Below are 56,691 nucleotides of genomic sequence, written 5' to 3' on the forward strand. Positions count from 1 at the left end.
TAACATAGCGGGACTTCGCCTCCCCGCCTCAAGGTTTCCGATGACTTCGAATCTCCACGATCTTCCCGACAGCCCGTGCATCGGCGTCTGCTCCACGCTCTTCGACGAGGTCTGTAAAGGCTGCGGCCGCACCGCCACCGAAGTGTCGAACTGGGTGTTCCTCAGCGACGAGGAAAAGCGCGCGATCTGGACTCGGATCGAACGGGAAGGCACGGCGATGCGGTTTCAGAACGACAAGGTGTGAGGGTGTTCGTTGCGCGCTTGAGCGTTGATGCCGGTTGCGGCCATAAAACATGCCGGGACCTCCCGGCATTTTTTATGGCCCACGTTTTCTGATGCGAGCATCAGAAGCGCATGCCGACGCCGACGATCAGCGGATCAATTGTCGGGCTGCGACCGAGGGTCGCGTTACGCAACGTGCTATACGTTGGACAGAGCCGGCTCGCGGCCATAGACGCTTCAGATCCCGACGCAACTGAACCTGAAAACGCCTCGCAAAACTTCGGCTACATGACCACCGCCAAGGACTTCGTTCAGTGCCTCGCAGAATGGCGCCGCATGGCGAACGTGTTCAATCCATGGTCCGAGACCGACGAGCGCGATCAGCCCGGCATCAACGCGCCGCGGATTCGCCAGCAACAACTTGCGGCCTACCTGCAAGCCCGCCAAAGGAGTGTCGAGATCATCCTGATTGCGGAGGCGCTGAGCTGCCGCGGCGGGCGTTTCACAGGCATCGCGATGACCTCCGAGCGGATTCTGCTTGGCAACGATACGAAGCTCAACAGCTTCGCCACGGGATCGGACCACAGCCCACTACCGGACTACCTCCCTGGCCCGGCAGCCCGCACCAGTTGCCGTGATGCGCTGTCTCGAATGACGGACCGCGACTACGGGGTCTATGAGAGAACCGCCTCGGTCGTCTGGCAGACGATGCTTGCCAATGGATTCGGACCGACTGAGTTTGCGCTATGGAATGCGTTCCCGTTTCATCCGTTCGCGGACGAAGATGCCCAGAGCAATCGCCGCCCAACGAATCACGAGCTACATGCGACGGGCCAGATTCTGGCCGACTTCATCAGCCTGTTCCCTCGAACCGTACGGTTCGTTGCGCTTGGGCGGGAAGCGGAAAGCGCGTTGCTCAGTCACCCAATGCGGCCTCTACACGAACTCGTGCGGCACCCTACGGCGAGAGCGGCGAAGCCTGCAAGCGAGGCGCTTCAAGGAAAGGTTCGCCATATGGCCAAGCTGGATGAGGTGATTCGACGGCTTGCGTCGAGCCGGCATTAGTCCGGTGCTTGTCGCGATCGAATCATTGAGCGGTCTTCACTGTGAACGCATGTTCGCCTGGGGCGCCGGCTAGCCACCAAAAGCAAAAAAGGCCCACGCCGGCAAACTGCCAGCGTGGGCCTTTGCGAATAGCTGAAGACCAGCAACCAGGCGCTTATTGCACGCCCTGACTCGTCAGGAAGTCCTCATAGTTGCCACCGAAGTCGTTCAGCGTGCCATTGGTCTTCACTTCGATGATCCGGTTCGCGAGGCCGCTCACGAACTCGCGGTCGTGCGACACGAAAATCAGCGTGCCGTCGAACTTGTCGAGCGCGATCTGCAGCGACTCGATCGACTCCATATCCATGTGGTTGGTCGGCTCGTCCATCAGCAGCACGTTGTGGCGGCCCAGCATCAGCTTGCCCCAGATCATGCGGCCCTTCTCGCCGCCCGACAGCACCTTGACCGACTTGCGGATGTCGTCCGCATTGAACAGCAGCCGGCCGAGCGTGCCGCGCACCATCTGCTCGTCGTCGCCTTCCTTGCGGTACTGGTCGATCCAGTCCATCAGCGTGACGTCGCCCGGAAACTCTTCGTACGTGTCTTGCGGCATGTAGCCGACGTTGGCGTTTTCCGCCCACTTCACCGTGCCGTGGTCGAGTTGCAGATTGCCGAGCAACGAGCGCAGCAGCGTGGTCTTGCCCGCACCGTTCTCGCCGATGATCGCGATGCGCTCGCCCGGCTGCACGCTGATGCTGAAGTTATTGAAGATCGAGCGCTCGTATTTCTTGGAGATACTGTCGGCGACCACCGCGATGTTGTGCAGCTTCTTCTCGAACTCGAAGCGGATGAACGGGTTCTGCCGCGACGACGGCTTGAATTCCTCGATCTTGATCTTGTCGATCATCTTCAGACGGCTGGTGGCCTGGCGCGCCTTCGACTTGTTCGCCGAGAAGCGGCGCACGAAGTCCTGCAGATCGGCCACGCGCTCCTTCGCCTTCGCGTTGGCGGCCTGCTGACGCTCGCGCGCCTGCGTGCTGGCGAGCATGTAGTCGTCGTAGTTGCCCGGATAGACCTTCAGCGTGCCGTAGTCCATGTCGGCCATGTGCGTGCAGACCTGGTTCAGGAAGTGCCGGTCGTGCGAGATGATGATCATCGTCGAGTTGTACTGGTTGAGAACATCTTCCAGCCAACGGATCGAGTTGATGTCGAGGTTGTTGGTCGGCTCATCCAGCAGCAGCACGTCCGGCTTCGAGAACAGCGCCTGCGCGAGCAGCACGCGCAGCTTCCAGCCGGGCGCCACGTTGCTCATCGGGCCGTTGTGGTCTTCGATCGCGATGCCGATGCCGAGCAGCAACTCGCCCGCGCGCGCTTCGGCCGTGTAGCCGTCGTACTCGGCGAACTTCGCTTCGAGTTCGGCCGCGTGCATGTAGTCGTCGTCGGTCGCGTCGGGGTTCGCGTAGATCGCGTCGCGCTCGGTCATCGCGGCCCACATTTCGGCGTGGCCCATCATCACGACGTCGAGCACGCGCACGTCTTCGTACGCGAACTGGTCCTGGCGCAGCTTGCCCAGACGCACGTTCGGCTCGAGCATCACGTTGCCCGAGCTGGGTTCGAGATCCGAACCGAGAATCTTCATGAAGGTGGATTTACCGCAGCCGTTCGCACCGATCAGGCCATAGCGATTCCCTCCCCCAAATTTGACCGAAATGTTCTCGAAGAGGGGCTTCGGCCCGAATTGCATGGTGATATTGGCAGTAGACAGCACAGCGCGTCCCTTTGAATGTGATATCGGCGAAAAACCCAATATTTTAGCAGGTTTAGAGATTTCAACCGGACAGTTGGTCCGGCGCGGCCCGCGTCACCCGTTCGAGCCGCCGCGCGGCGTCTGCAGAATGTCGATGAAGGCCGAAAAATCCGCGTCGGCGAGCCCCATCGCGGCACCCAGTCGCAGCAATTGCTGGACCGTCGACGCGACCGGCATCGGCGTGCCTGTCTCGTAGGCGCTCCCCCGCCGCGCCGTCCGCCCCCCGCCCGCCTCGCCGAAATCCGCCACCCGCCGCGCCAGCGCGCGCGGCGTATCGATGACGTGTGCGCCCTCGGCTCGCAAGGCCTCGGCCTTGGCTCGCGTGCGGTTCCACACATGCACGCTATGACCCGCGCGCAGCAGGCGCCGGATCATCGGCGCGCCCATCAGCGCCGGGGCCGCAAAAACCAGTTTCCACGTTCGAATCTCGTCGGTTATCAGATTGAATGGCTTATGTTGCGTACAGATGATAGCGACCGCGCCCCGCGCTGAAGTCGCGCGATACCGGGCATGCGATGTGCAGTATCGATGGTTCGAGCGGCGACGTCTGGTCCGCCGCGCAGGCGATTGCAGTGGCGAGGACGCATCTGTCCGTCGAACTGCGCGAACCGTTGCCTATACTTTTTTCCATGCACGTTTCCGAGCAGCGTTTTACTGACCAGCGGCGCACACCAAGGAGGAACTCATGTCAGAACACGTTTACAAGAAGATCGAACTGACCGGTTCGTCGAAGAAATCGATCGACGACGCGATCACCACCGCGATTGCCAAAGCGTCGGAAACGCTGCGCAATCTGCACTGGTTCGAGGTCACGGAAACGCGCGGCCAGATCGAGAACGGCAAGGTCGCGTACTGGCAGGTAACGCTGAAGGTCGGCCTGCGCATCGAGGACTGAGCGGCGACCGCACGACACGCTTGCCCCTTGCCACGCGCAAGCCGCAAACAGAAAAGCTGCGTCCAGGCGGGGCTGGACGCAGCTTTTTTTCAACAACGGACCGCCCGATTTACTTCGGCAGCGACCCGTCGACACCCTCCACGTACCAGTTCAGGCGCTGCAGTTCCGGATCGGTCAGCGTCTTGCCTTCAGGCACCTTCACCGTGCCCGACTGATCCTTGATCGGGCCCGTGAACACGTCGCGCTTGCCGCTCGCGAGTTCGTCGCGCTTCGCGGCAACCTGCTTCTGCCCATCGGGCGGAATCGCCGACGTGTTCAGGTCCTCGAGGTTGACGGCCTTCTGCGGAATGCCCCACCACACCGGAGCGTTCGTCCACTTGCCGTCGAGCACCTGCTGGATCACCGCGCTGTAGTACACGCCCCAGTGCGCGACCACCGAGCCGAGATGCGCGTCAGGACCGAACTTCTTCATGTCCGAATCCCAGCCGAACGCGTGCACGTGCTTCTCCGACGCGGTCGCGAGCGTCGCGCTCGAATCGGTGTTCTGCAGCAGCACGTCGGCGCCCTGGCCGATCAGCGTTTCGGCGGCCTGCTTTTCCTTGCCCGGATCGAACCAGCTGTTGATCCAGATCACCTTCGTATGCACCTTCGGATTCACCGAGCGCGCGCCGAGCGTGAACGCGTTGATGTTGCGCACCACTTCCGGAATCGGCACCGACGCGACGAAGCCGAGCGTGTTGCTCTTCGTCACGTAGCCCGCGGCGACGCCGGCCAGGTACGCGCCCTGATACATGCGCACGTCGTAGGTGCCGAAGTTCGGCGCCTTCTTGTAGCCGGTCGCGTGCAGGAAGATGGTGTCCGGGAAGTCCTTCGCGACCTTCAGCTCGAAGTCCTGGTAGCCAAAGCTCGTGCCGAAGATGATCTTGTTGCCCTTGTTCGCGAGATCGCGGAACACGCGCTCGGAGTCGGCCGATTCCGGCACGTTCTCGACGCGCGTGATCTTGATCCTGTTGCCGAACTTCGCTTCGGCTTCCCGCGAGCCCTGATCGTGCGCGAAGGTCCAGCCGGCATCGCCCGGATTGCCGAGATAGACGAACGCGACGCCCGGCACGTCAGCGGCCTGCGCGGTTTGCGCGAGCGGCGCCGCAAGCGCCAGCGACGCCGCACCCCAAGCGAAAGCGGTCAGCAGATTTCTTCTCTTCATGTTTTCTCCCCTGTCGTGATGAGCGAATAGTTTGAGCGGATCGATAAAGGACCTGTGTCGCCGTCAGCCCGCCGAGAAAAACGGCTTGCCGAGCGACGCGGGTGCATTCAGGCGAATCGTGTTCGGATTGCGCGAGATCAGCGCGAGCACGACGATCGTCGCGACGTACGGCAGCATCGCGAGGAACTGCGTCGGCACCGGCACACCGATCGCCTGCGCATAGAACTGCAGCCCCGTCACCGCGCCGAACAGCAGCGAGCCGATCAGCAGTCGCCCAGGGCGCCACGTCGCGAACACCACGAGCGCGAGCGCGATCCAGCCGCGGCCCGAGGTCAGGTTCTCCTGCCACAGGTGCAGATTGACGATCGAATAGTAGCCGCCCGCGAGCCCCGCCATGCCGCCGCCGAACGCGACCGCCCCATAGCGCACGCCGACCACCGGAAAGCCGACCGAATGCGCGACCTGCGGCGATTCGCCGACCGAGCGCAGCACGAGTCCCGCGCGCGTGCGATAGAGGAACCAGCCGATCGCGGCGAACATCAGGAACGCGAGGTAATCGAGCGGCGTAAGGGTAAACAGCGCGGGGCCGAGCACCGGGATGTTCGACAGGCCGGGGATCGTCCACGTATCGATCGTCGCGCGCACCGCCGCCGACGTGTACGGCTTGCCGACGTACGCGGACAGCCCGATGCCGAAGATCGTCAGCGACAGGCCGGTCGCGACCTGGTTGGCGAGCATCGTCAGCGTGAGGAACGCGAACAGCAGCGACATCGCGAGACCGGCGCCGATCGCGGCGAGCACGCCGAGCCACGGGCTGCCGGTGATCGACGTGACCGCGTAGCCGCTGACGGCGCCCATCAGCATCATCCCTTCCACGCCAAGATTGAGTACGCCCGATTTTTCGGCGACGAGTTCGCCGGCGCCCGCGAACATCAGCGGGATCGACGCGGTGATCGCGCTCGACGTGAGCGCGCTGGCTTGCTGGATATCCATATCGAGTCTGAAAGCGGATTGGCGAGCTGATTGGCAAACTTAACGAGCCACTGCTGCGGCCGAGCGGCGCCGCACGCGGTAGTTCACGAACAGGTCGGCGCCGAGCAGGCAGAACAGCAGCAGCCCCTGGAACACGCCCGAGAGCGCCTGCGGCAATTGCATCGAGGTCTGCACCGCTTCGCCGCCGAGATACAGCAACGCCATCAGCAGACTGGCGAGCACGATGCCGAGCGGATGCAGCCTGCCGACGAACACGACGATGATCGCGGTGAAGCCGTAGCCCGGCGACCACGTCGCCTGCAACTGGCCGATCGGACCGGCAATTTCGCCCATACCGGCGAGGCCCGCGAGGCCGCCGCTAATCAGCAGCGACGTCCAGATCGTCTTCTTGTCGGAGAAACCGGCGTAACGCGCGGCGAGCGGCGCAAGTCCGCCGACGTTCATCCGGTAGCCCGCGAAGCTCTTGCGCATGAACAGCCAGACGAGCGGAATCGCGATTAGCGTGAGGAACACGGACGCGTTCAGGCGCGTGCCACGCAGAAATTTCCAGTGCCAGTCGCCATACAGCGTCGGAAACAGCGCGTCGCCGCTGAACATCTCCGACAGCGGGAAGTTCATGCCCTGCGGATCGCGCCACGGGCCGCTCACGAGATAGATCAGCAGTTGCGTCGCGACGTACGTGAGCATCAGGCTCACGAGAATCTCGTTGGTATTGAAGCGGCTCTTCAGAAACGCGGGAATCGCGGCCCACGCCATGCCGCCGAGGATGCCGGCCGCCATCATGGTCGGCAGGATCCACCAGCCGCTCGCCTGATCGAAATAGATCGCGACGCCGCTCGCCGCGATGCCGCCGAGCAGCATCTGCCCTTCGGCGCCGATGTTCCACACGTTCGCGCGATAGCCGATCGCGAGACCGAGGCCGATCAGGCACAACGGCGACGCCTTCAGCAGCAGCTCCGACCAGCCGTTGATGCTCGACAGCGGCTCGATGAAAAACCCGTGCATCGCCTGCAACGGGTCGCGGCCGACGAGGCCGAAGATCAGGAAGCCGATCGCAAGCGTCAGCAACGCGGCGATCAGCGGCACGGCGAGCTGCATCGTGCGCGACGGCGACGTGCGGGCTTCGAGTCGATAGGGAAGCATCATGGGTAGCGTGTATTTGTTCGGGTTCTGTTCTTCAGGGTCCGCATTCGCGTGCGTGGTTAGCGTCCTGGCGTGGCCGGCGGGCAACGCCTCGCCTCATGCATGCGCCGGTTGATCCGCCGCGGGCGCCGCGCCCTCGCGGTCGCCGAACAGCCCCGCCATCCAGCGGCCGATTTCCTCGGCGTTGGTCGCACCGGTCGCGCGCACCGGCGAAAGCCGCCCACCCGCGAGCACCGCGATGCGATCGCAGATATCGAACAGCTCTTCCAGTTCCTCCGAGATCACCAGAATCGCAACGCCGCGCGCCGACAGATCGAGCAGTTGCTGACGGATGAACGCCGACGCGCCGACGTCGACGCCCCAAGTCGGCTGCGCGACCACGAGCACCTTCGGCGCCTGCAAAATCTCGCGGCCCATGATGTATTTCTGCAGATTGCCGCCCGACAGACTTTGCGCGAGCGCGTCGGGGCCGCCGCAGCGCACGTCGAACGCGTCGATGCAGCGCTTCGCGAATGCGCGCATCACAGCCGTTTTGATCCAGCCCGAGTTGACCATGCTCTGCCGATGCGCGGTGAGCAGCGCGTTGTCGGCAAGGCTCATCGCCGGCACCGCGCCGCGGCCGAGCCGCTCTTCGGGCACGAAGCCGAAGCCGAGCGCGCGCCGAGCGCCCGCGCCGAGGCGCGCGGCCGGTTTGCCGCAGATCGTGATCGCGTCGGCCGGCAGGCTGCGTTTTTCAACGCGCTTCTCGCCGGACAACGCCGCGAGCAGTTCCGCCTGCCCGTTGCCCGACACACCGGCAATGCCGAAGATCTCGCCCGCATGCACGCTGAACGACACGTCGCGCAACGAGGTGCCGAACGGATCGTCGCTCGCGACCGACAACTGCCTGACGTCGAGCAGCACCGCGCCCGGCTTGTGCTCGCGCCGCGTGTAGTCCGGCAGCGAGTGGCCGACCATCAACTGCGCGAGCGATGCATGCGTCTCGTTCTTCGGCGTCACATGGCCGGTCACGCGACCGCCGCGCATCACCGTCGCGGTGTCGCACAACTCCTGGATTTCGTCGAGCTTGTGGCTGATGTAGAGGATGCTGCAGCCCTCGGCCGCGAGCCGGCGCAGGGTCGTGAAGAGCTTGCGGACCGCCTGCGGCGTCAGCACCGAGGTCGGTTCGTCCATGATCAACAGACGCGGATTCTGCAGCAGGCAGCGCACGATTTCGACACGCTGCCGCTCACCGACGGTGAGGCTGTGGACATGCCGCTGCGGATCGATGTCGAGCCCGTAGTCGGCCGACACCTCGCGAATGCGTTTGGCCAACGTCTTCAGATCGAACGGTTCGTCGAGCGCGAGCGCGATGTTTTCGCCGACCGTCAGCGTCTCGAACAGCGAGAAGTGCTGGAACACCATGCCGACGCCGAGCTTGCGGGCGGCCGCCGGACTCGCGATCTCGACCGTCTCGCCTTCCCAACGGATCTCGCCGGCGTCGGGTCGCACGGCGCCGTAGATGATCTTCATCAGCGTGCTCTTGCCCGCGCCGTTCTCGCCGAGCACCGCGTGGATTTCGCCGGGCGCGACGACGAGCGTGACGTCGTCGTTGGCGCGCACGGCCGGGTACTGCTTCGTGATGCCCGTCAGCGCGAGCCGAGGCACCGCCTGGCCGGTGAGTTGCGCGCCGTCGCTAAGTGGAGTGTCGCTCATGAGATTCCGTAGTGCGTTCGTGACGCTGCTTGCCGCCGGCGGGCGATCCGTCACCACAACCGGATGACAATACCTAATTCGCCCCACTCAGTCGAGTTGACAAAATTCCCGCAAACCCCCGCCGCTACAAGCTCTGCGGGTATATCGCCCTTGACGCCGTTTTTCGTCCATATTAAAACGCATATACCCCCACGTTCGTTCGATCAGCCTGCACATATATTCGGAGAATCCATGAGCCAGCAACGCGAGGCGATCGACACGTACCTGCTGCGCGTGTTGCACACGCTACTGATGGAGCGCAGCGTCACCCGCGCCGCCGTCAAACTGAACCAGTCCCAACCCGCCATCAGCGCGGCGCTGCGCCGTCTGCGCGACATCACCGGCGACCCGCTGCTGGTGCGCGGCAAGTCCGGCATGGTGCCGACCGAGTACGGTCTGCGCCTGCTCGAACCGGTGCAGAACGCGCTGCGCGAAATCGAGCGCATCAAGTTCCAGCAGCACAACTTCGATCCGGCCACGTCGATCCGCTGCTACCGGATCGGCTGTCCCGACTACCTGAACGTGCTGTTCGTGCCGACGGTCGTCGAACGTTTCCGCAAGGCCGCACCGAACGCGACGCTCGAATTCCATTCGCTCGGCCCCGCGTTCGACTACGAACTCGCGCTCGAGGACGGCAAGCTCGACATCGTGGTCGGCAACTGGCCGGAGCCGCCCGAGCAGTTGCATCTGTCGAACCTGTTCGTCGATCAGATCGTGTGCCTGATGAGCAACACGCATCCGTTCGCCAAACGCGGCGGGCTCACGCTCGACCAGTACCTGAACGCGCCACATCTCGCGCCGACGCCGTATTCGGTCGGCCAGCGCGGCGCGATCGACGTGCATCTCGCGCGCGAGCGGCTCAAGCGCCATGTGGTCGTCACGTTGCCCTACTTCAATCTCGCGCCGTACGTGCTGATCAAATCCGATCTGATCTTCACGACGACGCGCCTCTTTGCCGACTACTACGCGAAGTTCCTGCCGCTGACCGTGGTGGCCGCGCCGCTCGACTTTCCGCCGATGCAGTACTACCAGCTGTGGCACGAGCGCGTGCATTACTCCGACGAAGTGCGCTGGCTGCGCGGCGTGGTTGGCGAGGCGACCCGGACGTTGATCGACAAGTCCTGACGCCGCATGCGGCGCCGTTCGCACTGGCGCCGCCGCTCACGGATCAGCGACTCGCGGCTTGCGCGCGGCGCGGCGCGAGTGCCGCCCGTTCCGCTCGAGCTCAAGCGGCCGCCTCGTAAAGCTGCCGCGCGAGCGCGTTATGCCGCTCGATCACCGGCCCGAGTTCGAGCGTCGCCAACTGCCCATTCTTCACCACCACCTTGCCGTCGATCACGCTATAGCTGACCTGCGACGGCGCGCAGAATACCAGCGCCGCCACCGGATCGTGCAGCGCGCCGGCAAAATGCGGCTCACGCAGATCGAACGCGACGAAATCCGCGGCCATGCCGGGCGCGAGCGCGCCGATGTCGTCGCGATTGAGCACGCGCGCACCACCCAGGGTCGCGATTTCGAGCGCCTCGCGCGCGGTCATCGCATCGGGCCCAAAACCGACGCGCTGCAGCAACAGCGCCTGGCGCACTTCGGCGACCATCTGCGCACCGTCGTTCGACGCCGAGCCGTCGACGCCGAGCCCGACCGGCACGCCCGCGAGCCGCATGCGCTTGACCGGCGCGATGCCCGACGCGAGCCGCATGTTCGAGCACGGACAGTGCGCGACGCCGGTGCCGGTGCGCGCGAACAGCGCGATGCCCGCGTCGTCGAGTTGCACGCAGTGCGCATGCCATACGTCATGACCGACCCAGCCGAGATCGTGCGCATACTCGGCCGGCGTCATGCCGAACTTCTCGCGGCTGTACTCGACGTCGTTGAGGTTCTCCGCCAGATGCGTATGCAGCGACACGCCGTACTGGCGCGCGAGCGCCGCCGATTCGCGCATCAGGTCGCGGCTCACCGAAAACGGCGAGCACGGCGCCACGACGACGCGCAGCATGGAGTAGCGCCCATCGTCGTGATACGTCTCGATCAGACGCTGCGTGTCCTTCAGGATGTCCGCTTCGCGCTCGACCACCGAATCGGGCGGCAGGCCGCCGTCCTTGCGTCCCACGCTCATGCTGCCGCGCGCCGCATGAAAGCGCATGCCGATTCGGCGCGCGGCCGCGATGCTGTCGTCGAGACGGCTGCCGTTCGGATAGATGTACAAATGGTCGCTCGACGTCGTGCAGCCCGACAGCAGCAGCTCGGCCATCGCGGTCAGCGTCGATACTTCGATCATGTCAGGCGTGAGGTTCGCCCACACCTTGTACAGGTTCGTGAGCCAGCCGAACAACTCGGCGTTCTGCGCGGCGGGAATCGCGCGCGTGAGGCTCTGGTACATGTGGTGATGCGTGTTGACGAGGCCCGGAATCACGAGATGGCCGTGCAGGTCGAGTACCTCGTCGGCCGATTGCGGCAGTTGCGCGGTCGGTCCGACCGCGACGATCCGGTTGTCCTCGATATACAGCCCGGCGTCGCGCAGTTCGCGCCGCTCGTCATCCATCGTGAGCAGCACGTCCGCGTGCTTCACGAGCATCGTTTTACCGGGTTGTTTCAGTGCTTCATTCATCGTCATTCGTCTGTCCGCCTGATTGCCTGCATGCAAAGCCGTTCGAACGCGATGCGGCGGCACGCCACCGTGCCGTCGCGTTCCGTTGAACGCCATTTGCCCGGTTACCCAGCGTGAGTCGCCGTCTTCGGGGTTGTCCGTGCCAAAGGCCTGCCTTTGCACGGGTGTGTCGCGCCGCACAGCGCTTACCTTCGGTAGCCAAAATCCCGCTGACAACCCGCGCGGTTGCGATACCCAACTTCACACCGCCAATATAGTGGTGCATTTTTGGCGCCGGTACGATCGGCCGATGAGCCGGCGCGGCTTTCGTCTGGCTGTCCATCATGCGCGAACTATTATCTTTCCTATCGCTCGCGCTCGGGACAGAGCATCCTTTCTACAATGGCTGCCACGGCGCTCGCTTCGATTCGCCGACGGGTATGTAGCCACTGACGTGGAGCCTCGATCCGCCGCAAACGTAATGGATCGGGCCGCCGCCGACACCTCGCATTCACACAAGGACAATTGCGAATGGGCAAGCTCACTACCCACGTGCTCGACACCGCGAACGGCCGTCCCGGCGCAGGCATCAAGGTCGAACTCTTCGCGCTCGCGGGCGACACGCGCCGCGCGCTCAAAACCACGCTCACCAATCACGACGGCCGCTGCGACGAGCCGCTGCTCGAAGGCGACGCGCTCGTCGCGGGCGAGTACGAGCTCGTGTTCGGCGCGGGCGACTACTTCGCGTCGCTCGGCACGAAGGTGCCGGAACCACGCTTCGTCGATCGCGTCGTGCTGCGCTTCGGCGTCGCCGATGCCGACGCGCACTATCACGTGCCGCTGCTGGTGTCGCCGTTTTCGTACAGCACGTATCGGGGCAGCTAGCCCTGCTGGATGCGAGCCGCGTCCGAACCGGCACGAATAGACCTGGACAGGCACAACGCCCCGCGATACCCATAACAACCCGCGCTGCGTCTTCTATCCGCAGTCGGCGCGATGACCGGCGAGGTCGAACGTCATCGCGCGCGCAACGAATCAGAAGTGGAGGAGTTTCATGGAAGGCTTTATCACCGACTGGTTGAACCTCGCGATTCGCTGGTTCCACGTCGTCGCCGCCATTGCATGGATCGGCGAATCGTTCTATTTCGTCGCGCTCGACAACAGCCTGAAGCCGCCGACCGATCCGAACCAGCGCCGTCGCGGCGTGTTCGGCGAGCTGTGGCACGTGCACGGCGGCGGCTTCTACAACATGCAGAAGTACACGGTCGCGCCGCCCGAAATGCCCGAAGACCTGCACTGGTCGAAATGGCCGTCGTACACGACGTGGCTGTCGGGCTTCGGTCTCTTTACCGTGCTGTATCTGTTCTCGCCGAGCACCTACCTGATCGACAGGAACGTGCTCGACATGGGGCCGGTGGTCGCCGTCGCCTCGGCGATCGGCTTCCTCGCGGCCGGCTGGATCGTCTACGACTCGCTGTGCCGCATTCTCGGCACACGCGACAAACTTCTCGGCATCTGCGTCGGCGTTTATGTGCTGATCGCGGCGTATCTCGCCTGCCATATCTTCGCGGGCCGCGCAGCGTATCTGATCATGGGCGCGATGCTCGCGACGATCATGTCGGCCAACGTGTTCTTCGTGATCATTCCGGGCCAGCGCAAGATGGTCGACGCGATGCTGAAGGGCGACACGCCGAACCCGATCTACGGTAAGCGCGGCAAGCAGCGCTCGGTGCACAACACGTATTTCACGCTGCCGGTCGTGTTCGCGATGCTGTCGAACCACTACGCGATGACCTACACGCATCCGTACAACTGGGCGGTGCTCGTCGTCATCATGCTGGCCGGCGCGCTGATCCGTCAGTTCTTCGTGATGCGCCATCGCGGCCAGGTGTTGTGGTATCTGCCGATCGTCGGCGTCGCGCTGATGTGCACGGCGCTCGTGTGGACCATGCCGCGTCCGGTGGTGCCGCAGGCGCAGGCCGCCAACGCGCCGACGCTGAAGGTCGCCGACATCGCGCCGGTGCTGCAGCAGCGCTGCGTGGCCTGCCACTCCGCGCATCCGACGATGATGGGCAGCGCGCCCGCCGGCGTGCTGATGGATACGCCCGACGAAATTTCGCAGAACGCGCAGCGCATTTACCAGCAGGCGGTCACGTTGAAGGCGATGCCGCTCGGCAACGTCACGCATATGACCGACGAGGAGCGGATGAAGATTGCCGCGTGGTTCGAAGGTGGCGCGGCGAAGTAAGGACCTCTGTCCGGATCACGGAGCCGGTGCCGAGGCAGAGGCTGGAGTGCGAAGCGGGCTTGTCGCGAGAGCGGCAAGCCCGTTGTTGTTTGGGAAGGTGACGTGCGGAATCTGTCGCCCTCGGGCTACAAAAATCGGCAAAAATACATAAAATGTAGCCTTGCAGACACAAATACGAGCAACCCTGTTGTGTCTCTTGGGCTACAATAAATGCCAAATACGCTGAATTTGACGCCCTGAGGCTACAAATGACCAACCTCGCCGATGTCTCGGACATGCTGAAAGCCGTGCGACGCGACAGCAAACTATCGCAGGAAGAACTTGGGCGCCGCGCGGGCGTGGCCCGCACGACCGTCGCGCGGATGGAAACGCTCGCCAGGAACGATATGAGCGTGTCCGTGCTCGTGCGCCTGCTCGAGGCTGCCGGTTACGACCTCAAGTTCGTCGCGCATGGACATGGCCGCACGCTGGAAGACATCCTCGCTGAACAGCGCAACCCGGACGCGCAGCCATGAAGCTCGACGTTCAGGTGCTAGGCAAGAACGTTGCCACGCTGTTTCGCGAGCGCGACGACTATGTCCTCAAATATCACGGCGATGCGAGCGCGGCCGACTTCGTCAGCCTGACGATGCCCGTGCGCGAAGAGCCTTGGCGCTGGCCACGCGACCTGCATCCGTTTTTCCGGCAGAACCTGCCCGAAGGCTATCTGCTGAATCTGATCCGCGAGCAATTCGGGCCCTTGCTCGACGGAACCGACCTGTCACTGCTCGCCGTCGTGGGCTCGATGGGGATCGGCCGGGTCACCGTGACGCCCGAAGGCGTGGCGCCGGGCGCCGAACTCCAGGCGCTCGACGTCCAGCACATCCTGCACGGCGACAACACCGCCGACCATTTCGCGCAACTCGTACGTGAATACGCGCGAGCGGCCATTTCGGGCGTCGTGCCGAAGTTCATCGCGCCGCAGGCGCAGTCTGCCGCATCGACACCGTTGCAGCTCGGTAAGCCGACGATTCGAACGAGCCGTCACATCGTCAAAGGTTCGGACGACAACACGCCCTTTCTCGGTTTCAACGAGTTCCATTCGATGCGGGTGCTGGAGCGGCTGGGGGTGGCGCACGTTGCGCGCACGCGGATGTCGGACGATGGCAGGGCGCTCGTCGTCGAGCGCTTCGATGTCGACGCGCAGGGACTGCCGGCGTATGGCGTCGAAGACTTGTGCGGTCTGCTCGGCTTGCCACCGCACGAAAAATACAATTCGACGAGCGAGAAAATGCTCAACGCGGCAAGAGCGTATCTGCTCGATCGCGACACCATGCGGATGCAACTCCAGCAGCTCGGCTGGCATTTGCTGACGAACTACGTCGTGCGCAATGCGGACTGCCACACCAAGAACGTCGCACTGTTCTATACCTCGGTCGACGACGTTGCGTTCACGCCCGTCTACGATGTCGTGACGACCCAGGCTTATCCGCGCTTCGCAGCCAATCCGCCCGGGCTGCCTGTCGACGGCCGCAAAACCTGGGCAGCCGGTAAAACGCTGGAACGATTTTTCAACACGCGCATGGGCATCGCCCCGCGGCAATATGCGCAGATGGTTGAAGCGCTGTGCGACTCCGCTGTCGACGTCGGCCACGAGTTGATCGAAGCAGCGCGCAACGAACCGCAGTGGCGTGCGCTCGCCAAGCAGATGCTGTATGCATGGGACGACGGCATGACATCGCTGCGCTCGCCGAAGAAAAGCCTGCAATTCAGGGGGCTCAAGCCGGCCATCGAAGCAGCGGGATTTTCGGCGCCGGAGCCGCCCGAACGGTCAAGGGAAGTCATTGGGCATTCGCCGCTGCTTGGCAGGCGCAAGTGATCGCCATCCATGCAAAAAAGCCCACGACGTAACGCACATCGCGGGCCTGTTCTTCGAACCACAACGCTGCCGGCGACCCGGCAGCTGCATCGCCATCAAACCGCCACCGCGCTCAGCGCATCTTCCGTGAGCCACAGCGACTCCGCCAGATCCTGCTCGTTCAGATTGAGCCCCTCGCCGCCACGATCGACGACGATAAAGTCGCTCGTCTCGCCCAATGCGATCAGCGGATGGTGCCACACGCCTTTCGCGTAGTTGACGCCCTGCCAGCCAGTGGTGACGAACGCGCGGATCTTCTTCGTGTCGAGTTCGCCCGCGGGCGCGACGACGACCAGATACGGCTTGTCGTTGAGCGGCACGAACGCCTGGCTGCCAAGCGGATGACGCTCGAGCATCTTCACTTCGAACGGCAGCGTGCGCGGCTGGCCACGAAACAGATTGACGAGCGTGCGGCCGTGCTCGTCGGCCACGTCGACTTTCGCGAGGTCGTGATAGCGGATCGTCGTGCCGAGGTTGATCGGAATCTGCTTCGCGCCTTCGAGTTCGATCACGTCGCCGAATGCGGCGAACGCCGCTTTCGTCAGCGCTTCGATGGCGAGCGTTTTCATTCGAGCGTACCCCACAGACGCAGACGCGACACGCCGCCGTCCGGATAGATGTTGAAGCGCACATGCGTAACGGGCCCGAGCGCCGCGATCTCGCTCTCGAAGAAATGCTGCTCGTCCATCTGCAGTTTCTGTTCGCCGAGCAGCACCGGCCAGAACATCGCCTGCGTGACGAGCGAGCTGTCGGTCCCGCCCTTCACGTACGCGGCCTGGATCGAACAGCGATCCGGATAATTGCCCTTGAAGTGCGCGGTGTCGACTTCGATCTTGCGGATCACGCCCGGCTGCGCGAGCGCGATGATCGCCCAGTCGTTGCCCGGCTCGCGACGACGACGCGTTTCCCAGCCGTCGCCCATATTCACGCCGCGCCCCGGCATCAGCAGCGTCGAGGCCGCGCCGAAGTGCTGGTTGTTCGCGCCGACCAGATACGCGCCGTTTTCCATCGCCGCGAGATCGAACTGCTCGGTGCGGCTCGCGCCGGCCCAGTCAACCTGCGGCTGACCGTAAACACGCAGACGCGCGATGCCGCCGTCCGGATAGATGTTCACGCGCAGATGCGTGTACGCGCTCGCGTCGCCGACTTCGAGGTAGTGGTGGCTATTGCCCTGCAAGGTGGTCGACGGCACGAGCTCGGTCCATTGCGTCGCCTGATTCGGCTCGCCATCCGCAACGCGCGCCGCTTCCACCGACGCCGCCGGCGGGAAGTTGCCGGTGAAGTGGCTCGTGTCGAGGTCGAGTCCCTTGATCACGCCGGGCCGCGCGAGCTTGACGATGCACCAGTCGTAGCCGGTCGTGCGCTTGCGACGCGTTTCCCAGCCGTCCATCCACTTGCCGTTGTCGTCGTACTTGCCCGGAATGAAGACGGCCGGTTCCGGATTCAGCATGCGGTCCTTCGGCGCGAAGAATTCGTCGCTGGCCTCGAGCGCCTGCGCGCCCAGACGCGGGTCCGCCAGGTTCACGTAACGGCGCGTGAATTCCGGTGCGTTGGGGTCGAGAATCGGAAGTGCCATCTTTGTCGTCCTTGAGATCGATTGGTGCGGGAAAAACGTTACGGCTCGCTGCGTGACGCAGTGCGCGTCACGCGCCGATCAGGTCGTCGAGCCGCAAACGTGCAATGCGATAGATCTGATCGAGGCTCGCGCGCAGTTCGTCGGCGCGGCTGTTGTTCACGCGCGATTCGAAGTTCGCGATGATGCCGTGGCGGTCGTAGCCGCGCACCGCGAGAATGAACGGAAAACCGAATTTCTCGCGATACGCTTGATTGAGCGCATGCAGCTTGTCGAACTCTTCCTGCGTGCATTGCGCGAGACCCGCGCCGCTTTGCTCGCGCGTCGACTCGGCGGTCAGCTCGCCGCGCACCGCGGCCTTGCCGGCCAGCTCCGGGTGCGCGTTGATCAGCGCGAGCTGCTTGTCCTCGCCAGACGTTTCGACGATCTGCGACATCCTGCGATGCAGCTCGTCGATGCTCGCGAACGGCCGCTCCCGCGCCGCAATCTCCGCGACCCACGGCGAGTGCTCGAAGATGCCCGACAGCGCCGCGACGAACGCGTCGGTCGAGATCCTGTTGAGTTGGTCCAGGGTGTATTGCATCGCCTTCATGCCGCAGCCTCGCGGTTGTCTTGCTGGTAAGGATGAGTTTCGTGCCAGTGCCGGGCGATATCGACGCGCCGCGACACCCATACGCGATCGTGTTGTTCGATGTGATCGAGAAAGCGCTGCAGCGCCCGGAAACGCCCCGGCCGCCCGAGCAGCCGGCAGTGCATGCCGATCGACAGCATCTTCGGCACTTCGTCGCCCTCTTCGTACAGCACGTCGAATGCGTCGCGCAGGTAGGTGAAGAAGTGGTCCGCGGTGTTGAAGCCTTGCGGGGTGGCGAAGCGCATGTCGTTGGTGTCGAGCGTGTACGGCACGATCAGTTGCGGCACGGTCTTGCCGCCCGCCACCTCGACGTCCATCCAGAACGGCAGGTCGTCGCCGTAGTAATCGGAGTCGTACAGGAAGCCGCCGTATTCGGCGACCAGCCGATGGGTATTCGGACTGTCGCGGCCGGTGTACCAGCCGAGCGGCCGCACGCCGGTCACGCGCTCGATCGCCTCCATGCCGAGGCGCATGTGCTGCGCTTCCTGCTCCGGCGACATGTCCTGATAGTGAATCCAGCGATAGCCGTGGCACGCGATCTCATGTCCGAGTTCGACGAACGCCCGCGCAACTTCTGGATGCCGTTCGATCGCCATGCCGACGCCGAACACCGTCAGCGGCAGGTCGCGCCTTTCGAATTCGCGCAGGATGCGCCATACGCCCGCGCGCGAGCCGTATTCGTAGATCGACTCCATGCTCATGTGCCGCGCCGGATACGCCGCCGCGCCCACGATCTCCGACAGGAACTGCTCGGAAGCGGGATCGCCGTGCAGCACGCAGTTTTCGCCGCCCTCTTCGTAATTGAGGACGAATTGCACCGCAAGGCGCGCTCGCCCCGGCCAGTTCGGATGCACCGGGTGGCGGCCGTAGCCGATCAGATCGCGCGGGTAGTTCGGGTCGAGTGGCATGGTTTGACGGATGCGTAGTGACGGGACCAGGAATGCGCGTGAACGCGGTTCGAAACCCCTCGGCAACGGTGCGGGGTTCACACGTGTAGCCACGCAACGGGCGGCTTCGGCGGCTGCGGAAACCGCAGCGCCGAGTTGACCCAGTGTAGCGAAAACACCCCGGTGCGCCCATACAGCCGGGCAGATAGTGCGTGTTACAGCGAGTGTATGTGCGTGTCCGCCGACTCGGCGTTTACCCGCAGCGGACCGGGGCTGAACGACGCGAGCGCGCCGTCGTAGCGCTTCGCGAGCGGCCGCGCGTAGTCGCCGCGCTTGGCCGTCGCGAGACGCAGCGTCACCAGCGCCTCGGTCCATTTGACGGCCGCCGTCACGCCTTCGATCACCGGCGCGCCGAGCGCATCCTCGATCTCCGCGCACAGTTCGGCCATGCCCGCGCAGCCGAGCACGATCGCGTCCGAGCCGTCCTCGGCGAGCGCGCGCCGGCATTCGTCGAGGATGATGCGGCGCGCCGCCGAGCCCGGCTGGTCGAGATCGAGCACGGCGACGTCGGTCGCACGCACGTTGCGGCAGAAGCGCTTCATGCCGTAGCGCTCGGCCAGATGCCAGGCCATGCCGCAGGTGCGCGCGAGCGTCGTCACGACCGAAAAGCCCGGCGCGAGCACGCTCGCCGCGTGCATCGCCGCCTCGGCGATGCCGATCACCGGGCCGCGCGCCAACTCGCGGGCCGCATAGAGACCGGGGTCGCCGAAGCACGCGATCACGTAGCCGTCGCAGCCGTCCAGTTCGCCGGCCGCGACTTCGGCGAGCAGACCGGGCGTGGCGAGCGCTTCGTCGTAATAGCCCTCGATCGACGGCGGCCCCATCGTCGGATTGACGGCGATCACTTCGGTGCCGGGCGCGGCGACGTCGCGCGCGCAGCGCCCCATCGCCTCGGTCATGCGGCGCGTCGTGTTCGGATTGATCAGTTTGATACGCATGGCGACTCCTGTTCGACTCGTTATTGCAGCGACGAAAGCCCGTGAAACTCAGCGTGCGAGCATCCGGTAAAACAGCATGCCGAGTCCCGCGCCGATGAACCACGAGAAATTCGCGCAGCCGTCGAGCCCCGGCACCATCACGCAGATCACCGCGATCAGCGCGGCCGGCAGCAACGCGGCCACTGCGCGATAGTTGACGCCGTTGCGATACCAGTACGAGCCGCTCGGCGCGACCGTGTACAGATCGTCGAGCACGATCTTCTGACGCTTGACGAGGTAGAAGTCGACGATCAGGACGCCGTACAAAGGCCCGATGAAGCTGCCGAGCACGTCGAGCGTGTAGTGGATCACGGCCGGATTGTTGAACAGGTTCCACGGCGTGATGAACACCGACGCGACCGCCGCGAGCATGCCGCCCGCGCGCCAGCTGATCAGACGCGGTGCAACGTTCGAGAAGTCGAAGGCCGGCGACACGAAGTTCGCGACGATGTTGATGCCGATCGTCGCGATCGTGAAGGTCAGCGCGCCGAGAATCACGGCCATCGGATAGTCGATGCGGCCCACCGTCTCGACCGGGTCCGTAATCAGTTCGCCGAACACCGGCAGCGTGGCCGCGGTCGTGATCACCGTGACGAGCGAGAACGCGAGGAAGTTGATCGGCAGGCCCCAGAAGTTGCCGCGCTTGACGCTGCGAAAGCTCCTGCCGTAGCGCGAGAAGTCACCGAAATTCAGCATCGGTCCGGAGAAGTACGACACCACCAGCGAGATCGCCGTGATCATCACCGGTACCACTTCCATGCCGTGATATTTGACGCCGCCGAGGTTGATGCCGATGTTGCGCCAACCCGCGCGATACACCATGTAGCCGGCGAGAATGAACATCACGACGTAGACGGCTGGCCCGGCAAAGTCGATGAACTTCTTGATGGTCTCCATGCCGTGCCAGAACACCAGCGCCTGCAGTACCCACAGCAGCATGAAGCCCGCCCAGCCGAGCGTCGACAGACCGAGCAGACCATGCCGATGCACGTCCGCATACGGCAGCAGTTGCGGCACGAACTTCAGCACGACGATCACGAGCGCGCTCGACGCGAGATAGGTCTGGATGCCGTACCACGCGACCGCGATCAGGCCGCGGATCACTGCGGGGACATTCGCGCCGAGCACGCCGAAGGTCGCGCGGCACGCGACTGGATACGGCACGCCGTTCAGTTGGCTCGGCTTCGCGATCAGGTTGCACAGCACGTTCACGAGCGTGATGCCGATCAGCAGCGACACCAGCACCTGCCAGCTCGTCAGGCCGAGCGCGAACAGACTCCCCGCGAATACATAGCCACCCACGCTATGCACGTCCGACATCCAGAACGCGAAGATGTTGTACGCGCTCCAGTTCTGCGCGCGCAGCGGCGCGAGGTCCTCGTTGTAGAGCCGCTCGCTGTAGCCGGCCGGCATCGACGGATCGGTTTGAGCCGTGCCGTCCGGATAGTTGGAGATGGGGTGACTGCCTGGCGCTGCACTGAACTGAGCCATGATTCCTCCTTTGGATAGGGACCGTCGAAAGAGCATCGACGGACATTGCATCGGCCATGCCAGTTGCTCGCTTCTCGTCCCGCGTGGGTCGAAGAAGTCGGCGTCGTGGTCCCGGACCGTGCCGCGCGTGTCTCCGTACTGACGTACTTGTGGTTGTCGCATCGCCAGCCGCCGCGGCTTTCCGGCGATGCGTCGCTACCCGAGCTCCGTCGTCTCGCGGCGGACGTGCGTGTTCAGGCCGGCGGCGCTCATGCGAGGCCGCCTGGCCGTGCATCTATCGGTTCAGTTCAATTCAGTGCGGCGCGCACCACGAACGGGCGCTCGCCTGCTGCTTGCCTCAGCCTGGGGTGGAGTCGGCTTCGGCTGTCTAGGTGGATGCTTCTTTCGACGCAAGCGCGCCGAATACTTCATGCAGATCCGCTGCCCCGCGCGCGGGGCGCTCCAGCATCTTCAACTCGACGCTTTGCAGATGGTGCGACATCAGCGCGGCCGCCTGCTTCGCATCGCCGGCGTCGAGCGCGGCGAGAATCGCTTCGTGGTCCTCGAACGAGCACGGGCTGCGTCCGAGCGATTCGTACAGCGCGGAAATCAGCGTGGAACGCGCGACCAGCCCGTTCAGGCAATCGCACAACACTGAGTTGCCGGTCAGGTTCGCGAGCTCCGTATGAAACTCGCCCGACAAGCGGATCCATGCCGGAAAATCCCGCGTTTCGAATGCCTTGCGTTCCCGGCCGATCATGCCGCCGATGTTCTTCAGACGCCGCATGCCGTGTCCGCTACAGATCTTTTCGACGACGGCCAGCTCGATGATGCGGCGCATTTCGAACACCTCGTGCACCTCCTGCAACGACGGACTCGCGACGAACGCGCCACGATTCGGCTCGAGATCGACGAGGCGCTCACTCGCCAGCTGCGACAGGGCCTGGCGGATGGGGCCGCGCTTCACACTGAATACTTCGCATAGCTGAGCTTCGGTGAGCTTCGCGCCGGGTGCCAGCCGGTGCTCGAGGATCGCCGCGCGGATGCGCTCGGCGATTGCTTCGGGCTTCGAACTGTTCGCGACGGATTCGGTGTCGGACATGATTGGCGTCTCGGTATGTTGGTCATCATAGGACGGACACAAATATTGTCAACAATTTTTGCGTCGATTTTCGACAGTTTTTGTGCTGCGTGGCGTCAGCGGAAGGCTGTGAGCCAAGCTGCACGGCTGTCTGGCGGGAATCTTACCCGTTTTTTATAATGCCAAGACGAGTACTGGCAGCCAGTTTTTGTCAACAAAAACTGAAAACATTGGCGATGGGTGTGGGAGGTGGTGAGTGTGGAAATGCTGACAGTTAGTTGCGTTACTGACGCAAAAAAAGCGAGCGATCCGCCCGCCTCCGCCCCGCCCACGACGGCTTCAGCCAATGCTCGGATAGCCCGACGCCGTCAGCCTGAAGCCATGCGCATTGGCGACCAGATGCGCGGCCGCGCCGACCGGCAGTGTCACCATGTTATGAACGTGCCCGAACTGCAGCCCCGTCACGACAGGAATGCCGATCAGCGAGCGCACTTGCTCGACCATCGCGTGCAGGTCGTAGCCGTTGTCGTAGTCGTACGGCTTGCCGCCCGAGAAATCACCGAGCACGAGCGCCTTCTGCTGCGCGAGGATGCCGGCCAGATGCAGTTGATAGATCATCCGCTCGATACGGAACGGCTGCTCGTTGACGTCCTCCACGAACAGGATGCCGCCCTGCACCGGCGGCATGTACGGCGTGCCGACAAGCGACGCAACCACCGCCAGATTGCCGCCCCACAGCGTGCCCGTTACGTCGACGCTCTGCGCTTGCGGCGTGTCGCTCGCGACCGTGATGGTCGGCTGCGTCAACGCCGACCAGAAATGGCGCATCGTGAATTCGCTGAGCTGCTCGGCGCCGAAATCACTCATCAGCATCGGGCCGCCGAAGGTCTTCAAGCCGGCGCGCGCGAGCAGCGCCAGTTGGATCGCGGTGAAGTCGCTGTGACCGACCAGCGCTATCGGCTGATCGGCGAGCCGCCGCTGCAGCCCTTCGTAGTCGAGACCGTGCAGAATCCGCACCGCGCCGTAGCCGCCGCGCACGGCCAACACGACATCGGGCAGCTCACGCGATGGATCGGCGAGCCGGTTCAGATCGGCCGCGCGCTCGCCGTCGGTGCCGGCGAAGCGCTGGTAGCGGCGCTTCGCGGCCTCCTCGCCGTCGACTCGATGCCCCTGCGCACGCAGCCGATGCAGCGCGCGATGCAGCACCTCCGGATCATGCGGATAGCCGGATGGCGCAATCAGTTCGATGGTGCGAGATGCGGTCATGGCGAGACCCGTTGGGCGTTGTTGTTTTAGAGCGGCGTGGTTGGGGGCGGTTCGCTGCTGGAGGGTGTGGCGGTGTCCACGGCCGCTTCGGCCGCTTCAGCCGTTTCGCCACGCGCCGCCGCGCGGGCTGCGCGACTCGTCCGACGCCGCTCGGCAAAAAACGACCTGAGCGCGGCGCCACATTCGGCTTCGAGGACGCCGCCGCTGACCGTCGTGTGATGGTTCAACTGAGGATTCGCGAACGCATCGACCACGCTGCCGCACGCGCCGGTTTTTGGATCGCGCGCGCCGAACACGACACGGGCGATGCGCGCGTGCATGATCGCGCCGGCGCACATCAGGCAAGGCTCGAGCGTCACATAGAGTTCGCAACCCGGCAGACGGTAGTTTTGGAGCGACTGCGCGGCTGCGCGCAGCGCGACCATTTCGGCGTGCGCGGACGGGTCATGCGCGCCGATCGGATGATTGAAGCCCGTGGCGATGACTTCGTCGCCGCGCACGAGCACCGCGCCGACCGGCACTTCGCCGGCTGCGCGCGCTTCTTCGGCGGCGGCCTGAGCGAGCGCCATGAAGCGCAGGTCGCGTTCGGAGATGATGGCAGCGTCGGAATTTCCGGGAGGGATGGCGGCAGCGGCCATCGGGTGATCAGCCGCCGGTGCGAAGACCGCGCCGATGCAAGCGCCAACGGATTTCTCACCGGCCTCGGCTTGCGCAGAAGAGCCGATCGAGGCGGCACACGGGAGCGGCTCGTTCACTGCGAACCCGCGGCGGCTACATCGACATTGCCCACGCGCTCAGAGAGACGCTCCGCGATGCGGCGGCAATATTCGCGCGGCAGGACCATCGGGCCGCCGCGCAGCGATTCGAGCGCCATATCGAGCGCGAGCATGCGCGCCTGGAGACGACAACGGGTCGGCTGATCGCTCACGGCATTCAGCTCCGTTTGCAGATCGCGCAACGCGCGAAGCTGCTCGACGGCGGGCGGCACGAAGCCCGCATTTTTCAGAATCCGGTTGGCGACGCGCACCTCTTCAGGCACCAACGCATCGTCGTCGAGGGCCAGCGGCGCGCCCGCACCCGGCAAGTCGTCGAACTCTCCGCGCGCGGCGGCGGCGGCAATACGCTGTTCGACAAGCGCATCAAGCAATTTCATCTGCAATCCACAACGTTGCGGCCCGAGCATTCTATCAGGGAGCGCACGGGCGCTCCGTGCTCACTTGACGGCATAAAGGCGCCGATTTGCCGGCAACCCGGCATTTGACGGTGCTTCAGCGTGGACTTAGAGCGTGTTAGGCACTTTCTGTCAGACCTGGTAACCTGGCGGGATGATAGAACGCAAGCCATACCCGACAGATGTTTCGGACGAGGAATGGAGCTTCGCCGCTCCGTATCTGACCTTGATGAACGAAGATGCACCGCAGCGCCGATACGAACTGCGCGAAATGTTCAACGCGCTTCGCTGGATGGCGCGCGCGGGTGCATCGTGGCGCATGCTGCCGACCAACTTTCCGCCGTGGGAAATGGTCTACCAGCAAACGCAGCGCTGGCTGAACGCGGGTTGTTTCGAGGCGATGGTCAACGATTTGCGCTCGGTGCTGCGCGTGGCGCAACAGCGTCAGGGCCAGCCCAGTGCGGTCATTCTGGATGGACGCACATTGCAGTCCACGTGTGAAAGCGGGCCGCGTGCGGGCTACGACGGTTACAAGCGCAAGCGGGGCAGCAAGGTTCACATGGCTGTCGACACGCTGGGGATGCTGCTCGCGGTGCACATTACGCCGGCCAACGAGCAGGAGCGCGCGCAGGTGGCCGAGCTTGCGCGTCAGGTTCAGCACGTCACCGGTCAGACGGTGAAACTTGCGTTTGCTGACCAGGGCTATACGGGCGACACTGCTGCACAGGCCGCACGTGATGAAGGCATTGAACTGCAGGTCATCAAGCTGCCTGAGGCGAAGAAGGGCTTCGTGCTGCTGCCCCGCCGCTGGGTGGTCGAGCGCAGTTTCGGCTGGCTCAACCGCTTCCGGCGGTTGGCACGCGACTACGAGCGCCTGCCCGAAACCCTGGCAGGCCTGCACTTCGTCGTCTTCGCCATGCTTATGCTCGTTCATGCTGCACCGATTATGAAAAGTGCCTAACACGCTCTAGAGTAAGTCATCAAGTCACACAACGCGCGCGGCGCTTAACCGGCGCGGCACGTAGAGGTTCCCTCTCGTCGAATTTGACGCCGCCATGCCATTCAAACCGATCGGCCGTCCCAGTGCTCTTCCCGTCGCGGAATCGCATCCGATCTGCGCCGCGCAGCCAGTGCGAGGGGGCCAGCAAGCGTCTCGGCGGATCGGCGTGCGTAGCGCGCTGGCGGCGATTACCGCGGCCGCGCTGCTTTCCGGCTGCGGCGTTTTTTGCGGCGGCGCCGCGGCGAGCGGCGGCGCCTATGCCGGGGGCTGCGGGACGAGCGTGCGGTTCTAGCCGGCGCCTCGCGAAACAGCCGCGAATTCGTTACCGAGGTGGCCTACGCCCCTCCCTCAGCTCGGCCCCACCAACGGCCAACGCGCGAGGACGATATGTCTGGTCCGTCCCAGCAGGCTGTGCATCAGCGCAAACTCGCGCACATTCCAGCACGCCGCCTCGGCCGTACGGCGCTCGATCCACTGCATCCCGTACGCCAGCGTCATGTGCGGCGTAAAACGTGCGTCGGGCTCGATGCCGTCGTCGCGCAAGCCCGCTTCGAGCGCATCGTGAAGCGCCTGCAGTCCGTGCACACCGTGCTCGCCCACCAGCACCGCCGGCCCGAGCCGCGGCCTTTTCGCGAAGCTGGCGACCGCGTCGAATTCGACCGTAAATGGCGCCATGCTGACCGCCTCGGCCGCCCGTTTCGCCGCCTCGACCACATCCGCCGGCAAGCCGCCCGCGAAATTGCCGAGGTGCCTGAGCGTGACGTGCAAGCGGTTCGCCGCGAGCGGTTTGCCGCGCACGCCGCTGTGCCCGCCGCTACGCATGCGTGCCTCCACACAAAGCTGCTGCGCGAACTTCGCGATACCGGCCGCGGTATTGGCATCGGGATAGACCGCGAAAAAGAGCCCGTCGGTGGGCGGGGACGGCGCCTCGAGCCCGGGCAACCACAGTTGTTCAGGCATCGCGCCTCGTTCCTTCGCTGATTCTTTCCGTCGATCCGCACACCGCCGCGCAAGCGGCCCATTGCAGTCATGATACTGTATATTCATACAGTACGACAGGCCGTGTGCAACTGCGACGCGCTACAGATCGGCCGGCTTGCCGATGCGTTTGTACCAAAGCTCGATAAACGACTCGGCCGCCGGCGACAGCGAATGCTCGGCGCGTCGGATCAGATTCACGTCGCGTGTGACGAGCGGCGCTTCGAGCCTGCGCGCGACCAGATCGCGATGTGGAAACGACCCGAGTAGAATGCCCGGAAAAATCGCGATGCCGAGACCGGCCTGCACCATCGAAAGCCCGGTCGTCATATAGGACACTTCGTACTCGACCGCCTTGCGCATGCCGAGCGTGAACAACGTTTCGTCGATCAACTTGCGGATGCCGCTCGTCGACTTGATGCCGAGCCACGGATACTGCAGCGCATCCTTCCAGCTCACACGCCGCTTTTTCGCGAGTGCCGAATCCTTGCGGCAGATCGCGCACAAGTTGTCGCGCGCGAGGCATTGCAGCGTGATGCCCTCGGGGCGCTCGCTGATCGTGCCGATGCCGAACTCGACGTCGCCCGTCAGCGTCGACGCGGTCAGGCGATCGGGCGCGGCGTCGTCGACCGTTCTGCCAGATGTTCTGGCCGGCACGGCACGGGTGACGACGGAGATCCCGATACGCATGTTCAGGTCAGCACCAACAATTGTTGAGGAGCGTCGAGGCGATCTTGACGAAGGTGTAGCCGGTGACGCGCGCACTGGCGCCTACGCATCTCCATCGCAATATGTGGGTGGGCGCTGCGCACCACGTTGTCGATGTTCTGCTGAACGGCCTGAATCCGCACAACATTTAGCGCAGGAATCGAATCTCATTAAAGCCCGCGAAAACGCGGGCTTTGGTGTGTGGTGTTGCTAGATCGTGCCGTACGTGCGGGACGTCCAATCACGCCCACTCGATCGTCAATCAGCCGGCTGGAGCCTTGTGGGAACGGCGTTTCCGCCTGGTCACGCGGGGTCGATACCGTCAGTCATACCGAAATTCTGGCTCGGCAGTTAATGGGTTCCATTGCACGGCATTGGACAATCGGCACCCGCTCCGTTTAAAAAGCCAGCAAGACCGAGCATCTGAAGCCGATTCGATACCGTGAGCGAACCCCTGCGCGGGCGCCCACGTACACCGCCAGAAACACCGTGAGACTCATTCCAGAGCGGAGCCTTGCAAAATTGGGATGACAGTCGGAGTAGGATACTGGCCTTTTGAGCCAAAGTTCGGCGATCTCCTCAGGGGTGCCGAACCCGTCATCTCGCACCGATGCCCCTCGACTACCCTACCCTCGATGCGCTGCGCACGCGCCATCCCGCTTGGCGCCTGTTACGCTCCGACCACGCGCCGCTCGCTGTCAGCTTCCTGCACCGCGTGTTCGTCGCGCCAAACGTGCGCGTGGTGGCGGCTCCGCTTCTTGCCGAAGCACTCGAAGATGAGCTTTACGCGTTGCGCGAACAACTCGGCGATGACGCCTTCCCGAAGCCGGCGCTCGAGTATCTGAACGACTGGGCCAGCCCTGAAAAGGGATGGTTGCGCAAGTACTATCGCCAAGGATCCGATGAACCGCAGTTCGACCTGACACCCGCCACGGAGAAAGCGATCGCGTGGCTCGGCACGCTGACGGAACGCAGCTTTGTCGGCACGGAATCGAGGCTCTTGACACTTTTCGAGCTGCTGCGGCAGATGGGCGAAGGCAGCGAGGCGGACCCCGAAAAGCGTCTTGCCGAGCTCCACACGCGGCGCGGCCAGATCGACGAAGAAATCGCCCGCGTGGAGGCCGGTGACGTTCGGCTGCTCGACGATGCCGCGCTCAAGGACCGCTTTCAGCAATTCATGCAGATGGCGCGCGACCTGCTCACGGATTTCCGTGAAGTCGAACAAAACTTTCGGCTGCTGGACCGACATGTGCGCGAGCGAATCGCGCTCTGGGAAGGATCGAAGGGTGCGCTCATCGAGGAAATCATGGGCGAGCGCGACGCGATCGCCGATTCGGACCAGGGCAGCAGCTTCCGGGCGTTTTGGGACTTCCTGATGTCGAGCCGCCGTCAAGAGGAACTCTCGAAACGGCTCGAGCGCGTGCTGGCGCTGCCGGCGGTCATGGAAATGAGGCCCGACGCGCGCACGCGGCGCGTCCACTATGACTGGCTGGAAGCCGGCGAGCATACGCAGCGCACGGTAGCTCAGCTCTCGCAGCAGCTTCGACGCTTCCTCGACGATCAAGCGTGGCTCGAAAACCGCCGCATCATGGACATTCTGCGCGGTATCGAAACGAAAGCGCTTGCGCTGCGCGAAGCGCCCCCACCGGGCTCCGTCATGGAGATCGAGACCGCATCCACTGACATCGAGCTGCCGATGGAACGCCCGCTTTACGCGCCGGCGCTGCGCCCTCTCATTGCCAACGTCTCAATCGAAACCGGTGAGGCGAACCTCGATGCCTCGGCACTCTACACGCAGATCGTCGTCGATCGCGCGCGCCTCGCAGGCCATATCCGCCGATGCCTGCAAGATCGGCCGCAAGTGACGCTTGCCGAACTGACCGCTTCGCAGCCTCTCGAGCATGGGCTCGCCGAGCTCGTCGCCTATTTGCAACTGAGCGCCGAAGCTGGATCATTTCGCGCGACCGTCGATGAGACCATTTCCGATACGATCGAGTGGCAGGCGAACGACGCCAACGGAACACCAATCATTAAGCGCACGACGATGCCGCGTGTGATTTTCACAAGGTAGAGATGACGGAAGAACAGCAAGCCTCGTCGCCTGGTCGAGGCGATTTGTCGACAGTTGCCATCGCGCTGCTCAAGGGCGTGGTTTATCGTGATGGAAACGAGCGCCTCTGGGCCGCACTGCTCGAATTGCAGACGCACGCGCGCGACTACGTCGCCGTGCTTGGCCTCGAGCTCGTCGTGGACGAGGCGGAAGGCTACGCCTTCGTAAAAAGCCGCGCCGCGCATGACGCTGAAGTCGATGGGGAACAGGCTAAGCTACCCCGGCTCGTTGTCCGGCGTCCACTCTCGTTCCCCGTGAGCCTGCTGCTCGCGCTGCTGCGAAAGAAGCTGGCGGAATGGGATGCTGGCGGCGGCGACACGCGGCTCGTCCTTGCGCGCGAGGACATCGTCGAGCTCGTACGCGTATTCCTTCCCGCGAGCACCAACGAGGCGCGCCTGGTCGATCAAATCGATACACACGTGAACAAGATCGTCGAGCTCGGCTTCCTACGCCGGATGAAGACCACGAGCGGACCGCCCACATTCGAGGTGCGGCGCATTCTCAAGGCGTTCGTCGATGCGCAATGGCTGCTCGATTTCGACGCGCGGCTCGCGAGCTATCGGGCGCACCACCTTCAAGATTCGACGGTTTCTGACCAACAGGAGAGTCGCGATGAATGAGCCGCGCACGCTCGGCCTCGATTTTGCCGTCGACGACGCCCTGACGGGCTTTCGCCTCGAGCGGCTCGAGGTTTTCAATTGGGGAACCTTCGACCAACGAGTCTGGGTGCTGCGGGTCGATGGCCGCAACGGCCTGCTGACAGGAGACATCGGCTCCGGCAAGTCGACGCTCGTCGACGCCATCACCACCCTCCTCGTGCCCGCGCAGCGCATCGCCTACAACAAGGCGGCAGGCGCGGACAGCAAGGAACGTACGTTACGCTCGTATGTGCTTGGCTACTACAAGTCGGAGCGCAACGAGGTCACGGGGACGGCCAGGCCCGTGAGCCTGCGCGACCATAACAGCTATTCGGTGATTTTGGGCGTGTTTCGTAACGCCGGGTACGATGCCACAGTCACACTCGCGCAGGTGTTCTGGATGAAAGACGCACACGCTCAACCCGCGCGATTCTTCGTCTGTGCCGAACGCGATCTCTCGATCGCCGCTGACTTCTCGCGCTTCGGCACCGAGATCGCACAGCTGCGCAAAAAGCTGCGCGGGCTGGGTGCCGAAATCGAGGACACATTTCCGAAATACAGCGCCTGGTTCCGGCGGCGCTTTGGAATCGAAAACGAGCAAGCGCTCGAGCTCTTCCATCAAACGGTATCGATGAAATCGGTGGGCAATCTCACCGACTTCGTACGCAGCCACATGCTTGAGCCATTCGACGTTGCACCGCGCGTCGACGCACTGATCACTCACTTCGACGATCTGAATCGCGCGCACGAGGCGGTACTGAAAGCCAAGCGCCAGGTGGAACTGCTGACACCGCTCGTCGACGACTGCGATCGCCACAGCGAGCAAGGACACATTCTCGAAGGCTGGCGAGCGTGCCGTGAAGCACTGAAACCCTACTTCGCCGGGCTCAAGCTCGGCCTCATCGAGCGCCGCCTCCAATTGCTCGACGAGGATCACGCGCGTGCAATATCACGCAAGGCGCGGCACGAAGAAGCGCGCGACCAGGCGCGCCAGCGCGTGGACGATTTGCGCCGCGCCGTGGCCGAACAAGGCGGCGATCGCATCGCGCAGCTCGAGGTCGAAATCCGCCAGCACGAGCGAGAAAGCGCGCGTCGCCGCGAACGCGCGCAACGCTATGCCGCCATCGTTACGCTGCTCGGCGAAACCGAGGCCACGGATGAGGCCGCATTCGCTTCCCAACGCCAACGTCTGGCCGAGCGGCGCAGCTCGCTCGTCGACGACGAAGCGCAAGAGCAAAATGCGATTACCGAATGGAGCGTGGCCTTTCGCGAAGGGAAAGCGCAGCGTGATCTGCTAGAGGACGAAATCGCGAGCCTGAAAGCTCGACGTAACAACATCCCGAAGGAACAAGTCGCGATGCGGGCGAGCCTATGCTCGGCGCTCGGTCTGGAGGAAGACGCCCTGCCGTTCGCCGGCGAACTCATTCAGGTGCAAGAGGATGCGCGCGATTGGGAGGGCGCCGCCGAGCGCGTCCTGCACAACTTCGGCCTGTCGCTGCTCGTGCCCGACGAGCACTATGCGAACGTCGCGGCGTGGGTCGATCGCACTCATCTCCGGGGGCGGCTCGTCTACTTTCGCGTGCGCTCTGAACGCGCCGCGCGCGCAGCCGAGGCCATCGAGCTACACCGCCACTCGCTCGCACACAAACTCGCGATCAAGCCCGATTCGCTGTTCTATGGCTGGCTCGAGCGCGAAATCGGCCGCCGGTTCGACTATGCATGCTGCGATACGCAGGAGCAGTTTCGGCGCGAGATGCGCGCGATCACGCGTGCGGGCCAGGCGAAAGCGCTTGGCGAGCGCCACGAAAAAGACGACCGCCGCGCGCTTGACGATCGCAGCCGCTACGTGCTGGGTTGGAGCAACACGGCCAAAATTGCCGCCCTCGAAGCCCAACGGCGAGCGCTCGAGGTTCGGCTTGGCGAGATCGGACAGAAGCTTGGAGAAGCTCAAAGCCAGCACTCGAAGGTGCGCGAGCAGCTCGAAGCGCTTGCGCGCGTCGGCGAGTTCGTCGACTTCCGCGACATCGACTGGGGAAGCTGCGCGACCGCGATCGCACGTCTGGCAGACGAAAAAGCCCGCCTCGAAGCGGCAAGCGACGCCCTCGCGGAGCTAACGGCCCAATTGGACTCGGCGCAAGCGTCGTTGACAGAGAGTGAAGCGGCGATCTCGGACACCGACTCGGAACTGGGCGGTATCCTGGCCAGGCGGGAGGCAGCGCAAACGTTGCGCGACGAGACGCACGCGCTCGTTGCGCAAGTGAATGCCGAACTTGCCGAGCGAATCGAGGCGCTGCGAGCGGAGATTCTCGGCGAACACCAGCTTTCCGTCGAGTCATGCGACAACCGCGAGCGGGACGTGCGAGAGGCGTTGACAACCCGTATCGACAACGAAACGAAGTCGCTCGGCCGCCTTGCCGAAAAAATCGTCAAGGCCATGGCGGCCTTCAAGGATGCCTACAAGCTCGAAACGGCCGACTTCGATGCGAGCCTCGACGCGACCTCAGAGTACCGTGACATGCTCGCGCGGCTGCAAGCGGACGATCTGCCGCGCTTCGAAGCGCGTTTCAAAGAGCTGCTCAACGTCAATACGATCAACGAGATCGCCAACTTCCACGGCCAGCTCGCCCGCGAACGGCAAACGATCAAGGAACGTATCGAACGCATCAACGAATCGTTGCGACAAATCGACTACAACGCGGGCCGATACATCGTCCTCGAGAGTCAGTCCAGCCCCGACGCAGAGATCCGCGAATTCCAGAGCGACCTGCGCGCTTGCACCGAGGGCGAACTCACCGGCTCGGACGATAGCCAATACTCGGAGACCAAGTTCCTGCAAGTCAAACGGATCATTGACCGGTTCCGCGGCCGCGAAGGGTTGACCGAGCAGGACCGGCGCTGGCGCGCCAAAGTGACCGACGTGCGCAACTGGTTTCTGTTCGCCGCCAGCGAGCGTTGGCGTGAGGACGACAGCGAATACGAGCACTATTCGGACTCGGGCGGTAAATCGGGCGGCCAGAAGGAAAAGCTCGCCTATACGATCCTTGCCGCGAGTCTCGCCTATCAGTTCGGCCTCGAATGGGGCGCCGTGCGTTCTCGATCGTTCCGCTTCGTCGTCATCGACGAGGCGTTTGGACGAGGCTCCGACGAATCGGCGCAATACGGTCTCACATTGTTTCAAAAACTGAACCTGCAACTGCTGATCGTCACGCCGCTGCAGAAGATTCACATCATCGAGCCGTTCGTTTCGAGCGTCGGATTCGTTCAGAACGAGGGCGGACGCGCCTCGAAGCTGCGCAACCTGTCGATCGAGGAGTACCGCGCGCGCAAGGCGGAGTTCGAGCAATGAATTGGACCACGACCGCCGAACTGCGCGTTCGCCTCCAGCGCCTATGGGAGCGTGGCGAATGGCTGCGGAGCCTCGTAGACGGCACCGAGGGGCTGTTCCCGCTACGTCTAACGATAAAAGGCCCGAACTCTTCCGAATTGGCCGAACGCTTCGACGCGGTACGCGCATGGATCGCGGAGATTGCCGCGACACCGCGCGTACGCATCGAATGGCGCGAAATCAATCATCGCATTCTCGGCCTGCAGCGTTTGCCACAAGCAGCTTGGGTGGACAGTCTGGACGATGCGCTCGCGGTCGCCGGCAAGCGCCGCGACGCAGCGCAGTTCGAGCGGCTGCTCGAAATCACACGCTCCCGCCAGCCGAAGCTCACCACGTGGCTTGCGCAGCGCCCGTTGCAAGCACTCGAATTCGCAGGCGATTGGGAACGACTGCTGGCAGTCGTCGATTGGCTGCAAGCACATCCGCAGCCGGGCGTATATCTTCGCCAGGCCGAAATCGCCAACGTCGACACGAAATTCATCGAGGCGCGGCGCGGCGTCCTCGCCCAATGGCTCGATCTCGTGCTGCCGTCGGAGTCAATCGACAGCAGCCGGACAGCCGCCGCCCAATTCGCTGCTCGCTACGGGTTCCGCGAGAAGCCGCCTCGGATTCGATTTCGCGCGCTCGATGACAGGCTCGCCGTTCTGCCCGGCATGGGCCGGCCCGACATCGCACTCGACGCTGACAGCTTCGCGCGCCTCACACTGCCATGCCGCCACGTGTTCATTACGGAAAACGAGATAAATTTTTTGGCGTTTCCCGACGTTCCGCAGTCGATCGTGCTCTTCGGGGCGGGCTACGGTTGGGAAGCTCTCGAGCCGGCGCGATGGCTCACGGACTGTGCGCTCCACTACTGGGGCGACATCGACACGCACGGCTTCGCCATTCTCGATCAATTGCGCAGCCGGTTCCCGCATGTTGGATCGTTCTTGATGGACCGCGCGACGCTGGTGGCGCATGAAGCGTTCTGGGGAGAAGAAGGCGATCAGGTCACGCGCGATCTGCCGCGGCTCACGGCCAAAGAGCGGGAACTCTTCGATGACCTCCGCGACAACCGGATTCGCCATGGATTGCGGCTCGAGCAGGAGCGCGTGGGATTCGGGTGGGTCAGGGCGGCGCTCGAAGAGCGGGCTTGCGCTTAGAACTTCCCCATCTCGCCGCCAGGTACAACTCGAATACGACTCGAAGCAGGCCGCCTCGAAGATGCCTTCCCCGACTCCCACGTTCAGCGACTTTAGTTTGCGCTGCCGTCGCGCAGCAGAGCATCCGAGATCGTCGACAGCACCTCAGCCAGTCGTCTTGCCGTCTCGGGAGATGGCAGCGGCAACCTGAGACTTCGCGCGCCCGTCACGGCATCGCGCTCGACCCACGGGTGTGCGGCAACCGCGCCATCGCCCGGCTCATTCAACGCCGACACCAGCGCCGCGCCGAACTGCAGCAACCCTGACCACGGTTCGAAGGACGCGCCTCGTTGCGCTGTATCGATGGTCGAAGCTTGAGGCCGCTCGCCGGTACCGGCGAGGTCGGTTTCCACGACGCTCGCGTCACGCGCCGCGTCGCCGGACACGACTGCGCCGCTCGCGGCTTCCTCCGCCGCGGCCATGACCTCGCTCTCTCCCATGCGCCCCGCGACGTTTTCGACATCCTTCATGAAGCGGGTCAGGCGCGAACCACCGAGCAGAATTTCGCTGGCGCCGCCATCGAGGATGCCTTCCGCCAGCGAGCGCTTGAAAGCCAGCACCGACAGCATGCCCTCCTCGATCGTTCCCTTCGCGATGTAATTGACGACTTGTACCGGCTTTTTCTGGCCCAACCGATAGATGCGCGCGATGCGCTGTTCCAGCACCGCCGGGTTCCACGGCAGATCCATGTTCACGAGCGTCGACGCGTGCTGGAGGTTGAGCCCCGTGCTACCTGCGTCCGTCGACAGAAATACCCGACAGTCCGAATCGTCCCGAAAGCGCTGCACCAGCGCGGGCCGATTTTCCGACGGCACGCCGCCATGGAAGCTGACGTAGCCGATGCCGAGCTTCTTGAGCCGGCGAATGACTATCTCATGCGTGCGCGTCCATTGACTGAACACCACGACTTTCTCGTCCGGCTGCGTGAAAAGCGACTCGAACAACGTCGCCAGCTCGTCGGCCTTCACGCCATGATCGGTTTCCTGGTCCAGCAGATAGGTGCTGTTGCACGACATGCGCATGTTCTGCAAAGCACAGGTGAGGCGCCTCTGGTCCTGATCCGACAGAAACCTGGTGTTGCGCCAGCGCCGGACGATTTTGGCCACGATGTCCGCGTTTTCCGTGTGATACGCCATCTGCAGCTCGGTCATGGGCACCAGCAGATTCTGGTCGGTGCGCCCGGGCAACTGCAGCAGCACCTCGGACTTGCGACGCCGTATCATGATCGGTGCCAGGGTCTGGCTGATCTTCTCGAGGCCCGTGTATCCCGTCACGCGTCCCGCCTCGTCCTTGAGCTGATGTTCGTGCAGCAGCTTCCACGTGGGCCCGAGACGGTGCTGGTCGACGAATTGAACGATGGAAACGAGTTCCTCCAGCTTGTTTTCGAGAGGCGTTCCCGTCAGCACGACGGCATAGGGGCTGTCGATTCGCTTGAGAGCCTTCGCCGCAATGGTGTTCCAGTTCTTGATGCGCTGCGCCTCGTCGACGATGACCAGCTCCGGCGCCCACGCGGAAATCATGTCAAGGTCCGATTTCAGCTTCTCATAGTTGGTGATCTTGTAGAGATCCTGGGCCGCATATTCGCCCCGCCTCTGGGCAAGGCCGCCCGCGACTACCCTCGAAGCGTGGCCGGAGAACCGCGTGATCTCGCTCTGCCACTGATACTTGAGCGAAGTCGGGCAAATCACCAGCACTTTCGACACGCCAAAATGCCGGATCAGGATTTCCGCCGCCGCGACGGCCTGCACCGTCTTGCCGAGGCCCATTTCGTCGCCGATCAAGGCGCGCCCGGCACGCACGGCGAACAATGCGCCTTCGGCCTGGTACGGATAGAGCGGCACCTTGAGCAGCTTCTTCAGCGAGGGCGTCGCCCCTCCTTGCGGAAACTGCCCGTCGAGCATCCTGGCACGGCGCGCCGCATCGTTTCGGCCAGCGATGAAGTCGAGCGCGTCGTCATGGGCGCGCAATTCGTGCCCGGCCTTCGCCACCCTGGAGAGAAAGCGCCCGAGATCTTCGAAACGGTCCTCCGGCAGATGCCATCGCCGAGACTCGTCGAACAAAGCGGCGGCCGCTTTGGCTACCTTTGCCGGACAATCCGCGCCGGCGCGAAAATGGACCGCTCGCCCTCCCTCGTTTCGCAAATACAGCTCCGAGAATGCGGGCTGATAACCACGGGCGAAGGCCGCCTTTGCGCCTCGCTTGCGCAGCAGTCGCGACAAGGTAAATTCAATGTGCTTGCAGGTGCCGAGTTCGTTGGTGGCGTAATCGGGACAGTCGCAAAAGTTGTCGCCCGGGCAGGTCCCACGAATCGACACGCGATAGCTGAAGTTCGACTCCGGATTGCCGACGCGGAATTCGGAGAAATACGTCTCCGTCCCGAGATTCTCCAGCGAGAACGCTTGCTCTTGCCCGAATTGCCGACGCAAGGCGCGCTGCCAGTCGGCGGGCGACATGTGATCGGGGGCGTGGATGCGGGAAAGCTTCGAGGATCGACGTGACTTGGTGGAAGAGTGTTTGCTAGTCATGACTTGACGTGATATTTGCGCGACCGACCCGCTCCAACAATGCGAAGTCCAGCGGGTCTCGGATTGCCTCCCACGCGGGCAGATCCAGTCAATCCGCCAACGGCTGAATCCGCCCCTCGGATCGAGTCCGTAAGGCGTCCTTGATTGCCTACCGGCTCGGTAAAAAAGAGGCCACACAGTATATCCCGGGCCTCGTCCTCCATCGCCCGCAGATTCGACACACAAGGTGGCACTCAGCACCGGCACTACCACATTCCCGGGCAATAGTTTCGGCACGTAGCTCTACCCGTCGATCCAGGCACTTCTCGATCCAGTCGCCAGGCTGAAACTTGACGGATTCTGCCACGGCGCGTATTGACATCAGATATACATTGCCCTGCCATACGTATATCTATCGTATATACAGTATGGAGTGCATCATGCGCGACGCACCTATTAATCTTCGCGCCTTGCCAGAGCAACGTGATCTGATCGATTACGCAGCGAGCCTGCTTGGCAAAAACCGCTCTGACTTTATGTTGGAGGCCGCTTGCGAGCGCGCTCAGGCCGTCGTCCTGGATCGCACTTTCTTTGGGCTTGATTCGGAAAAATTTAAGCAGTTCACCGAATTGCTAGACGCGCCGAAAGCCGCAAACGCGGGTCTTGCACGTCTTATGGACGTGAAAACCCCTTGGAATGAAAACAGCGAATGAATCGGAAGCTTTCTGCTCCGCAGCCGCTGCTGGCCGAGCACGACGTTGCCAGCTTTTCCTGCGGAAGGCTGGAGCTTGACGACGAGCTGAAGCGGCGCGCCCTGATTAACCACAACAGTGGGACAAGCCGTGTATTTGTAACGACCGATGATACCGGCCGCGTCTACGCTACTATGCCCTCGCGGCTGGAGCCGTTGCCCATGTCGATGCAACCGGCAACGTTCGTCGAAATATGCCGGATCCAATTCCGGTGGTTGTGCTTGGCCGGCTAGCGCGAGACGTAAATACAAAAGGCATCCAACTCGGCACTGCCCTTTTGAAGGACGTCCTCAATCGCGCTAGCTCGATCGCAAAAGATCTTGGCGTACGTGCGATGCTTGTGCATGCGATTGACGCACACGCAGCGGCTTTCTATGAGTCGTACGGGCTCACACCGTCTCCGATTCATACCCTCACACTCATGCTCCGACTGGCATGACGAGTGCGCAGAAAAGCCGCAGGGTGCGGCTTTTCTTCACCTGGCCAACTTTCCGCCACTACAGAATTGTCCAAAATCTACGTCGGTACACGTGCCGTGGACAGCGGAAATTGCTGTCCGTGTACGAGCTTGCGCACGACCGAAACCCGGCTTCATGAAGCCCTGGCATGTAGTACCGAAGCTGACGAATGACGCTCAGAAAGGCTGGTCGGCAATCTTGTACAGAGTTGTACGGGGCTTGAGGTTGCGAAGCGCGAATTCGGTGAGCATCGTGTGTCGTTCTCGTGGTTGGGACGACTTTTTACCGTCACCAACCACAAGACCTACAGACGCCCGCAAACCCACGCGGAGTCTAGCTTTTCGGGGAAAACTTTACCGTCATGCCCGGAATCGCATTGACGGTAACAATTGAAACCCGAATTTCGAACGGAACCATACCGTCCGGTTTACCGACACTTGTACCGTCTTTGATACCGTCGAAGACGCCCAGCTTTCTACGGAATGGTGGAGATACCCATTAAAAATCAAATACTTAGAGGCAACGTTGCACTCTGATAGACAATCCGAACATACCTCATAAGCCATTGATTTAATTGAGATATTTTTACCTTCATTCCCACTCGATCGTCGCAGGCGGCTTCCCCGAGATGTCGTAGACGACCCGGTTGATCCCGCGAACTTCGTTGATGATCCGGTTCGACACATGCCCAAGCAGTTCATGCGGCAGATGCGCCCAATGCGCGGTCATGAAGTCGAGCGTCTGCACCGCGCGCAACGCGACGACGTACTCGTAGGTGCGCCCGTCGCCCATCACGCCGACGCTCTTGACCGGCAGGAACACCGCGAACGCCTGGCTCGTCAGGTCGTACCACGACTTGCCGGTTTCCTTGTCGATCGTGTTGCGCAGCGTCTCGATGAAAATCGCGTCCGCGCGGCGCAGCAGGTCCGCGAAATCGCGCTTCACTTCGCCGAGGATCCGCACGCCCAGACCCGGACCCGGGAACGGATGGCGATACACCATCGAGTGCGGCAGACCCAGCTTCACGCCAAGCTCGCGCACTTCGTCCTTGAACAGCTCGCGCAACGGTTCGAGCAGCTTCAGGTTCAGCGTCTCCGGCAGACCACCGACGTTGTGGTGGCTCTTGATGGTTTGCGCGGCCTTCTTGCCCTTGCCCGCCGATTCGATCACGTCCGGATAGATCGTGCCTTGTGCCAGCCACTTCGCGTCGGTCAGCTTGCCGGCTTCGGCCTGGAACACTTCGACGAACTCCGCGCCGATGATCTTGCGCTTCGCTTCAGGATCGGTCACGCCGGCGAGCTTACCGAGGAATGCTTGGCTCGCGTCGACGTGAATCACCTTCACGCCAAGGTGATCGGCGAACAGCGCCATCACCTGCTCGGCTTCGTTCAGGCGCAGCAGGCCATGGTCGACGAACACGCAGGTCAGTTGATCGCCGATCGCGCGGTGCAGCAGCGCCGCCGCCACCGACGAATCCACGCCGCCCGACAAGCCCAGAATGACGTGCTCGTTACCGACCTGCTCGCGAATCTTCGCGACGGCTTCGTCGATGTAGTGGCCCATTTCCCAATCGGCCTTCGCGCCGCAGATCTGCAGCACGAAGCGCTCGAGCATCGCGCGGCCCTGCACCGTGTGCGTGACTTCCGGATGCCATTGCAGGCCATAGAAGCGGCGCTGCTCGTCGGCCATCGCGGCGATCGGGCACGATTCCGTCGATGCCATCAGCGCGAAACCCGGCGGCATCTCCAGCACCCTGTCGCCGTGGCTCATCCATACCTTCAGCATGCCGTGGCCTTCGGACGTGGTGAAGTCGCTGATGCCTTCGAGCAGGCTCGTATGGTTGCGCGCGCGCACTTCGGCGTAGCCGAATTCGCGCAGATGACCGATGTCGACCTTGCCGCCGAGCTGCTGCGCCATCGCCTGCATGCCGTAGCAGATGCCGAGCACCGGCACGCCGAGTTCGAACACGGCTTGCGGCACGCGCGGCGTGTCTTCCTCGGTGACCGAGCTCGGGCCGCCCGACAGAATCACGCCCTTCGGCGCGAAGTCGCGGATGAACGACGCGTCGACGTCGTACGGATGGATTTCCGAATACACGTTGGCTTCGCGAACGCGACGTGCAATCAGTTGGGTGACTTGCGAACCGAAGTCGAGAATCAGGATCTTGTCATGCATGGCAGCGGACGGAATCAGAAGTGAGCGGATACGGAATGCCGCGCGCGAGGCGCGGCGTCGAATTCAAAGCGGTCCGCGCGGCGACGGTCTTGGCGCGGCGCGGACAGCCAACATTACGATGAAGCACAAGGGCGCGGCCAACCACGGAACTCGCCGCCTGCGATGCGCGCGAACGAAATCCGCTAGCTTCGGCAAACGGCCTGGCGCGCGGCGCTTCAACCATGAAACGGCGGGCGGGGTGCGCCGGGCACGTCGTTGCTGGTGTCGCGCGCGGCGCGTTCGGACTCGCTCTGGCCGGGCTCGCTTGCGGCCGGATGAAGCGGCGCGGTAGTGGCAACGGAAGCCGCGGCAGCCGGATTGGCCGGCCGCGTGACCGGCACGACGGGCTCTGGCACCGGCTCGGCGTGATAGACCGGAAAGCCCGCTGAGGCATGTGGCTCGCGCGCGTTGTCGCGTTCGGGTTCACGCTCCCGTGCGGCATCCTTTTCGGCCTCTTTCGCGGCACGCTTATCGGCACGACTGTCGGCCTTGCTCGACGAGGGCTTGATCACGATCCCCTTCTCGCGCCGCCGCACCGCACCCGACAGTCGCACGCCGCCGAGCCCGATCACCACCAGCACCACACCGGCCAGCACCGCCACCATCTGGCCGAAACCGGTCAGCGACGGCGTATGCAGCCCGAGCAGCCAGACCAGCATCAGCACGCCGATCAGCCAGTGCACATGACCGACGACCTTCGCGACCGTCGAGGTCAGCGCCCCGTCGAACGACGCATGCACCGCGAGCCACGCGAGCCCGATCAGCGCGACGCCGAACGCCTGGCCGACCAGCATCGGCTCCGTTGGCACCAGTTGCAACGCGTCGTACAGCGAGGTCCACGGCGTCAGCACGAACAGCAGGCCGAACGCCAGCAGCAACAACGCATCGAGGATCAGTACAACGCGCAGCAGTGGCTTCATGGGCGTTTAGTCCACGTGGTAGTTGGGCGCTTCCTTGGTGATTTGCACATCGTGCACATGCGACTCGCGCAGGCCCGCACCGGTGATCTGCACGAACTCGGCCTTCTCGTTCATTTCGGCGATGGTGCGGCAGCCGCAGTAGCCCATGCTCGCGCGCACGCCGCCGATCAGCTGGAACAGGATTGCGTTGACCGAACCCTTGTACGCGACGCGACCTTCGATGCCCTCCGGCACCAGCTTGTCGATGTTGGCCGAGTTGTCCTGGAAGTACCGGTCCGCCGCGCCGTCCTTCATGGCGCCGACCGAGCCCATGCCACGGTACGACTTGTACTGGCGGCCCTGGTACAGGAATACATCGCCCGGCGACTCCTCGGTACCGGCGAACATGCTGCCCATCATGACCGCGCTGGCGCCCGCCGCGAGCGCCTTGCTGACGTCGCCCGAGAAGCGCACGCCGCCGTCGGCGATGACCGGCACGCCGGTGCCACTCAGCGCTTCGGACACGTTGGAGATAGCGGTGACCTGCGGCACGCCGACGCCTGCGACGATTCGCGTCGTGCAGATGGAGCCCGGGCCGATACCGACCTTGACGCCGTCCGCGCCGTATTCGACGAGCGCCCTGGCGGCCGCGGCGGTTGCGATGTTGCCGCCGATCACCTCGACGTGCGGGAAGTTCTGCTTGACCCACTTGACGCGCTCGAGCACGCCCATGCTGTGGCCATGCGCGGTATCGACGACGATCACGTCGACGCCGGCCTGCACGAGCAGCTCGACGCGCTCTTCGTTGTCCGCGCCGACGCCGACCGCCGCGCCCGCGCGCAGCTTGCCGTGCTCGTCCTTGCATGCATCCGGGTGCTCGGTCTGCTTGGTGATGTCCTTGACGGTCATCAGGCCGCGCAGTTCGAATGCGTCGTTGATGACCAGCACGCGCTCGAGGCGGTGGCTGTGCATCAGCGCCTTCGCTTCGGCGAGCGGCGTGCCTTCCTTGACAGTGACGAGGCGCTCGCGCGGCGTCATGATGTTGCGCACCGGCTCGTCCAGACGCTCTTCGAAGCGCAGGTCGCGATTCGTCACGATGCCGACGAGCTGCGAGCCCTCGACGACCGGGAAGCCCGAAATGCCATGCTGGCGCGACAGTGCGATCACGTCGCGCACTTTCATATGCGGCGGCACGGTGATCGGATCGCGCACGACGCCCGACTCGAAACGCTTGACCTTCGCGACTTCACGCGCCTGCTCGGCCGGCGTGAGGTTCTTGTGGATGATGCCGACGCCGCCCATTTGCGCCATGGCGATTGCCAGACGTGCTTCGGTGACCGTGTCCATCGCGGCGGACACGAGCGGCATGTTGAGGGAGATGTTGCGGGTCAGCCGGGTCTTGAGGCTGGTGTCGCGCGGCAGAACATCGGAGAAGGCCGGGACGAGGAGCACGTCATCGAACGTGAGTGCTGTTTGGATCAGACGCATGGCAAATCCTATAGGCGCAAAAGCGAATTATACGCGATACCACCCCGGTTTTCACTGCGCGAACAGCAGCTTAGCGAATTTCAGACGATTTTTTGCCGCTCCCGCCTGCGTCGATTTCGCTCGCCTGTTCGCGTCGGGTTCGAACGGGTTTCGTTTGCGCGTTCGCAGGCGAAACCGGAGCAGAGCCGGCGGCATTTTCGCGGCACGTACCCTGTCGAGCGGCCTGAATGCAGGATCGAACAAGACGCCCCGCTCGCAAAACCGCTATTCTGCCGGCCATTCCAGTTTATCCAGCAGAGGCAGTCGATGCAGCGCGGTGTCGTATATGGCGTCATGGCCGGAGCCTTGTGGGGCATGGTGTTTCTGGTGCCGCGGGTGCTGCCCGACTTCTCCCCGCTCCTGCTCGTCGCCGGCCGCTACTCGATGTACGGCGTCGTGTCGCTCGCCGCGGCGCTGCCGATCGCGCGTTCGCTCGCCAAACGGCTGAGCCGCGAGGATCTGATCGCGCTCGTCAAGCTCGCGCTGGCCGGCAATATCGTCTATTACCTGCTGCTGACGGCCGCCGTGCACCTGATCGGAATCGCGCCGGCCTCGCTGATCGTCGGCGTGCTGCCGGTCACGGTCACGCTGGTCGGCCGGCGCGATCACGGCGCGGTGCCGCTCACGCGCCTCGCATGGCCGCTCGCGACCGTGATGGCGGGCATCGTCTGCATCAATATCGACCTCTTTCCGGTGGCCGGCGCGGCGCCGGTGAGCATCGCGACGCGCCTGCTCGGCGTGGCCTGCGCGGTGGGCGCGCTCATCTGCTGGACCTGGTTCGCGGTCGAGAACGCCCGTTACCTGCAGCGTCAGACGCATTTCAGCGGCAATGAGTGGTCGGTGCTGTGGGGCGTCGTGACTGGCGCGCTCGGCGGCGCGTTGTGGCTCGTGGTCGCGGTGCTGCCGTCGGGCGGCCCGCACGGTGAGTTGGCCGACCCGCGCTGGCACACGTTCTGGCTGCTCAACCTCGCACTCGCGATCGGCGCGTCGTGGCTCGGCAACGGCCTGTGGAATGCCGCGGCAAAACGGCTGCCGCTAACGCTGTCCGGCCAGATGATCGTGTTCGAGACGCTGTTCGCGCTGCTTTACGCGTTCATTTACGACGAGCGCCTGCCGCGCCCGCTCGAACTCGCGGCGATCCTGCTGCTGGTGGCGGGGGTCTGGTGGTCGGTGCGCCGGCATTCGGACGACGATTCGTCGGGTGCGGCGCGCATCGAGGGCATGAACGATAAGGCGCAGACGGCGGCGCCTTGAGGTGACGTGACGCGATGATGCAAAACGGGCGGCGCGCGAAAAAAGTCCGCCGCCCCCCAACTAGCGCCGCCTAGCGCGAATCCTTGTTCAACCAACGCCGCCCCTCGATCGACCCCGCCTTGCGTGTCTTTTCGACGCGGCGTTGGCGCGACACCTTCGGATCCACCAGCAACGGCCGGTAAATCTCGACGCGATCATGGTCGGCCAGCACCGTATCGAGCGGCTTGAGCTTGCCGAACACGCCCACCTTCTGCGTGTTCAGATCGATCGACGGAAAGCGCTGCAGAATCCCGCTTGCGCCGATCGCCTGTTGCAGCGTCGCGCCCGCGGGCAACTCGACCGCAATCAGCGCCTGCTCGGCAGCGAGCGCATAGCAGACCTCGACCGTTAGCCGCGCGCTCATGACTGACCATAGCGCTGGTTGGCGCGCTTCACGAAAGATTCGACGAAGGTATTGGCGATGTGATTGAACACCGGCCCGATGATCTTCTCGAGCAGGATGCTGGTGAACTCGTAGTGCAGCGCGAATTCGATCTTGCACGCATCGGCGCGCAGCGGCGTGAAGCGCCAGAAACCGGTGAACTTGCGAAACGGACCGTCGGCGAATTCCATGTCGATGCGCGTGGGGCGCTCCATCGAGTTGCGCGTGGCGAAATGCTGCTTGATGCCCTTGAAGTTGATATCGATCCTCGCCTCCATGCTGGTGTCGTCCCGGTGACGAATTTCGATGCCCCCGCACCATGGCAGGAACTTGGGGTAATCGTCGACGTCGGTGACGAGGTCGAACATCTGCTCCGCCGAGTGGCGAATCAAAACGGTTTTCTGGACATCTGCCATAAATTGAACAGCGCGTGGCAACGGTGGACGAGCGCCGCGGGCTTTCCTTGCCCCGCTTTGCTAAAATCGTGATTTTAAACGAGTTGGGCACTTTCCATTCATGAGCATCATAGACAACAGAAAAGCCTTCTACGACTACTCGGTCGAGGAACGCTATGAGGCAGGCCTCGTGCTCGAAGGATGGGAGGTCAAGGCGTTGCGCGCCGGGCGCGGCCAGATCAAGGAAGGCTACGTGGTGATCCGCAACGGCGAGCTGTTCCTGATCGGCACGCACATCAGCCCGCTGCCCGAAGCGTCGACGCACATCCATCCCGACCCGGTGCGCACGCGCAAGTTGCTGCTGCATAGCGAGGAGATCAGCAAGCTGATCGGCAAGGTCGAGCAGCGCGGCTACACGCTCGTGCCGCTGAATTTTCACTACAAGAACGGTCGCGTCAAATGCGAGATCGGTCTCGCGAAGGGCAAGAAGATGCACGACAAGCGCGAGACCGAGAAGAAGCGCGACTGGGAGCGCGAGAAGGCGCGCTTGATGCGCTCGCCGACCTGAACGCGATTCGTTTCCGGCTCATGCAAAAATGGCCCGCGCATCGATGTGCGGGCCATTTGCTTTTACGTCACGCGCTCATTGCGCATGCATTGCCCGTTCGTCAGCGCAAGTCGCCGCGCGGCGGCTCCGCTGCCGCCTTGCTCTTGTTCACGATGGTCAGCGCCGACGCGATCATCGAACTCATGTTCGACATGTCGCCCGGCACGATCAGTGTCGTGCCCTGCCTGGCGAGGTTCGAGAACGCGTTCACGTACTGTTCGGCCACCTTCAGATTCACCGCGTCCATGCCGCCGTTCAGCTGGATCGCCGCCGCGATCTTCTGGATCGCCTGCGCGTTCGCCTCGGCCACCGCCAGAATCGCCGCGGCCTGCCCCTGCGCCTGATTGATCGCTGCCTGACGCTCGCCTTCGGACTTCTGGATCGCCGCCTCGCGGCCGCCCGACGCGATATTGATCTGCTCCTGCTTGCGCCCTTCCGATGCCGCGATCAGCGCGCGTTTCTCGCGCTCGGCGGTGATCTGCGCCTGCATCGCGTGAAGGATTTCCTTGGGCGGCGTCAGGTCCTTGATCTCGTAGCGCAGCACTTTTACGCCCCAGTTCGCGGCCGCCTCGTCCAGCGCGGACACGATGCTGCGATTGATGAAATCGCGCTCCTCGAAGGTCCGGTCCAGCTCCAGCTTGCCGATGACCGAGCGCAGCGTGGTCTGCGACAACTGCGTGATCGCGAACACGAAGTTGCTCGATCCGTACGATGCCTTCATCGGATCGGTGACCTGGAAATACAGCACACCGTCGACCTGCAGTTGCGTGTTGTCGCGCGTAATACAGACCTGGCTCGGCACTTCGAGAGGAATTTCCTTCAGCACGTGCTTGTACGCGACCCGGTCGACGAACGGGAACGCGAAGCTCAGACCCGGCGTCAGCGTCGCGTGATAACGGCCGAGGCGCTCGAGCACCCACGCATGCTGCTGCGGCACGATCTTGATGGTCTGCGACGCGAGCATGATCACGACGATCAGCAGCACTGCCCCGACGATGGTTGAATCCATATCGCTACCCTCCGATTCTGCTTCGAATAGTTGTGCGCAGGTTGGTCGGGCCTGCGTTTTCAGCTTGGGCGGCCGGCGCTCGGATCGTCAGGTCGCGCTCGCGCGCGCCTTCGGCTGCCGGCTCGCGACGACGACGAGGCAACTGCCCCGCAACTCCCTGATCTCGTAGACCTGCGCGTCTTCGGGTTCGCCCGCGGCCAGCTCGATGTCCCATGCCGCGCCACGATAGGTCGCGCGTGCTTTGCGCCCCTGCCAGGCCGGCACGTTCAGCGTCTGCCCGATATCCAGATTGACATCCGGATTGCGCGACGCCTGCTCGCGCCTACGACGGCCGAAGCGCGAACGTCTGAGCACCACGACCGCCGCGAGCGCAACCAGCGCCGCCACTACGAATTGCAGATCGGTCCCGGCGCCGGCAATGCGCGCAAGCGCGGCCGCGACGAAGCCGAACGCGATCATCAACAGATAGAAGGTGCCGCTCATCAGTTCCAGCACGACAAGCACACCCGCCCCGATCCACCAGAACAGTCCACCAGGCGCCACGTCGACCTCCACAAAGCAAAACACCCCGGTTCTACCGGGGTGTTTATAGCACGAAGCGGACGTGCCTTTAACGCGTGCCGAATGCCGCCTGCGAAAGCGGCATTCGCTACCTCGCGAGTTACTGCTTCGCCTTTGCCAGCTGCTGCCACGTATCGATGATCGTGTCGGGGTTGAGCGAGATCGACTTGATGCCTTCGTCAGTCAGCCATTGCGCGAAGTCCGGATGATCCGACGGCCCCTGGCCGCAGATACCGACGTACTTGTCGAGACGCAGACAGGTTTCGATCGCGCGCTTGAGCAGGAACTTGACCGCTGGATCACGCTCGTCGAAATCGACCGCGAGCAGTTCCATGCCCGAGTCGCGGTCGAGGCCGAGCGTGAGCTGCGTCAGGTCGTTCGAGCCGATCGAGAATCCGTCGAAGTACTGCAGGAACTCTTCCGCGAGGATCGCGTTCGTCGGCACTTCGCACATCATGATCAGACGCAGGCCCTTCTCGCCGCGCTTCAGGCCGAACTTCGCGAGCAGCCCGACCACGCGCTCCGCCTGCTTCAACGTACGCACGAACGGCACCATGATCTCGACGTTGTCGAGGCCCATCTCTTCACGCACCTTCTTCAGCGCGACGCATTCCATCTGGAACGCCTCGGCGAAGTCTTCCGCGATATAGCGCGACGCGCCGCGGAAACCCAGCATCGGGTTTTCCTCGTCCGGCTCATAGCGCGAGCCGCCGATCAGCTTCTTGTACTCGTTCGACTTGAAGTCCGACAGACGCACGATGACGGGCTTCGGATAGAACGCCGCCGCGATCGTTGCGATACCTTCGGTCAGCTTGTCGACGTAGAACGCGCGCGGCGAGGCGTGACCGCGCGCGACGCTTTCGACCGCCTTCTTCAGGTCCTGATCGACGTTCGGGTACTCGAGGATCGCCTTCGGGTGCACGCCGATGTTGTTGTTGATGATGAACTCGAGCCGCGCGAGACCCACACCTGCGTTCGGCAGTTGCGAGAAGTCGAATGCGAGCTGCGGATTGCCGACGTTCATCATGATCTTCACCGGAATCGGCGGCAGTTCGCCGCGCTGCACTTCGGTGACTTCGGTTTCGAGCAGGCCGTCGTAGATCTTGCCTTCGTCGCCTTCAGCGCACGACACGGTGACGAGTGCGCCGTCCTTCAGCACGTCGGTCGCGTCGCCGCAGCCGACCACGGCCGGCACGCCCAGCTCACGCGCGATGATCGCCGCATGGCAGGTGCGGCCGCCACGGTTCGTGACGATTGCCGACGCACGCTTCATGACCGGCTCCCAGTTCGGATCGGTCATGTCGGCGACGAGCACGTCACCCGGCTGCACGCGGTCCATCTCCGACGGGTCGTGGACCACGCGCACCGGACCCGCGCCGATCTTCTGACCGATCGCGCGGCCCGTTGCCAGCACGTTCGACTGGCCCTTCAGCTTGAAGCGCTGCTCGGCCTTGCCGCCGCCCTGGCTCTTCACCGTTTCCGGACGCGCCTGCAGGATGAAAATCTTGCCGTCGCGGCCGTCCTTGCCCCACTCGATGTCCATCGGACGCTGGTAGTGCTTCTCGATGATCACCGCGTACTTCGCGAGCTCGATCACGTCTTCGTCGGTGATCGAGAAGCGGTTGCGCTGTTCGTGCGCGACGTCGACGGTCTTCACGCGGCCCGGCTCGCCCGGCTTCGTGAACTCCATCTTGATCAGCTTCGAGCCGATCGAGCGGCGAATGATTGGGTACTTGCCCTGCGCGAGCGTGGTCTTGAAGACGTAGAACTCGTCCGGATTCACCGCGCCCTGCACGACGGTTTCGCCGAGGCCATAGCTCGACGTGATGAAGACGGCGTCCTTGAAGCCCGATTCGGTGTCCAGCGTGAACATCACGCCCGCGGCGCCGACGTCCGAACGCACCATGCGCTGCACGCCCGCCGACAACGCGACTTCAGCATGCGTGAAGCCCTTGTGGACGCGATAAGAGATGGCGCGGTCGTTATACAGCGACGCGAACACGTGCTTCATGCGATCGAGCACGTCGTCGACGCCGACCACGTTCAGGTAGCTTTCCTGCTGACCGGCGAACGATGCGTCCGGCAGGTCTTCCGCGGTCGCGGATGAACGCACGGCAAACGACAGCTCCTCGGGCGAGCTCTGTTGCAGCGTGTCGAACCCCGCGCGAATGTCAGCCTCGAGCTGCGGCTGCAGCGGCGCGTCGACGATCCATTGACGGATCTCCTTGCCCGCTTCGGCGAGCGCCTTCACGTCGTCGACGTCGAGCGTCTCGAGACGTTTGGCGATGCGCTCGGTCAGATCGTTGTGCTGCAGGAAGTCACGGAACGCGAGCGCGGTGGTCGCGAAGCCGGTCGGCACGCGCACGCCGGCTTCGGCGAGCTGGCTGATCATCTCGCCCAGCGACGCGTTCTTGCCGCCGACGATCTCCACGTCGGTCATCCGCAACTGCTCGAACGGAACTACATACGCCTTGTCCTTTGCGACGGTAACTGCGTTAGTCATACAAGCCCCTAAGTGTGAAAGAAATTCACGACTGTGCAAGTGGGCTTGAACACGGGCAGCGCATTGGAAGCCTCGACCCCGTGTCTTGCACAACCTGTTAGATAAGCAATCGCCTGGACGGCGGAGATGCGTTGCATGGCGCGCCGGCCGTGGCGCACGAGGCGGAGCACCGAAGAACGCGGTTGAGCGGACTTACCGCTCGATCTGTTGCGTTCAACGCATATTGACATTAGATAACGTGACGTTGAACGACCGTTCGCGGCAAGTTAGCGGCCAATCGCCTGCAATTGCTTATCCAACAGGTTGCCGCTATTCTACCGTGCCGACTCCTGAAATGTGGCAGTCGGTCGAGAATTGCGCCTCGAATCGCGCGCCGACCGAGCCAGCGGGCTTTTGCGGGACCGCCCGCGCGGGACACGAGTGTGGCGCGCCCGCCGCCGCGCGGTTTGATTCGAGCGCGTTGTCGCGCTCGCGCTTTCCGGCTCATTTGCCTTTCACGTTCACAACTCCTCTGATGCCGCCCACCGTATTCATCGTCTCAGACGGTACCGGGATTACTGCCGAAACCTTCGCGCATTCGATCCTCTCCCAGTTCGACCAGAAATTCCGCCTGGTCCGCGTGCCATTCGTCGACTCGACCGAGAAGGCCTACGCAACGCTCGAAAAGATCAACGAAGCGGTCGTGCAGGACGGCCGTCGCCCGATCGTGTTCACCACGCTGGTCGATAGCTCGTCGAATCAGATCGTGAAGGGTTCGAACGCGCTCGTGCTCGACATGTTCCAGACCTTCGTCGAGCCGCTCGAGCAGGAACTGGAACTGAAGTCGAGCCACGCGATGGGGCGCGGCCACCAGAACGCGGACACCGAGGAGTACAAGAACCGGATCGAGGCGATCAATTTCTCGCTCGCGCACGACGACGGTCAATCGAATCGCAATCTCGCAGACGCCGACGTGATCCTCGTCGGCGTGTCGCGCAGCGGCAAGACGCCGACGAGCCTTTACCTGGCGATGCAGTACGGCGTGAAAGCGGCGAACTATCCGCTGATTCCCGAAGATTTCGAACGCGGCAAGCTGCCGACGCCGCTACGCGAGCATCGACAGAAGATGTTCGGCTTGTCGATCGATCCGCAGCGGCTGTCGGAGATCCGTAACGAGCGGCGGCCAGGCAGCAAGTATGCGGCGCCGGAAAACTGCCGCTATGAGATCAACGAAGCCGAAACGATGATGCGGCGCGAGGGGATCAAGTGGCTGTCGTCGACGCACAAGTCGATCGAGGAGATCGCGACGACGATCCTGCAGGAGATCAAGCTGGATCGGCCGTCGTATTGAGGGATGGCCGAGCAGGCGTTGCGTTGCCGGGCCAGAGCCCTCGCAACGCCACTTACTAAGTCTATTTTTTGCGCCCGCGCTGCTGCCGGCACTGCTCGAACACGCAGACCGCCGCCGCGGCCGCCACGTTCAGCGACTCCATACCGCCGGGCTGCGGAATCGTCACCCGCAACGACACGGCATCGCGCCACGCCTGCGACACGCCCGCCCCTTCGTTGCCGAACACCCACGCGAGCGGCCTGCTCAGGTCGCTGTCATAGATCGCTTCGGCACCGTGCGAATCGGTGATGACGATCGGTACCGCGAGCCGTTCGATCAGCGCACGCGCTTCGACATCCTCATGAATCTGCAACAGGAAGTGCGCGCCCATTCCGGAACGCAGCACCTTCGACGACCACGCGTATGCGGTACCCGGCGCGCAGAACACGTGCCCGATACCCGCAGCCGCTGCGCTGCGCAGAATCGAGCCGACGTTGCCCGCGTCCTGCACGCCGTCGAGCACGAGACAGTTTTGCTCGACGCGCTCGGGCAGCGGTGCGTCGAGCTTCTCGACGAGCAGCAGAATCCCGACCCCATGCACGACATTCGACAACTGTCCGAACAACGCATCCGGCAGCGTCACGAGCCGATGCTCGTCGATCCGTGACACGATCGCCTGCGCTTCGTCGTGACCCAACGCGCCGTCGGTGACGACGCATAGCTCCGGCTGACCTGCGACGTCGAGATACGTGCTCGCGAGATGGAAGCCCTCGAGCAGCGCGTGGCCGCTGCGGCGCTGTTGATGCGTCGAGCCGGCCAGTGCCTTCAGGCGCTTGTAGAGCGGATTGTCCCGCGAGGTGATGGCTTTCACAGGCAGCGAAGGCGGTGAGAAGGGAAAAGGAATCAGCGGCAATCAACGGCACGCAAGCGCGGAGCGCGCTCGAGCCGCGCTGATGGGGTCGGTCACGCGAAGCCGGCTTCGCCGAACGCATCGTCGTCGAGCAGCAGCGCGTCGGCCACGATGACGGCGTCCGCCGACGGCAACGGCACGCCAGTGCCGAACCTCAAATGCGCTTCGCGCACCGGCGCGAACGATCGCCGATGATGCTCGCACGGCCCATGCTCGCGCAGCGCCGCGAGATGCTGCGGCGTGCCATAACCGGCATGCGCGTCGAAGCCGTACATCGGATACGCCTGGTGCAGTTCGACCAGCATGCGGTCGCGCGTGACCTTCGCGAGAATCGACGCCGCCGAGATGCTCTTCACGAGCGCGTCGCCGCCAATCACCGCCTCGCTACGGATGCTGAGCGTCGGGCAACGGTTGCCGTCGATCTTCACGAGCGTCGGCACGACCGACAGGCCCTCGACCGCGCGCTTCATCGCGAGCATGGTGGCGTGCAGGATGTTCAGCGAATCGATTTCCTCGACTGTCGCCGACGCGACGCAGTACGCGAGCGCACGCTCGACGATCTTGTCGTACAGCGCTTCACGCTTGAGTGCGCTCAGCACCTTCGAATCGTCGAGGCCACGGATCATCGGTTTGGCGGGATCGAAAATCACCGCCGCCGCGACGACCGGACCGGCCAGCGGTCCGCGCCCTGCCTCGTCGACGCCGCAGACGATGTCGTCGGCGCTCTCGAAGTTCAGGCCGGCTTGCGCCACTACCCGAACGGTGGCCGCGATCTTCCGGCGAGGCGCGCCCGCGGCGGTCATGGCCGCCCCGCCCGCTGCTCGACGACGCTCGCCACGACTTCGGCCGCGCGCTGCGCGGTGTTCTGCTTCAGCACGTGATGCATCTCCGTGAAGATTTCCTTCAGCGTGCGCCGGTTCGCCTCGTCGCGCAACTGTTTCAGCGTCGCCTCGGCGAGCGCCTGCGGCGTCGCGAAGTGCTGCAGGATCTCCGGCACCACGAAACGCCCGGCCAGGATGTTCGGCAGGCCGACGTACGGCAGATAGCCCTGGCGGCGCATGATCTGCCCGGTCAGCCAGGGCACCTTGTACGAAATCACCATCGGCTTTTTCAGCAGCGCGGCTTCGAGCGTGACGGTGCCGCTCTTCACGAGAATCGCGTCGGCGGCGGTCATCGCGAGTTGCGACTGGCCTTCGGTGATGGTCAGCGCGAGGCCCGGATGCGCATCGACGAGCGGCTGCAGCAACGCGCGCAACGCGGGCGTCGCCGCCGGCATCACGAAGCGCACGCTGGGCTCCTGGTGCTGCATCATCTCCATCGCCGCGAAGAACGTCGGGCCGATCAGGTCGATCTCGGAGCGCCGGCTACCCGGCAGCACCGCGATCACCGGCCCGCTTTCCGCGAGACCGAGTGCGCGGCGCGCACCGAGGGTGTCGGGTTCGAGCGGGATCTGATCGGCCAGCGGATGCCCGACGTACGACGCCGCGACACCCGCCTTTTCGAGCAGCGCGGTTTCGAACGGGAACACGCACAGCATGTGATCGACGGCCTTGGCGATCTTCTTGATGCGCCCGCCACGCCACGCCCAGATGGACGGGCAGACGAAGTGCACGGTCGGAATGCCGGCGTCGCGCAGTGCGTGCTCGAGCCCGAAATTGAAGTCGGGCGCGTCGACGCCGACGAACACGGACGGCGGTTCGGCGAGCAGCTGACGCTTGAGCTCGTTGCGGATACCGAGGATTTCAGGAATATGCCGCAGTGCTTCGACATAGCCGCGCACCGTCAGCCTTTCCATCGGCCAGTGGGCGTCGAAGCCCGCGGCGATCATGCGCGGACCGCCGATGCCGTAGTACTGCGTGGCGGCCGGCAACCGGCTGGCGAGGCCGTCGAGCAGCGACGCGGCGAGCAGGTCGCCGGACGGCTCGCCGGCCACCATCGCGACGCGCAGCGGACTGGGTTGCAACGTCATCGGTTAGCGGATGATGCCGCGCTGCGACGCTTCGACGAACGCGAGCAGCGTCTGCACCGGGGCGTCGCCGTCACCGCCGGCCGAACCGAGTTCCTTCAGTTGCACCTTCGCTTCTTCGAGCGACAGGCCGTTCTTGTACAGCACGCGATACGCGGTGCGCAGCACCGAGATCGCGTCGGCCGAGAAGCCGCGGCGACGCAGCCCTTCGACGTTGATGCCGTGCGGCTCGGCCTTGTTGCCCGCGGCGATCACATACGGCGGCACGTCCTGCACGAGCGCCGAGGCGCCGCCGAGCATCGAATGCGCACCGATGCGCACGAACTGATGCACGCCCGACATGCCGCCGATGATCGCGTAGTCGCCGATCGTCACGTGACCGGCCATCTGCGCGTTGCTCGACAGGATCACGTTGTTGCCGACGTGGCAGTCGTGACCGATGTGCACGTAGGCCATGATCCAGTTGTCGTCGCCGAGCGTGGTGACGCCCGCGTCCTGCACCGTGCCGGTGTGGATCGTCGTGAACTCGCGGATCATGTTGCGGTTGCCGATCACGAGCCTGGTCGGCTCGTCCTGGTACTTCATGTCCTGCGGACGTCCGCCGACCGATGCGTAATGGCCGATGCGGTTGTCTTCGCCGAGCGTGGTATAGCCTTCGATCACGCTGTGCGAGCCGACCGTGCTGCGCGCACCGATCGTCACGTGTGCGCCGATCACCGCATAGGGCCCGACTTCGACGGATTCGTCCAGCTGCGCGCCCGCTTCGATGATCGCGGTGGGATGGATCCTGCTCATGCGTCCTCGCTTCTGATTCTGTTGCGTTGTGTGGATGGCCTTGCCGTCAGGGCCGCCGCGCGCGTGCCTTGCCGCGCCGCGACCTGCCCCGACGCGGGCTTTACGCGTCTTTGTCCGTGTGGCGCACCGCGCACATCAGATCGGCTTCCGCCGCGACGACGCCATCCACTTCGGCGCGCGCCTTGAACTTCCAGATGCCGCGCATGTGACGCTCGAACGTGCAGTTCAGGATCAGCTGATCGCCCGGTTCCACCACGCGCTTGAAGCGCGCGTTGTCGATGCCGACGAACAGGTACAGCGTGTTCGACGGATCGCTCGGCTCTTCCGAGAACGTCAGCAGCGCCGCGGTCTGCGCGAGGGCTTCGAGGATCAGCACGCCTGGCATCACCGGCCGCGTCGGGAAATGTCCCTGGAAATACGGCTCATTGATCGACACGTTCTTCAACGCTTTGATGCTCTTGTGCGGTTCGAGTTCGAGCACCCGGTCGACCAGCAGGATCGGATAACGATGCGGCAGCAGCGTGAGAATCTTATGAATGTCGAGATTGATTTTTTCGGTGCTCATGGTGTTTCTGCTCACGCATTGACTGCGCGATGATGACTGCGGATGCTGGTGCAGGTGGGTTGAAAACGCGCACGACCGGCGCCTCTGATGACCGGTGGTCGTGCCACCCGGTCACGGCCACCGGCTTTGCTTCACGATGCTCGACCAGTATTTTACGCGGTGCCGATGGGTCGCCGGGATAACTGTCAGATCTTGTTGCCTGCGGGTTGACCTGCGGCGCCGTCAGTGGCATTGCCGGCTTTGTCGACGGTGGCGTTCTCCAGCGCTTTGATGCGATCGCGAAGCTTGTCGATATTGCGCAGCAGCGCGGCGCTTTTGTTCCAGTCCGCGTGGTTCACGGCCGGGAACGCGCTCGTGTACATGCCGGGCTTCAGCAGCGACTTCGACACGCCCGACTTTGCGGTGACGATCACGTAATCGGCGAGCGTCACGTGTCCGGCAATGCCGACCGCGCCGCCGATCATGCAATGACGGCCGATGGTCGTGCTGCCCGCGATGCCCGCGCAGCCCGCGATCACCGTGTAGGCGCCGACCTTGCAGTTGTGGCCGATCTGCACGAGGTTGTCGATCTTCACGCACTCCTCGATGATCGTGTCGGCCATCGCGCCGCGGTCGATCGTGGTGTTCGCGCCGATTTCGACGTCGTTCGCGATCGACACGCCGCCGACCTGCGGAATCTTGACCCAACTGCCGGTGCGTGCGTCGCCCTCGCCGACGAAGTCGGGCGCGAAGCCGAAGCCGTCCGAGCCGATCACCGCGCCCGCGTGGACGATCACGCGCTCGCCGAGCTTGCAGCCGTGGTACACGGTCACGTTCGGATACAGATGTGAGTTCGCCCCGACGCGGGTGCCGCGGCCGATTACGACGTTGGCGTCGAGCCGCGCGTGCTCGCCGATCACTGCGCCCGCTTCCACGGTGACACGCGGACCGATCACCGCGCTCGCGGCGACCTGGGCGGAAGGATCGATGGTTGCGCTCGGATGCACGCCGGGGACCGCCCTCGGCGCGGCCAGGTCGATGAAGGTTTGCGCGATGCGCGCAAAGTAAGCGTAGGGATTCGGCGTGACGATGAAGTTTCGAGCTTCGCGCGAGGCGAGCTTCGCAAGGTCGCCGGCATTGATCAGCACTGCGCCGGCGCAGGTCGTTTCGACC

General features: G+C 63.7%; 51 protein-coding genes and 1 pseudogene (1 of these 52 running past the window's edge). 18 read left to right on the top strand and 34 right to left on the bottom strand.

The features are described from left to right. Window positions 1–40: 40 nt before the first annotated feature. Together OKW26_RS26375 and OKW26_RS26380 are read left to right on the top strand one after the other, a co-directional pair. Window positions 41–244, top strand: coding sequence for a DUF1289 domain-containing protein (locus tag OKW26_RS26375; RefSeq protein ID WP_090800501.1), 204 nt, complete (start codon window positions 41–43; stop codon window positions 242–244). A 110-nt stretch (window positions 245–354) separates the two neighbouring features. Further along, window positions 355–1,287, top strand: a complete 933-nt coding sequence (locus OKW26_RS26380; RefSeq protein WP_260320944.1) for a uracil-DNA glycosylase — start codon at window positions 355–357, stop codon at window positions 1,285–1,287. A 154-nt stretch (window positions 1,288–1,441) separates the two neighbouring features. Here OKW26_RS26380 and OKW26_RS26385 read toward each other — a convergent pair whose 3' ends face one another. Together OKW26_RS26385 and OKW26_RS26390 are read right to left on the bottom strand one after the other, a co-directional pair. Then, a complete protein-coding gene (locus OKW26_RS26385; protein WP_090800503.1) occupies window positions 1,442–3,034 on the bottom strand; it encodes an ABC-F family ATPase in 1,593 nt (530 codons plus the stop codon). Window positions 3,035–3,319: 285 nt separating this feature from the next. After that, a pseudogene (locus OKW26_RS26390) lies at window positions 3,320–3,491 on the bottom strand (NAD(P)-binding domain-containing protein); the annotation flags it as partial. Window positions 3,492–3,758: 267 nt separating this feature from the next. Here OKW26_RS26390 and OKW26_RS26395 point away from each other — a divergent pair. After that, complete coding sequence (locus OKW26_RS26395; RefSeq protein ID WP_018435559.1) at window positions 3,759–3,968, top strand: dodecin; 210 nt, start codon at window positions 3,759–3,761, stop codon at window positions 3,966–3,968. Window positions 3,969–4,077: 109 nt separating this feature from the next. On the opposite strand, the gene OKW26_RS26400 is transcribed toward OKW26_RS26395, so the two are convergent. The 4 genes from OKW26_RS26400 to OKW26_RS26415 form a co-directional block, all read right to left on the bottom strand. Continuing rightward, window positions 4,078–5,172: a BMP family ABC transporter substrate-binding protein gene (locus tag OKW26_RS26400; protein ID WP_429355686.1), complete on the bottom strand. Its 1,095-nt coding sequence runs from the start codon at window positions 5,170–5,172 to the stop codon at window positions 4,078–4,080. A 63-nt stretch (window positions 5,173–5,235) separates the two neighbouring features. Then, entirely contained in the window at window positions 5,236–6,165 is a 930-nt protein-coding gene (locus tag OKW26_RS26405) for an ABC transporter permease (RefSeq protein WP_090800507.1), read from the bottom strand. A gap of 39 nt (window positions 6,166–6,204) precedes the next feature. Continuing rightward, complete coding sequence (locus OKW26_RS26410; protein WP_090805345.1) at window positions 6,205–7,311, bottom strand: ABC transporter permease; 1,107 nt, start codon at window positions 7,309–7,311, stop codon at window positions 6,205–6,207. 93 nt (window positions 7,312–7,404) lie between these two features. After that, a complete protein-coding gene (locus tag OKW26_RS26415; RefSeq protein WP_429355687.1) occupies window positions 7,405–9,003 on the bottom strand; it encodes an ABC transporter ATP-binding protein in 1,599 nt (532 codons plus the stop codon). A 231-nt stretch (window positions 9,004–9,234) separates the two neighbouring features. Between OKW26_RS26415 and OKW26_RS26420 the strand changes: the two genes are divergently transcribed. Beyond that, on the top strand, window positions 9,235–10,167 hold the full coding sequence (locus OKW26_RS26420; protein WP_187610505.1) for a LysR substrate-binding domain-containing protein: 933 nt from the start codon (window positions 9,235–9,237) through the stop codon (window positions 10,165–10,167). Window positions 10,168–10,267: 100 nt separating this feature from the next. Here OKW26_RS26420 and OKW26_RS26425 read toward each other — a convergent pair whose 3' ends face one another. Then, window positions 10,268–11,617, bottom strand: coding sequence for an 8-oxoguanine deaminase (locus tag OKW26_RS26425; protein ID WP_429357132.1), 1,350 nt, complete (start codon window positions 11,615–11,617; stop codon window positions 10,268–10,270). Window positions 11,618–12,160: 543 nt separating this feature from the next. Between OKW26_RS26425 and uraH the strand changes: the two genes are divergently transcribed. From uraH to OKW26_RS26445, 4 genes are all read left to right on the top strand, one after another. Further along, a complete protein-coding gene (gene uraH / locus OKW26_RS26430; protein ID WP_090800513.1) occupies window positions 12,161–12,514 on the top strand; it encodes a hydroxyisourate hydrolase in 354 nt (117 codons plus the stop codon). A 169-nt stretch (window positions 12,515–12,683) separates the two neighbouring features. Next, window positions 12,684–13,877 (top strand): urate hydroxylase PuuD, encoded by a 1,194-nt coding sequence (locus tag OKW26_RS26435; RefSeq protein ID WP_429355688.1) that lies wholly within the window; start codon window positions 12,684–12,686, stop codon window positions 13,875–13,877. A 248-nt stretch (window positions 13,878–14,125) separates the two neighbouring features. Next, window positions 14,126–14,392, top strand: coding sequence for a helix-turn-helix domain-containing protein (locus tag OKW26_RS26440; RefSeq protein ID WP_184056811.1), 267 nt, complete (start codon window positions 14,126–14,128; stop codon window positions 14,390–14,392). After that, window positions 14,389–15,735: a type II toxin-antitoxin system HipA family toxin gene (locus tag OKW26_RS26445; RefSeq protein ID WP_429355689.1), complete on the top strand. Its 1,347-nt coding sequence runs from the start codon at window positions 14,389–14,391 to the stop codon at window positions 15,733–15,735. Before OKW26_RS26440 ends, OKW26_RS26445 begins: the two co-directional genes overlap by 4 nt. A 95-nt stretch (window positions 15,736–15,830) precedes the next feature. Here the strand turns inward: OKW26_RS26445 and OKW26_RS26450 are convergent, their stop codons facing one another. The 10 genes from OKW26_RS26450 to OKW26_RS26495 all read right to left on the bottom strand — a co-directional run bounded on the left by OKW26_RS26450 (window position 15,831) and on the right by OKW26_RS26495 (window position 24,872). After that, window positions 15,831–16,343 carry an ureidoglycolate lyase gene (locus tag OKW26_RS26450; RefSeq protein ID WP_429334747.1) on the bottom strand — a complete coding sequence of 171 codons (513 nt, stop codon included), beginning with the start codon at window positions 16,341–16,343 and terminating at the stop codon, window positions 15,831–15,833. Further along, complete coding sequence (gene alc, locus OKW26_RS26455) at window positions 16,340–17,350, bottom strand: allantoicase (RefSeq protein ID WP_429355690.1); 1,011 nt, start codon at window positions 17,348–17,350, stop codon at window positions 16,340–16,342. The genes OKW26_RS26450 and alc overlap by 4 nt, the downstream gene beginning before the upstream one ends. A 67-nt stretch (window positions 17,351–17,417) precedes the next feature. Continuing rightward, entirely contained in the window at window positions 17,418–17,939 is a 522-nt protein-coding gene (gene uraD / locus OKW26_RS26460; protein WP_429355691.1) for a 2-oxo-4-hydroxy-4-carboxy-5-ureidoimidazoline decarboxylase, read from the bottom strand. Then, window positions 17,936–18,886, bottom strand: coding sequence for an allantoinase PuuE (gene puuE / locus OKW26_RS26465; RefSeq protein ID WP_429355692.1), 951 nt, complete (start codon window positions 18,884–18,886; stop codon window positions 17,936–17,938). The genes uraD and puuE overlap by 4 nt, the downstream gene beginning before the upstream one ends. A gap of 194 nt (window positions 18,887–19,080) precedes the next feature. Beyond that, the gene (locus OKW26_RS26470) at window positions 19,081–19,863 is read right to left on the bottom strand and encodes an aspartate/glutamate racemase family protein (protein ID WP_429355693.1); all 783 of its coding nucleotides are present in this window, start codon (window positions 19,861–19,863) and stop codon (window positions 19,081–19,083) included. Window positions 19,864–19,911: 48 nt separating this feature from the next. Then, entirely contained in the window at window positions 19,912–21,393 is a 1,482-nt protein-coding gene (locus OKW26_RS26475) for an NCS1 family nucleobase:cation symporter-1 (RefSeq protein ID WP_429355694.1), read from the bottom strand. Between the two features lie 367 nt (window positions 21,394–21,760). Further along, on the bottom strand, window positions 21,761–22,474 hold the full coding sequence (locus OKW26_RS26480) for a GntR family transcriptional regulator (protein ID WP_429355695.1): 714 nt from the start codon (window positions 22,472–22,474) through the stop codon (window positions 21,761–21,763). Between the two features lie 318 nt (window positions 22,475–22,792). Continuing rightward, complete coding sequence (gene ldcA / locus OKW26_RS26485; protein ID WP_429355696.1) at window positions 22,793–23,719, bottom strand: muramoyltetrapeptide carboxypeptidase; 927 nt, start codon at window positions 23,717–23,719, stop codon at window positions 22,793–22,795. A gap of 26 nt (window positions 23,720–23,745) precedes the next feature. Beyond that, a complete protein-coding gene (gene tadA / locus OKW26_RS26490) occupies window positions 23,746–24,474 on the bottom strand; it encodes a tRNA adenosine(34) deaminase TadA (RefSeq protein WP_429355697.1) in 729 nt (242 codons plus the stop codon). Beyond that, a complete protein-coding gene (locus OKW26_RS26495; protein WP_018417683.1) occupies window positions 24,471–24,872 on the bottom strand; it encodes a DnaJ family domain-containing protein in 402 nt (133 codons plus the stop codon). The genes tadA and OKW26_RS26495 overlap by 4 nt, the downstream gene beginning before the upstream one ends. A gap of 175 nt (window positions 24,873–25,047) precedes the next feature. Here OKW26_RS26495 and OKW26_RS26500 point away from each other — a divergent pair, with 175 nt between their 5' ends. Beyond that, entirely contained in the window at window positions 25,048–25,851 is an 804-nt protein-coding gene (locus OKW26_RS26500; RefSeq protein ID WP_143037180.1) for an IS5 family transposase, read from the top strand. Window positions 25,852–26,238: 387 nt separating this feature from the next. On the opposite strand, the gene OKW26_RS26505 is transcribed toward OKW26_RS26500, so the two are convergent. Next, window positions 26,239–26,850: a 2'-5' RNA ligase family protein gene (locus tag OKW26_RS26505; protein WP_429355698.1), complete on the bottom strand. Its 612-nt coding sequence runs from the start codon at window positions 26,848–26,850 to the stop codon at window positions 26,239–26,241. Window positions 26,851–26,970: 120 nt separating this feature from the next. Then, window positions 26,971–27,558, bottom strand: coding sequence for a LysR substrate-binding domain-containing protein (locus OKW26_RS26510; RefSeq protein ID WP_429355699.1), 588 nt, complete (start codon window positions 27,556–27,558; stop codon window positions 26,971–26,973). A 628-nt stretch (window positions 27,559–28,186) separates the two neighbouring features. Here OKW26_RS26510 and OKW26_RS26515 point away from each other — a divergent pair. From OKW26_RS26515 to OKW26_RS26530, 4 genes are read left to right on the top strand one after another with little or no spacing between them, the layout of a single operon-like run. Beyond that, complete coding sequence (locus OKW26_RS26515; RefSeq protein WP_018417679.1) at window positions 28,187–29,647, top strand: DUF3375 domain-containing protein; 1,461 nt, start codon at window positions 28,187–28,189, stop codon at window positions 29,645–29,647. 2 nt (window positions 29,648–29,649) lie between these two features. Beyond that, the gene (locus OKW26_RS26520) at window positions 29,650–30,306 is read left to right on the top strand and encodes a DUF4194 domain-containing protein (protein ID WP_429355700.1); all 657 of its coding nucleotides are present in this window, start codon (window positions 29,650–29,652) and stop codon (window positions 30,304–30,306) included. Continuing rightward, window positions 30,299–33,670, top strand: a complete 3,372-nt coding sequence (locus tag OKW26_RS26525; RefSeq protein ID WP_429355701.1) for an ATP-binding protein — start codon at window positions 30,299–30,301, stop codon at window positions 33,668–33,670. The genes OKW26_RS26520 and OKW26_RS26525 overlap by 8 nt, the downstream gene beginning before the upstream one ends. Beyond that, the gene (locus OKW26_RS26530; RefSeq protein WP_429355702.1) at window positions 33,667–34,851 is read left to right on the top strand and encodes a Wadjet anti-phage system protein JetD domain-containing protein; all 1,185 of its coding nucleotides are present in this window, start codon (window positions 33,667–33,669) and stop codon (window positions 34,849–34,851) included. Before OKW26_RS26525 ends, OKW26_RS26530 begins: the two co-directional genes overlap by 4 nt. Before the next feature lie 92 nt (window positions 34,852–34,943). Here the strand turns inward: OKW26_RS26530 and OKW26_RS26535 are convergent, their stop codons facing one another. After that, window positions 34,944–37,661, bottom strand: a complete 2,718-nt coding sequence (locus OKW26_RS26535) for a DEAD/DEAH box helicase (protein ID WP_429355703.1) — start codon at window positions 37,659–37,661, stop codon at window positions 34,944–34,946. A 173-nt stretch (window positions 37,662–37,834) separates the two neighbouring features. On the opposite strand from OKW26_RS26535, the gene OKW26_RS26540 reads away from it, so the two are divergent. Next, window positions 37,835–38,107 carry a DUF1778 domain-containing protein gene (locus OKW26_RS26540; RefSeq protein WP_184056868.1) on the top strand — a complete coding sequence of 91 codons (273 nt, stop codon included), beginning with the start codon at window positions 37,835–37,837 and terminating at the stop codon, window positions 38,105–38,107. Beyond that, entirely contained in the window at window positions 38,104–38,379 is a 276-nt protein-coding gene (locus tag OKW26_RS26545; protein WP_429355704.1) for a hypothetical protein, read from the top strand. The genes OKW26_RS26540 and OKW26_RS26545 overlap by 4 nt, the downstream gene beginning before the upstream one ends. A gap of 816 nt (window positions 38,380–39,195) precedes the next feature. On the opposite strand, the gene guaA is transcribed toward OKW26_RS26545, so the two are convergent. The 3 genes from guaA to guaB all read right to left on the bottom strand — a co-directional run bounded on the left by guaA (window position 39,196) and on the right by guaB (window position 43,205). Continuing rightward, window positions 39,196–40,779 carry a glutamine-hydrolyzing GMP synthase gene (gene guaA / locus OKW26_RS26550; protein WP_429355705.1) on the bottom strand — a complete coding sequence of 528 codons (1,584 nt, stop codon included), beginning with the start codon at window positions 40,777–40,779 and terminating at the stop codon, window positions 39,196–39,198. A gap of 215 nt (window positions 40,780–40,994) precedes the next feature. Next, entirely contained in the window at window positions 40,995–41,738 is a 744-nt protein-coding gene (locus OKW26_RS26555) for a hypothetical protein (protein WP_429355706.1), read from the bottom strand. A gap of 6 nt (window positions 41,739–41,744) precedes the next feature. Beyond that, on the bottom strand, window positions 41,745–43,205 hold the full coding sequence (gene guaB, locus OKW26_RS26560) for an IMP dehydrogenase (protein WP_429355707.1): 1,461 nt from the start codon (window positions 43,203–43,205) through the stop codon (window positions 41,745–41,747). Between the two features lie 306 nt (window positions 43,206–43,511). Here guaB and OKW26_RS26565 point away from each other — a divergent pair, with 306 nt between their 5' ends. Continuing rightward, window positions 43,512–44,498, top strand: coding sequence for a DMT family transporter (locus OKW26_RS26565; RefSeq protein WP_429355708.1), 987 nt, complete (start codon window positions 43,512–43,514; stop codon window positions 44,496–44,498). Window positions 44,499–44,568: 70 nt separating this feature from the next. Here the strand turns inward: OKW26_RS26565 and OKW26_RS26570 are convergent, their stop codons facing one another. Further along, entirely contained in the window at window positions 44,569–44,901 is a 333-nt protein-coding gene (locus OKW26_RS26570) for an RnfH family protein (protein ID WP_090800565.1), read from the bottom strand. After that, window positions 44,898–45,335: a type II toxin-antitoxin system RatA family toxin gene (locus OKW26_RS26575; protein ID WP_018417666.1), complete on the bottom strand. Its 438-nt coding sequence runs from the start codon at window positions 45,333–45,335 to the stop codon at window positions 44,898–44,900. The genes OKW26_RS26570 and OKW26_RS26575 overlap by 4 nt, the downstream gene beginning before the upstream one ends. Window positions 45,336–45,435: 100 nt before the next feature. On the opposite strand from OKW26_RS26575, the gene smpB reads away from it, so the two are divergent. Further along, window positions 45,436–45,882 carry an SsrA-binding protein SmpB gene (smpB, locus tag OKW26_RS26580; RefSeq protein ID WP_013089686.1) on the top strand — a complete coding sequence of 149 codons (447 nt, stop codon included), beginning with the start codon at window positions 45,436–45,438 and terminating at the stop codon, window positions 45,880–45,882. A gap of 100 nt (window positions 45,883–45,982) precedes the next feature. Here smpB and OKW26_RS26585 read toward each other — a convergent pair whose 3' ends face one another. The 3 genes from OKW26_RS26585 to ppsA form a co-directional block, all read right to left on the bottom strand. Then, window positions 45,983–46,930: an SPFH domain-containing protein gene (locus OKW26_RS26585; protein ID WP_429355709.1), complete on the bottom strand. Its 948-nt coding sequence runs from the start codon at window positions 46,928–46,930 to the stop codon at window positions 45,983–45,985. 87 nt (window positions 46,931–47,017) lie between these two features. Then, window positions 47,018–47,473, bottom strand: coding sequence for an NfeD family protein (locus tag OKW26_RS26590; protein WP_187615354.1), 456 nt, complete (start codon window positions 47,471–47,473; stop codon window positions 47,018–47,020). A 118-nt stretch (window positions 47,474–47,591) separates the two neighbouring features. Next, window positions 47,592–49,994 carry a phosphoenolpyruvate synthase gene (gene ppsA, locus OKW26_RS26595; protein WP_429355710.1) on the bottom strand — a complete coding sequence of 801 codons (2,403 nt, stop codon included), beginning with the start codon at window positions 49,992–49,994 and terminating at the stop codon, window positions 47,592–47,594. Window positions 49,995–50,508: 514 nt separating this feature from the next. Here ppsA and ppsR point away from each other — a divergent pair. Beyond that, a complete protein-coding gene (gene ppsR, locus OKW26_RS26600) occupies window positions 50,509–51,324 on the top strand; it encodes a posphoenolpyruvate synthetase regulatory kinase/phosphorylase PpsR (RefSeq protein ID WP_090800570.1) in 816 nt (271 codons plus the stop codon). Window positions 51,325–51,385: 61 nt separating this feature from the next. On the opposite strand, the gene OKW26_RS26605 is transcribed toward ppsR, so the two are convergent. The 6 genes from OKW26_RS26605 to lpxD form a co-directional block, all read right to left on the bottom strand. Next, window positions 51,386–52,174 carry a TrmH family RNA methyltransferase gene (locus OKW26_RS26605; RefSeq protein ID WP_429355711.1) on the bottom strand — a complete coding sequence of 263 codons (789 nt, stop codon included), beginning with the start codon at window positions 52,172–52,174 and terminating at the stop codon, window positions 51,386–51,388. Between the two features lie 92 nt (window positions 52,175–52,266). Then, window positions 52,267–53,016, bottom strand: a complete 750-nt coding sequence (gene rnhB, locus OKW26_RS26610; RefSeq protein ID WP_090800573.1) for a ribonuclease HII — start codon at window positions 53,014–53,016, stop codon at window positions 52,267–52,269. Then, window positions 53,013–54,182: a lipid-A-disaccharide synthase gene (gene lpxB / locus OKW26_RS26615; RefSeq protein WP_184056890.1), complete on the bottom strand. Its 1,170-nt coding sequence runs from the start codon at window positions 54,180–54,182 to the stop codon at window positions 53,013–53,015. Before lpxB ends, rnhB begins: the two co-directional genes overlap by 4 nt. 3 nt (window positions 54,183–54,185) lie before the next feature. Then, entirely contained in the window at window positions 54,186–54,974 is a 789-nt protein-coding gene (lpxA, locus tag OKW26_RS26620; RefSeq protein ID WP_184056892.1) for an acyl-ACP--UDP-N-acetylglucosamine O-acyltransferase, read from the bottom strand. A 100-nt stretch (window positions 54,975–55,074) separates the two neighbouring features. Next, window positions 55,075–55,539, bottom strand: a complete 465-nt coding sequence (gene fabZ / locus OKW26_RS26625) for a 3-hydroxyacyl-ACP dehydratase FabZ (RefSeq protein ID WP_006048683.1) — start codon at window positions 55,537–55,539, stop codon at window positions 55,075–55,077. Window positions 55,540–55,724: 185 nt separating this feature from the next. After that, window positions 55,725–56,691: the 3' portion of a UDP-3-O-(3-hydroxymyristoyl)glucosamine N-acyltransferase gene (gene lpxD, locus OKW26_RS26630; RefSeq protein WP_429355712.1), read on the bottom strand. Its footprint extends 146 nt past the window's final position; 967 of the gene's 1,113 nt are visible here — the last part of the coding sequence; its start codon lies off the right edge, out of view — the gene reads right to left on this strand; the stop codon is at window positions 55,725–55,727.

This window comes from Paraburkholderia sp. 32, from assembly GCF_050435345.1.
Classification (GTDB): Bacteria; Pseudomonadota; Gammaproteobacteria; order Burkholderiales; family Burkholderiaceae; genus Paraburkholderia; species Paraburkholderia tuberum.

What these genes read in the sequence shown, in the direction of transcription:
- OKW26_RS26375 (WP_090800501.1), top strand. Translation starts at nt 41, where the DNA reads ATGACTTCGAATCTCCACGATCTTCCCGACAGCCCGTGCATCGGCGTC.
- OKW26_RS26380 (WP_260320944.1), top strand. Translation starts at nt 355, where the DNA reads ATGCCGACGCCGACGATCAGCGGATCAATTGTCGGGCTGCGACCGAGG.
- OKW26_RS26395 (WP_018435559.1), top strand. Translation starts at nt 3,759, where the DNA reads ATGTCAGAACACGTTTACAAGAAGATCGAACTGACCGGTTCGTCGAAG.
- OKW26_RS26400 (WP_429355686.1), bottom strand. Translation starts at nt 5,172, where the DNA reads ATGAAGAGAAGAAATCTGCTGACCGCTTTCGCTTGGGGTGCGGCGTCG.
- OKW26_RS26405 (WP_090800507.1), bottom strand. Translation starts at nt 6,165, where the DNA reads ATGGATATCCAGCAAGCCAGCGCGCTCACGTCGAGCGCGATCACCGCG.
- OKW26_RS26410 (WP_090805345.1), bottom strand. Translation starts at nt 7,311, where the DNA reads ATGATGCTTCCCTATCGACTCGAAGCCCGCACGTCGCCGTCGCGCACG.
- OKW26_RS26415 (WP_429355687.1), bottom strand. Translation starts at nt 9,003, where the DNA reads ATGAGCGACACTCCACTTAGCGACGGCGCGCAACTCACCGGCCAGGCG.
- OKW26_RS26420 (WP_187610505.1), top strand. Translation starts at nt 9,235, where the DNA reads ATGAGCCAGCAACGCGAGGCGATCGACACGTACCTGCTGCGCGTGTTG.
- OKW26_RS26425 (WP_429357132.1), bottom strand. Translation starts at nt 11,617, where the DNA reads ATGCTCGTGAAGCACGCGGACGTGCTGCTCACGATGGATGACGAGCGG.
- uraH (WP_090800513.1), top strand. Translation starts at nt 12,161, where the DNA reads ATGGGCAAGCTCACTACCCACGTGCTCGACACCGCGAACGGCCGTCCC.
- OKW26_RS26435 (WP_429355688.1), top strand. Translation starts at nt 12,684, where the DNA reads ATGGAAGGCTTTATCACCGACTGGTTGAACCTCGCGATTCGCTGGTTC.
- OKW26_RS26440 (WP_184056811.1), top strand. Translation starts at nt 14,126, where the DNA reads ATGACCAACCTCGCCGATGTCTCGGACATGCTGAAAGCCGTGCGACGC.
- OKW26_RS26445 (WP_429355689.1), top strand. Translation starts at nt 14,389, where the DNA reads ATGAAGCTCGACGTTCAGGTGCTAGGCAAGAACGTTGCCACGCTGTTT.
- OKW26_RS26450 (WP_429334747.1), bottom strand. Translation starts at nt 16,343, where the DNA reads ATGAAAACGCTCGCCATCGAAGCGCTGACGAAAGCGGCGTTCGCCGCA.
- alc (WP_429355690.1), bottom strand. Translation starts at nt 17,350, where the DNA reads ATGGCACTTCCGATTCTCGACCCCAACGCACCGGAATTCACGCGCCGT.
- uraD (WP_429355691.1), bottom strand. Translation starts at nt 17,939, where the DNA reads ATGAAGGCGATGCAATACACCCTGGACCAACTCAACAGGATCTCGACC.
- puuE (WP_429355692.1), bottom strand. Translation starts at nt 18,886, where the DNA reads ATGCCACTCGACCCGAACTACCCGCGCGATCTGATCGGCTACGGCCGC.
- OKW26_RS26470 (WP_429355693.1), bottom strand. Translation starts at nt 19,863, where the DNA reads ATGCGTATCAAACTGATCAATCCGAACACGACGCGCCGCATGACCGAG.
- OKW26_RS26475 (WP_429355694.1), bottom strand. Translation starts at nt 21,393, where the DNA reads ATGGCTCAGTTCAGTGCAGCGCCAGGCAGTCACCCCATCTCCAACTAT.
- OKW26_RS26480 (WP_429355695.1), bottom strand. Translation starts at nt 22,474, where the DNA reads ATGTCCGACACCGAATCCGTCGCGAACAGTTCGAAGCCCGAAGCAATC.
- ldcA (WP_429355696.1), bottom strand. Translation starts at nt 23,719, where the DNA reads ATGACCGCATCTCGCACCATCGAACTGATTGCGCCATCCGGCTATCCG.
- OKW26_RS26495 (WP_018417683.1), bottom strand. Translation starts at nt 24,872, where the DNA reads ATGAAATTGCTTGATGCGCTTGTCGAACAGCGTATTGCCGCCGCCGCC.
- OKW26_RS26505 (WP_429355698.1), bottom strand. Translation starts at nt 26,850, where the DNA reads ATGCCTGAACAACTGTGGTTGCCCGGGCTCGAGGCGCCGTCCCCGCCC.
- OKW26_RS26510 (WP_429355699.1), bottom strand. Translation starts at nt 27,558, where the DNA reads ATGCGTATCGGGATCTCCGTCGTCACCCGTGCCGTGCCGGCCAGAACA.
- OKW26_RS26515 (WP_018417679.1), top strand. Translation starts at nt 28,187, where the DNA reads ATGCCCCTCGACTACCCTACCCTCGATGCGCTGCGCACGCGCCATCCC.
- OKW26_RS26520 (WP_429355700.1), top strand. Translation starts at nt 29,650, where the DNA reads ATGACGGAAGAACAGCAAGCCTCGTCGCCTGGTCGAGGCGATTTGTCG.
- OKW26_RS26525 (WP_429355701.1), top strand. Translation starts at nt 30,299, where the DNA reads ATGAATGAGCCGCGCACGCTCGGCCTCGATTTTGCCGTCGACGACGCC.
- OKW26_RS26530 (WP_429355702.1), top strand. Translation starts at nt 33,667, where the DNA reads ATGAATTGGACCACGACCGCCGAACTGCGCGTTCGCCTCCAGCGCCTA.
- OKW26_RS26540 (WP_184056868.1), top strand. Translation starts at nt 37,835, where the DNA reads ATGCGCGACGCACCTATTAATCTTCGCGCCTTGCCAGAGCAACGTGAT.
- OKW26_RS26545 (WP_429355704.1), top strand. Translation starts at nt 38,104, where the DNA reads ATGAATCGGAAGCTTTCTGCTCCGCAGCCGCTGCTGGCCGAGCACGAC.
- guaA (WP_429355705.1), bottom strand. Translation starts at nt 40,779, where the DNA reads ATGCATGACAAGATCCTGATTCTCGACTTCGGTTCGCAAGTCACCCAA.
- OKW26_RS26555 (WP_429355706.1), bottom strand. Translation starts at nt 41,738, where the DNA reads ATGAAGCCACTGCTGCGCGTTGTACTGATCCTCGATGCGTTGTTGCTG.
- guaB (WP_429355707.1), bottom strand. Translation starts at nt 43,205, where the DNA reads ATGCGTCTGATCCAAACAGCACTCACGTTCGATGACGTGCTCCTCGTC.
- OKW26_RS26565 (WP_429355708.1), top strand. Translation starts at nt 43,512, where the DNA reads ATGCAGCGCGGTGTCGTATATGGCGTCATGGCCGGAGCCTTGTGGGGC.
- OKW26_RS26570 (WP_090800565.1), bottom strand. Translation starts at nt 44,901, where the DNA reads ATGAGCGCGCGGCTAACGGTCGAGGTCTGCTATGCGCTCGCTGCCGAG.
- OKW26_RS26575 (WP_018417666.1), bottom strand. Translation starts at nt 45,335, where the DNA reads ATGGCAGATGTCCAGAAAACCGTTTTGATTCGCCACTCGGCGGAGCAG.
- smpB (WP_013089686.1), top strand. Translation starts at nt 45,436, where the DNA reads ATGAGCATCATAGACAACAGAAAAGCCTTCTACGACTACTCGGTCGAG.
- OKW26_RS26585 (WP_429355709.1), bottom strand. Translation starts at nt 46,930, where the DNA reads ATGGATTCAACCATCGTCGGGGCAGTGCTGCTGATCGTCGTGATCATG.
- ppsA (WP_429355710.1), bottom strand. Translation starts at nt 49,994, where the DNA reads ATGACTAACGCAGTTACCGTCGCAAAGGACAAGGCGTATGTAGTTCCG.
- ppsR (WP_090800570.1), top strand. Translation starts at nt 50,509, where the DNA reads ATGCCGCCCACCGTATTCATCGTCTCAGACGGTACCGGGATTACTGCC.
- rnhB (WP_090800573.1), bottom strand. Translation starts at nt 53,016, where the DNA reads ATGACCGCCGCGGGCGCGCCTCGCCGGAAGATCGCGGCCACCGTTCGG.
- lpxB (WP_184056890.1), bottom strand. Translation starts at nt 54,182, where the DNA reads ATGACGTTGCAACCCAGTCCGCTGCGCGTCGCGATGGTGGCCGGCGAG.
- lpxA (WP_184056892.1), bottom strand. Translation starts at nt 54,974, where the DNA reads ATGAGCAGGATCCATCCCACCGCGATCATCGAAGCGGGCGCGCAGCTG.
- fabZ (WP_006048683.1), bottom strand. Translation starts at nt 55,539, where the DNA reads ATGAGCACCGAAAAAATCAATCTCGACATTCATAAGATTCTCACGCTG.